General features: G+C 74.5%; 52 protein-coding genes, 1 tRNA gene and 1 pseudogene (2 of these 54 only partly in view). 19 read left to right on the forward strand and 35 right to left on the reverse strand.

What is annotated here, in order from left to right; all coding sequences use genetic code 11:
- Positions 1–999: the 3' portion of a DUF4012 domain-containing protein gene (locus tag ACN9MS_RS17035; protein ID WP_426309611.1), read on the forward strand. Its footprint begins 840 nt before the window's first position; 999 of the gene's 1,839 nt are visible here — the last part of the coding sequence; its start codon lies beyond the left edge, outside the window; it ends in the stop codon at positions 997–999.
- Positions 1,000–1,279: 280 nt separating this feature from the next.
- Positions 1,280–2,320, forward strand: coding sequence for a hypothetical protein (locus ACN9MS_RS17040; protein WP_426309612.1), 1,041 nt, complete (start codon positions 1,280–1,282; stop codon positions 2,318–2,320).
- A gap of 99 nt (positions 2,321–2,419) precedes the next feature.
- Here ACN9MS_RS17040 and ACN9MS_RS17045 read toward each other — a convergent pair whose 3' ends face one another.
- The 4 genes from ACN9MS_RS17045 to ACN9MS_RS17060 form a co-directional block, all read right to left on the reverse strand.
- On the reverse strand, positions 2,420–3,040 hold the full coding sequence (locus ACN9MS_RS17045; RefSeq protein ID WP_426309613.1) for a hypothetical protein: 621 nt from the start codon (positions 3,038–3,040) through the stop codon (positions 2,420–2,422).
- Positions 3,041–3,243: 203 nt separating this feature from the next.
- A complete protein-coding gene (locus tag ACN9MS_RS17050; RefSeq protein WP_426309614.1) occupies positions 3,244–5,868 on the reverse strand; it encodes a glycosyl hydrolase family 18 protein in 2,625 nt (874 codons plus the stop codon).
- Between the two features lie 301 nt (positions 5,869–6,169).
- Positions 6,170–8,110 carry a glycosyl hydrolase family 18 protein gene (locus ACN9MS_RS17055; protein WP_426309615.1) on the reverse strand — a complete coding sequence of 647 codons (1,941 nt, stop codon included), beginning with the start codon at positions 8,108–8,110 and terminating at the stop codon, positions 6,170–6,172.
- A gap of 226 nt (positions 8,111–8,336) precedes the next feature.
- Positions 8,337–11,426, reverse strand: a complete 3,090-nt coding sequence (locus ACN9MS_RS17060; protein ID WP_426309616.1) for a LuxR C-terminal-related transcriptional regulator — start codon at positions 11,424–11,426, stop codon at positions 8,337–8,339.
- A gap of 509 nt (positions 11,427–11,935) precedes the next feature.
- On the opposite strand from ACN9MS_RS17060, the gene ACN9MS_RS17065 reads away from it, so the two are divergent.
- Both ACN9MS_RS17065 and ACN9MS_RS17070 read left to right on the forward strand, forming a co-directional pair.
- Positions 11,936–12,136, forward strand: a complete 201-nt coding sequence (locus ACN9MS_RS17065; protein WP_426309617.1) for a hypothetical protein — start codon at positions 11,936–11,938, stop codon at positions 12,134–12,136.
- Entirely contained in the window at positions 12,136–13,167 is a 1,032-nt protein-coding gene (locus ACN9MS_RS17070) for a CorA family divalent cation transporter (RefSeq protein WP_426309618.1), read from the forward strand. The genes ACN9MS_RS17065 and ACN9MS_RS17070 overlap by 1 nt, the downstream gene beginning before the upstream one ends.
- Before the next feature lie 63 nt (positions 13,168–13,230).
- Here ACN9MS_RS17070 and dtd read toward each other — a convergent pair whose 3' ends face one another.
- The 8 genes from dtd to ACN9MS_RS17110 form a co-directional block, all read right to left on the reverse strand.
- Entirely contained in the window at positions 13,231–13,671 is a 441-nt protein-coding gene (dtd, locus tag ACN9MS_RS17075; RefSeq protein WP_426309619.1) for a D-aminoacyl-tRNA deacylase, read from the reverse strand.
- Positions 13,668–14,711, reverse strand: a complete 1,044-nt coding sequence (locus tag ACN9MS_RS17080; protein WP_426309620.1) for an asparaginase — start codon at positions 14,709–14,711, stop codon at positions 13,668–13,670. Before ACN9MS_RS17080 ends, dtd begins: the two co-directional genes overlap by 4 nt.
- An 8-nt stretch (positions 14,712–14,719) precedes the next feature.
- The gene (locus ACN9MS_RS17085) at positions 14,720–15,058 is read right to left on the reverse strand and encodes a DUF2516 family protein (protein WP_307868813.1); all 339 of its coding nucleotides are present in this window, start codon (positions 15,056–15,058) and stop codon (positions 14,720–14,722) included.
- A 10-nt stretch (positions 15,059–15,068) separates the two neighbouring features.
- Positions 15,069–15,506: a type II toxin-antitoxin system VapC family toxin gene (locus ACN9MS_RS17090; RefSeq protein ID WP_426309621.1), complete on the reverse strand. Its 438-nt coding sequence runs from the start codon at positions 15,504–15,506 to the stop codon at positions 15,069–15,071.
- 7 nt (positions 15,507–15,513) lie between these two features.
- Positions 15,514–15,834, reverse strand: a complete 321-nt coding sequence (locus ACN9MS_RS17095; RefSeq protein ID WP_426309622.1) for a type II toxin-antitoxin system Phd/YefM family antitoxin — start codon at positions 15,832–15,834, stop codon at positions 15,514–15,516.
- A gap of 79 nt (positions 15,835–15,913) precedes the next feature.
- On the reverse strand, positions 15,914–17,062 hold the full coding sequence (locus ACN9MS_RS17100; protein ID WP_426309623.1) for an FUSC family protein: 1,149 nt from the start codon (positions 17,060–17,062) through the stop codon (positions 15,914–15,916).
- The gene (locus tag ACN9MS_RS17105; RefSeq protein WP_426309624.1) at positions 17,059–18,201 is read right to left on the reverse strand and encodes a YgfZ/GcvT domain-containing protein; all 1,143 of its coding nucleotides are present in this window, start codon (positions 18,199–18,201) and stop codon (positions 17,059–17,061) included. Before ACN9MS_RS17105 ends, ACN9MS_RS17100 begins: the two co-directional genes overlap by 4 nt.
- Positions 18,202–18,260: 59 nt before the next feature.
- Positions 18,261–18,857: an FABP family protein gene (locus ACN9MS_RS17110; RefSeq protein ID WP_378233484.1), complete on the reverse strand. Its 597-nt coding sequence runs from the start codon at positions 18,855–18,857 to the stop codon at positions 18,261–18,263.
- A gap of 260 nt (positions 18,858–19,117) precedes the next feature.
- Here ACN9MS_RS17110 and ACN9MS_RS17115 point away from each other — a divergent pair, with 260 nt between their 5' ends.
- Positions 19,118–19,513, forward strand: coding sequence for a DsrE family protein (locus tag ACN9MS_RS17115; protein WP_389278214.1), 396 nt, complete (start codon positions 19,118–19,120; stop codon positions 19,511–19,513).
- A 34-nt stretch (positions 19,514–19,547) separates the two neighbouring features.
- Here ACN9MS_RS17115 and ACN9MS_RS17120 read toward each other — a convergent pair whose 3' ends face one another.
- From ACN9MS_RS17120 to ACN9MS_RS17130, 3 genes are read right to left on the reverse strand one after another with little or no spacing between them, the layout of a single operon-like run.
- Positions 19,548–20,027 carry a DUF4395 domain-containing protein gene (locus ACN9MS_RS17120; RefSeq protein WP_426309625.1) on the reverse strand — a complete coding sequence of 160 codons (480 nt, stop codon included), beginning with the start codon at positions 20,025–20,027 and terminating at the stop codon, positions 19,548–19,550.
- A gap of 40 nt (positions 20,028–20,067) precedes the next feature.
- A complete protein-coding gene (locus ACN9MS_RS17125; protein WP_426309626.1) occupies positions 20,068–20,550 on the reverse strand; it encodes a thioredoxin family protein in 483 nt (160 codons plus the stop codon).
- Positions 20,547–21,281, reverse strand: a complete 735-nt coding sequence (locus ACN9MS_RS17130; RefSeq protein ID WP_378219024.1) for a hypothetical protein — start codon at positions 21,279–21,281, stop codon at positions 20,547–20,549. The genes ACN9MS_RS17125 and ACN9MS_RS17130 overlap by 4 nt, the downstream gene beginning before the upstream one ends.
- Positions 21,282–21,561: 280 nt before the next feature.
- Here ACN9MS_RS17130 and ACN9MS_RS17135 point away from each other — a divergent pair, with 280 nt between their 5' ends.
- Entirely contained in the window at positions 21,562–22,332 is a 771-nt protein-coding gene (locus ACN9MS_RS17135; RefSeq protein WP_426309627.1) for a winged helix-turn-helix transcriptional regulator, read from the forward strand.
- Complete coding sequence (locus ACN9MS_RS17140) at positions 22,329–23,279, forward strand: alpha/beta fold hydrolase (protein WP_426309628.1); 951 nt, start codon at positions 22,329–22,331, stop codon at positions 23,277–23,279. The genes ACN9MS_RS17135 and ACN9MS_RS17140 overlap by 4 nt, the downstream gene beginning before the upstream one ends.
- A 3-nt stretch (positions 23,280–23,282) precedes the next feature.
- Here the strand turns inward: ACN9MS_RS17140 and nth are convergent, their stop codons facing one another.
- Positions 23,283–24,008, reverse strand: coding sequence for an endonuclease III (nth, locus tag ACN9MS_RS17145; protein WP_378233476.1), 726 nt, complete (start codon positions 24,006–24,008; stop codon positions 23,283–23,285).
- 97 nt (positions 24,009–24,105) lie between these two features.
- On the opposite strand from nth, the gene ACN9MS_RS17150 reads away from it, so the two are divergent.
- Positions 24,106–24,783 carry a Crp/Fnr family transcriptional regulator gene (locus ACN9MS_RS17150; RefSeq protein WP_426309629.1) on the forward strand — a complete coding sequence of 226 codons (678 nt, stop codon included), beginning with the start codon at positions 24,106–24,108 and terminating at the stop codon, positions 24,781–24,783.
- An 81-nt stretch (positions 24,784–24,864) separates the two neighbouring features.
- On the opposite strand, the gene ACN9MS_RS17155 is transcribed toward ACN9MS_RS17150, so the two are convergent.
- Both ACN9MS_RS17155 and ACN9MS_RS17160 read right to left on the reverse strand, forming a co-directional pair.
- Positions 24,865–25,353, reverse strand: coding sequence for a RidA family protein (locus ACN9MS_RS17155; RefSeq protein ID WP_378219065.1), 489 nt, complete (start codon positions 25,351–25,353; stop codon positions 24,865–24,867).
- Positions 25,353–25,517: a hypothetical protein gene (locus ACN9MS_RS17160; protein ID WP_021481786.1), complete on the reverse strand. Its 165-nt coding sequence runs from the start codon at positions 25,515–25,517 to the stop codon at positions 25,353–25,355. The genes ACN9MS_RS17155 and ACN9MS_RS17160 overlap by 1 nt, the downstream gene beginning before the upstream one ends.
- Before the next feature lie 129 nt (positions 25,518–25,646).
- Between ACN9MS_RS17160 and ACN9MS_RS17165 the strand changes: the two genes are divergently transcribed.
- The 3 genes from ACN9MS_RS17165 (at position 25,647) to ACN9MS_RS17175 (ending at position 29,217) form a co-directional block, all read left to right on the forward strand.
- Positions 25,647–28,022, forward strand: coding sequence for a transglycosylase domain-containing protein (locus tag ACN9MS_RS17165; protein WP_426309630.1), 2,376 nt, complete (start codon positions 25,647–25,649; stop codon positions 28,020–28,022).
- Positions 28,019–28,984 (forward strand): metallophosphoesterase, encoded by a 966-nt coding sequence (locus ACN9MS_RS17170; protein ID WP_426311922.1) that lies wholly within the window; start codon positions 28,019–28,021, stop codon positions 28,982–28,984. The genes ACN9MS_RS17165 and ACN9MS_RS17170 overlap by 4 nt, the downstream gene beginning before the upstream one ends.
- A gap of 156 nt (positions 28,985–29,140) precedes the next feature.
- Positions 29,141–29,217, forward strand: a tRNA-Pro gene (locus tag ACN9MS_RS17175).
- A gap of 43 nt (positions 29,218–29,260) precedes the next feature.
- Here ACN9MS_RS17175 and ACN9MS_RS17180 read toward each other — a convergent pair.
- Complete coding sequence (locus ACN9MS_RS17180) at positions 29,261–30,115, reverse strand: hypothetical protein (protein ID WP_426309631.1); 855 nt, start codon at positions 30,113–30,115, stop codon at positions 29,261–29,263.
- A gap of 253 nt (positions 30,116–30,368) precedes the next feature.
- Here ACN9MS_RS17180 and ACN9MS_RS17185 point away from each other — a divergent pair, with 253 nt between their 5' ends.
- Positions 30,369–31,604 carry an NAD(P)/FAD-dependent oxidoreductase gene (locus ACN9MS_RS17185; protein ID WP_426309632.1) on the forward strand — a complete coding sequence of 412 codons (1,236 nt, stop codon included), beginning with the start codon at positions 30,369–30,371 and terminating at the stop codon, positions 31,602–31,604.
- A gap of 43 nt (positions 31,605–31,647) precedes the next feature.
- Here ACN9MS_RS17185 and ACN9MS_RS17190 read toward each other — a convergent pair whose 3' ends face one another.
- From ACN9MS_RS17190 to ACN9MS_RS17205, 4 genes and pseudogenes are all read right to left on the reverse strand, one after another.
- Positions 31,648–32,781, reverse strand: a complete 1,134-nt coding sequence (locus ACN9MS_RS17190; RefSeq protein ID WP_426309633.1) for a bifunctional 2-methylcitrate synthase/citrate synthase — start codon at positions 32,779–32,781, stop codon at positions 31,648–31,650.
- 79 nt (positions 32,782–32,860) lie between these two features.
- Entirely contained in the window at positions 32,861–33,778 is a 918-nt protein-coding gene (gene prpB, locus ACN9MS_RS17195) for a methylisocitrate lyase (protein ID WP_426309634.1), read from the reverse strand.
- A gap of 149 nt (positions 33,779–33,927) precedes the next feature.
- Positions 33,928–35,442 (reverse strand): annotated as a pseudogene (locus tag ACN9MS_RS17200) (MmgE/PrpD family protein); the annotation flags it as partial.
- Between the two features lie 29 nt (positions 35,443–35,471).
- Entirely contained in the window at positions 35,472–36,203 is a 732-nt protein-coding gene (locus tag ACN9MS_RS17205) for a GntR family transcriptional regulator (RefSeq protein WP_426309635.1), read from the reverse strand.
- A gap of 106 nt (positions 36,204–36,309) precedes the next feature.
- Between ACN9MS_RS17205 and ACN9MS_RS17210 the strand changes: the two genes are divergently transcribed.
- Together ACN9MS_RS17210 and sigJ are read left to right on the forward strand one after the other, a co-directional pair.
- A complete protein-coding gene (locus tag ACN9MS_RS17210) occupies positions 36,310–37,065 on the forward strand; it encodes an SDR family oxidoreductase (protein WP_426309636.1) in 756 nt (251 codons plus the stop codon).
- A complete protein-coding gene (gene sigJ, locus ACN9MS_RS17215) occupies positions 37,062–38,006 on the forward strand; it encodes an RNA polymerase sigma factor SigJ (protein WP_426309637.1) in 945 nt (314 codons plus the stop codon). Before ACN9MS_RS17210 ends, sigJ begins: the two co-directional genes overlap by 4 nt.
- A 3-nt stretch (positions 38,007–38,009) precedes the next feature.
- Here sigJ and ACN9MS_RS17220 read toward each other — a convergent pair whose 3' ends face one another.
- On the reverse strand, positions 38,010–38,750 hold the full coding sequence (locus ACN9MS_RS17220; protein ID WP_426309638.1) for a DUF2625 family protein: 741 nt from the start codon (positions 38,748–38,750) through the stop codon (positions 38,010–38,012).
- Between the two features lie 227 nt (positions 38,751–38,977).
- Here ACN9MS_RS17220 and ACN9MS_RS17225 point away from each other — a divergent pair, with 227 nt between their 5' ends.
- Positions 38,978–40,450, forward strand: coding sequence for a DUF4232 domain-containing protein (locus tag ACN9MS_RS17225; RefSeq protein WP_426309639.1), 1,473 nt, complete (start codon positions 38,978–38,980; stop codon positions 40,448–40,450).
- 61 nt (positions 40,451–40,511) lie between these two features.
- On the opposite strand, the gene ACN9MS_RS17230 is transcribed toward ACN9MS_RS17225, so the two are convergent.
- From ACN9MS_RS17230 to ACN9MS_RS17255, 6 genes are all read right to left on the reverse strand, one after another.
- Positions 40,512–42,518 carry a LamG-like jellyroll fold domain-containing protein gene (locus ACN9MS_RS17230; RefSeq protein WP_426309640.1) on the reverse strand — a complete coding sequence of 669 codons (2,007 nt, stop codon included), beginning with the start codon at positions 42,516–42,518 and terminating at the stop codon, positions 40,512–40,514.
- 159 nt (positions 42,519–42,677) lie between these two features.
- Positions 42,678–44,693 (reverse strand): cytochrome c biogenesis protein DipZ, encoded by a 2,016-nt coding sequence (locus ACN9MS_RS17235; RefSeq protein ID WP_426309641.1) that lies wholly within the window; start codon positions 44,691–44,693, stop codon positions 42,678–42,680.
- Between the two features lie 160 nt (positions 44,694–44,853).
- A complete protein-coding gene (locus tag ACN9MS_RS17240) occupies positions 44,854–45,555 on the reverse strand; it encodes a fasciclin domain-containing protein (RefSeq protein ID WP_426309642.1) in 702 nt (233 codons plus the stop codon).
- Between the two features lie 131 nt (positions 45,556–45,686).
- Positions 45,687–46,529, reverse strand: coding sequence for an anti-sigma factor domain-containing protein (locus tag ACN9MS_RS17245; RefSeq protein WP_426309643.1), 843 nt, complete (start codon positions 46,527–46,529; stop codon positions 45,687–45,689).
- On the reverse strand, positions 46,522–47,094 hold the full coding sequence (sigK, locus tag ACN9MS_RS17250; protein WP_426309644.1) for an ECF RNA polymerase sigma factor SigK: 573 nt from the start codon (positions 47,092–47,094) through the stop codon (positions 46,522–46,524). The genes ACN9MS_RS17245 and sigK overlap by 8 nt, the downstream gene beginning before the upstream one ends.
- Before the next feature lie 158 nt (positions 47,095–47,252).
- Positions 47,253–48,413, reverse strand: coding sequence for a 3-deoxy-7-phosphoheptulonate synthase (locus ACN9MS_RS17255; RefSeq protein WP_426309645.1), 1,161 nt, complete (start codon positions 48,411–48,413; stop codon positions 47,253–47,255).
- Positions 48,414–48,762: 349 nt separating this feature from the next.
- Here ACN9MS_RS17255 and ACN9MS_RS17260 point away from each other — a divergent pair, with 349 nt between their 5' ends.
- A complete protein-coding gene (locus ACN9MS_RS17260) occupies positions 48,763–49,260 on the forward strand; it encodes an NUDIX hydrolase (RefSeq protein ID WP_426309646.1) in 498 nt (165 codons plus the stop codon).
- Here ACN9MS_RS17260 and ACN9MS_RS17265 read toward each other — a convergent pair.
- Together ACN9MS_RS17265 and ACN9MS_RS17270 are read right to left on the reverse strand one after the other, a co-directional pair.
- Positions 49,234–50,799 carry a SpoIIE family protein phosphatase gene (locus ACN9MS_RS17265; protein ID WP_426309647.1) on the reverse strand — a complete coding sequence of 522 codons (1,566 nt, stop codon included), beginning with the start codon at positions 50,797–50,799 and terminating at the stop codon, positions 49,234–49,236. The genes ACN9MS_RS17260 and ACN9MS_RS17265 overlap by 27 nt on opposite strands.
- On the reverse strand, positions 50,799–51,599 hold the full coding sequence (locus ACN9MS_RS17270) for an alpha/beta fold hydrolase (protein WP_426309648.1): 801 nt from the start codon (positions 51,597–51,599) through the stop codon (positions 50,799–50,801). The genes ACN9MS_RS17265 and ACN9MS_RS17270 overlap by 1 nt, the downstream gene beginning before the upstream one ends.
- Before the next feature lie 114 nt (positions 51,600–51,713).
- Between ACN9MS_RS17270 and ACN9MS_RS17275 the strand changes: the two genes are divergently transcribed.
- Both ACN9MS_RS17275 and ACN9MS_RS17280 read left to right on the forward strand, forming a co-directional pair.
- Positions 51,714–52,172: an RrF2 family transcriptional regulator gene (locus ACN9MS_RS17275; RefSeq protein WP_047232267.1), complete on the forward strand. Its 459-nt coding sequence runs from the start codon at positions 51,714–51,716 to the stop codon at positions 52,170–52,172.
- 127 nt (positions 52,173–52,299) lie between these two features.
- Positions 52,300–53,241 carry a sulfite exporter TauE/SafE family protein gene (locus tag ACN9MS_RS17280; protein ID WP_426309649.1) on the forward strand — a complete coding sequence of 314 codons (942 nt, stop codon included), beginning with the start codon at positions 52,300–52,302 and terminating at the stop codon, positions 53,239–53,241.
- A 27-nt stretch (positions 53,242–53,268) separates the two neighbouring features.
- Here the strand turns inward: ACN9MS_RS17280 and ACN9MS_RS17285 are convergent, their stop codons facing one another.
- Positions 53,269–54,003, reverse strand: coding sequence for a glutamine amidotransferase (locus ACN9MS_RS17285; protein WP_426309650.1), 735 nt, complete (start codon positions 54,001–54,003; stop codon positions 53,269–53,271).
- Between the two features lie 256 nt (positions 54,004–54,259).
- Positions 54,260–54,835 (reverse strand): dihydrofolate reductase family protein, encoded by a 576-nt coding sequence (locus tag ACN9MS_RS17290; RefSeq protein WP_426309651.1) that lies wholly within the window; start codon positions 54,833–54,835, stop codon positions 54,260–54,262.
- A 103-nt stretch (positions 54,836–54,938) separates the two neighbouring features.
- Between ACN9MS_RS17290 and ACN9MS_RS17295 the strand changes: the two genes are divergently transcribed.
- Positions 54,939–55,829 carry a LysR family transcriptional regulator gene (locus ACN9MS_RS17295; RefSeq protein WP_426309652.1) on the forward strand — a complete coding sequence of 297 codons (891 nt, stop codon included), beginning with the start codon at positions 54,939–54,941 and terminating at the stop codon, positions 55,827–55,829.
- A 3-nt stretch (positions 55,830–55,832) separates the two neighbouring features.
- On the opposite strand, the gene ACN9MS_RS17300 is transcribed toward ACN9MS_RS17295, so the two are convergent.
- Positions 55,833–56,589 carry the 3' portion of an ABC transporter permease gene (locus tag ACN9MS_RS17300; RefSeq protein ID WP_426309653.1) on the reverse strand. Its footprint extends 50 nt past the window's final position, so the window shows 757 of its 807 coding nt (coding positions 51–807); its start codon lies off the right edge, out of view; the stop codon is at positions 55,833–55,835.

The following is a 56,589-nucleotide window of genomic DNA, read 5'->3' on the forward strand; positions in this document are numbered from 1 at the left end:
CCGCTGGAGCCCGGGGTCGAGCAGCTCTTCACGGACCGGGTCGCCCGGTACGTGCAGGACACCCCGCTCACGCCCGACTTCCCCACGACCGCGGAGCTCACGGCGGCCATGTGGGAGCAGTCGCAGGGCGAGACGGTGGACGGCGTGGCGGCGATCGACCCGGTCGCGCTGTCCTACCTGCTCGAGGCCACCGGGGGGATCGACGTGCGGTTCGGCGACGAGACCGTCGCGCTCGACGCGGGCAACGTCGTCGAGGTCCTCCTCTCGGACGCCTATGCCGAGCTCGAGCCCGGAGAGCAGACGGACGCGTTCTTCGCCTCCGTCGCGTCGACCGTCCTCGCGACCTTCCTCGCCGGCGCCGCGGACCCCGGCCTCGCGCGCGACGCCCTCGCCCGCGGCGCGGACGAGCACCGCGTGCTCCTCTGGTCCGCGCGCCCCGACGAGCAGGCCCGCCTGGCGGGGACGGTCGTCGCGGGCGACATCGACACCGCCGACCGCGCGGCGAGCTCCGTCGGCGTGTTCCTCAACGACGCCACCGGCGGCAAGATGGGCTACTACCTCGACACGGACGTCCGGCTCACCGGGAGCGTGTGCACGGACGGCGGGCGCGTCGACACCTTCAGCGCCGCGCTCACGTCCACGGCGCCGGCCGACGCCGGGACGAGCCTGCCCTGGTACGTCACCGGCGGCGGCATCTCGGGCGTCACCCCGGGGAACGTGCGCACGGTGGTCGTCCTCTACCCGCCGCGCGGCGGCGAGGTCGGCACCGTCCGGGTTGGCGGGGCACCGACGGGAGCGCTCGTCGCGGAGGTGGGTGGCCGGCGCGCGTCCTCGCTCCCCGTCGAGCTCGCGCCGGGACAGGGCACGACGGTCTCGTTCACCGTGACCTCGACCGGCACGCAGGACCACCCGGGCGCCGACGGCACGATCGACGTGTGGACGACCCCGACGGTGTCGACGCCCGGCCTCGCCGTGGTCCCGGTCGCCGCGTGCGGGTGACCCGACGCGGCGTCCTGCCGGACGCCGGCGGCACCGCCCTCGAGCGGCGCCGGTTCGCCTACCGGAACACGCGCAGGATCACGGCGCGATAACGATGGTCCTGGCGACCACAATTCACCCGGACGACCGTCCAGTTCGGGTCCTGATCCTCGCTATTCTGGGCGCCTGTCGCTCGACCCGTGCCACCGGCCCGTGACACCTCGTGCATCACGGACCGTACTCCGGGGCTCTCTGTGTACCGGAACTCCACAATCCCTGAACCGAGACGGGTGAAGAAGCCATGCGTACCTCGAAGGGCCTGCGCAGCACGGGACGGGCGGTGCTCGTCGGAGCTCTCTCCGCGGTCGCCGCGCTCCTGACCGTCCCCGTCGTCGCGACGTCCGCGAGCGCGGCCACCACCGACCCCGAGACCTACGTCCCGGAGATCACCGTGGCCTCGCCGGTCTGCGACGGCGACGTCCCCTACCTCGACTACGTCTTCGAGCTCCCCGAGGACTACGAGAACGACGAGGCGAACCCGCTCACGATCACGTGGGTCAACCCCGACGGCGAGGACGTCGTCCAGTCCGGCCTGCCGCTCTCGGGCCGCGTCCTGTGGCCCGGTGCCGAGGTCGACGGCGCGGGCAACCCGGTCGACTGGCCCGGCTGGAGCCTCGTGGACGGCGAGTGGGTCGTCGGCGACGAGTTCGACTGGGTCCGCGCGGGCGTGACGGTGGTCTTCGAGGTCAACCCGACGGCCGAGACCGTCGTGGCCTACCCGCCGTCGACCCCGGAGTGCGCGACGAACCCGCCCGGGACGCCCGAACCGACGATCAAGGTCGACGTGCTCACGCCCGTCTGCGTCGAGGGCGTCTCGTACCTCGACTACGGGGTCTCGGTCACCGGCACGCCGAACACGACGGCGACGCTGACGTGGCACAACCCGGACGGCGAGGACGAGGTCATGGCCGACCTGCCCCTCAGCGGACGGGTCCTGTGGCCCGGTGCGTATCCCGAGCGCTTCGTCGACCTGCCGGCCGACGAGGGCTGGGAGCTCGTGAACAACATGTGGATCAACACCGCGACCCACGGCTGGGCCACGGGGACCGTGGACCTGACGTTCGCCGTGAACCCCGAGGTGACGGTCCCCGTGACGTACCCGCAGGACACGAGCAACTGCTTCCCCGGCGTGACGCCGGTAGACAACCCCGTCGCCGGGAGCCAGAACCCGACGCTCGCCGAGACCGGCGCCACGGTCGGCCTCTACGCCGCGATCGCCGCCGGGCTTGCCGTGGTCGGCGCGGCGATCGTCCTGCTGACGCGCCGGACCCGCAAGGGCTGACCGGGCACCGCACGCACGACGAAGGCCTCGCACCCGCCAGGGTGCGAGGCCTTCGCCCGTCGGGGTCACGACAGCGGCGACCCGGACGGGACCGATCGGTCAGGCAGCCGCCCAGCCGCCGGCCGCCAGGCGCGACTCCAGGCCCTCGAAGGCCCAGCGGTCGACGACGAGCACCGCACCGCCGGGGGCGTCCGGGACGTACCACTGGAGCTGCTCGACGGTGCGCACCTCGGCGCCGGACGCGTCGACGCACGAGAGCGTCCAGCGCGCCAGGGTGGCGGGCGTGCCGGCGACCTCGACCTCCGACTCCGACGCCTCGCCGACGGCGCGGGCGGCGAGCTCGTCGGTGCCCGGGCACGTGGCGCCGTCGGGCACGTGGGCCGCTGCCGGGTCGACGCCGTCGAGGCCCGCGCCGGTGAGGATCTCGAAGCTGGGGCAGACCACGTCCTCGGGGCACCCGCCCGAGCGGACCTGCGTGACGCCGTCGGCTGGCTGGAGCACGGACCAGTACTCGGCGGCCGGGAGCTGGAGGGGGCCGACCGGGACCTTGCCCTCGTCGGCGTGCGCGCCGTGCGCGCCGTGGTCCTCGGCCGTGGCCGGGCCCGAGCCTCCGTCGGCGGTCGCGTCGGGCTCGGAGGCCCCCGTGCACCCGGCCAGGAGCACGCCGCCGAGCGCGGCGACCGCCAGGGAGAGGGAGAAACGGGTCGTTCGATGGTGCACGTGCACGATGGTCGCCTTTCACGGTCGGAGGTCCCCGCAGCCCACTGGGGGGAGCTGCGGAGACCTCGTCGGTCTTGTCACGCTAGCGAGCGCGGACGCGGGTGGAGATGCGTGAGACCCACACGATGACGGCTCGCGGGTACGGGATTCCCCGTACCCGCGAGCCACAGAGGCGGGACCTCGTCAGGGACGTCGGTGGTGCGTCAGCACGCGCCGCCGTCGGCCCACGGACCCCACGCCGAGGCGCCGGGGGTGTCGTTCTGGGTCCAGTAGCGCGCCGTCCACTCGTGGCCGCCGTGGCTCACCACCGCGCCGCCGCTGTAGGCCGTGCCCGCGACCCAGGCCGCCGCGGTGCACTCACCCGTGCCGGCGCCGGGGCCGCCCGGGCCCTCGCCTCCCCCGGAGCCCGGGAGGTCGACGACTGTCGCGCCGCGCGGGTGGTCGTACGTCGTGGCGTAGTCCACGCCGTCGACCGTGACGATCACGTTGGAGAACTGGGCGGCCGGCATCGACCACTTGAGCTGGTTCGTGATCGAGCCCCCCGCCGGGATGCCCCCCGTCGGGACCGTGAACTGCACGGTGTGGAAGTCGCCGTCGAGGCCGCCGACGTTGTCGCCGGTGTGGCCCTTCGCGGTGACCGTGGTCTTGAAGCCGCTCCAGTCGCTCATCTCGCCCGGGTCGGTCGTGCCGTACTGGAACGAGATCGTCGCGCCGGCCGGGATGTCCTTCGCACCCTTGTTGGTGAAGACGACCTTGGGCGAGATCGGGTAGTTGTTGTCGCCGAGCGCGAACTCCGTGTACCGGATGTCGACGTCGAGCGCCCGCGTCGGCATCGTCCGGTCGGCGTTCGCCTTCGACGCGCCGTAGGGCGTCGTGGCCGAGAGCTTGCTGTGCATGAGGTCGACGAGCGTGCTGCCGATCTCGTACTCGCCCTTCGCCTGGTCGTAGCCGAAGTCGCCCGCGAGCTCCCAGATCATCAGGCCACCCAGGCCGGTGTCCGCGACGTAGTCCGCCTTGGCGGCGATCGCCTCGGTCGAGTCACCGGAGAGGAACGTCTTCGTCTGCGCGTTCCACCACCACTCGTTCTTGGTGACCGGGTCGAAGTGACGCTCGTACGTGCCCTGGATCGTGTCCGTGACGCCGTACGCGGAGACGTAGTCGCCCGTCACGCCCTTCTCGAGGTTCAGCACGTGCCACATCGGGTTGACGCCGGCCGGGACCGCGTTGCCCTGCGGGTCGCTGTCGTACCAGAGGTTGTCGATGCCCTCCGCGCCGTAGCCGCACTTGTTGTTGGTGCCCGCCGGGCAGAGGAACCCGGCCGGCGCCTTCGCGGTGCCACCCATGCCGTAGGTGCCGCCCTGGACGTTCTGGAAGCCGCGCGTGTAGAACGGCACCCCCAGGTTGATGCGACCGGCCTGCATGGCGCCCCGGAAGTAGTGCGAGGCCCAGTCGCCGTTGAGGTAGCCGATGCCCTTGTACGCGCTGTACACGCCGCCGGCCGCGAGCTCGGGGTCCTTGCCGTCGTCGAACAGGGCGCCGTTGCCACCCACGTACTCGTTCCAGGCGCCGTGCAGGTCGTACGTCATCATGTTGACGTAGTCCGTGTACTGCGTGACCTGGTAGACCTCCATGCCGCGCAGCAGCCAGCCCGACGACGGCGTCGCGGTGGTGAGCATGTAGTACTCGCCGTCCTGCGCGCCCGCCGCGTCGAGCTTCTCGCGCAGCGTCCTCATAAGGTTCACGTAGCCCTGGAAGAGCTGCCCGCGGCGCTTGTCGGAGATCTGGAAGTCGTCCGGGTTGCCGGCCTGGTTGTTGGACGTCGGGTACTCGTAGTCGATGTCGATGCCGTCGAACCCGTACTCGCGGACGAAGTCGACGACCGAGTCGGCGAAGGTGTCGATCCGGGCCTGCGACTCCGTCATCGTGTAGAAGCCGCCGGACGCGACCCGCTTGCCGCTCGCGTCGAAGTAGCCGCCCGTCTCGGCCCAGCCGCCCACGGCGGGGATGACCTTGACGCCCGGGTGGGCCTTCTTGTACTTCGCCAGCAGGTTGAAGTGGCCCGTGTAGTCGAGCGCCGGGTCCATCTCCGCGCCCGCGACACCCGGCCACGTCATGTCCGTCGCCGCGTTGCCCGCCGCGCCGGCGTTCACCGAGACCTTGTCGTTCCCGTCGATGTGCGCGAACGCGTAGTTGATGTGGGAGAGCTTGTCCCACGGGATGTCGCTCGCGAGGTAGCGCGGCTGGCCGTTCGTGCCGGTGCGCCAGCTCGAGAAGTAGCCGATGACGCGGCGGTCCAGTCCGTTCGGCAGCTTCTCGCGCCCGCTCTCGTCGTACACGTCGCAGTAGGGCGTCCGGACGCCCGGCGTCTGCGCCATGCCGTCAGGACGGCACTTCTCGTCCGGGTTCGCGGCCGGGTCCGTGGTCGGGTCGGTCGTGGGGTCCGTCGTCGGGTCGGTCGTCGGGTCCGTGGTCGGATCCGTCGTCGGGTCGGTCGTGGGCTCCTCTGTCGGGGTGTCGCCGCACGCTCCGAGCGACTCCCACGGCCCGTACTGCTCCTTGCCCGGGACGTTGTTCTGCGTCCACCACTTCGCCCGGTAGTTCTGGCCGGCGTACGAGACGGTCGCGCCGCCCACGTAGGCCGGTGTCGCGGACCAGGAGTCCGCGCACGCCGTGGTCGCGGCCGCGGCGACGGGGGTCGCGGCCTGTGCGGCCGCGGCACCGGCGAGGCCGGTGGCCAGCACGGCGAGCGTCGTGACGGCCGCGACGACCTGTGGCCGGCGTCCGGGAGCGCGGGGGGCGCGCGCCCGGGGGGTCAGGGACAACCGCATGGGGGTACCTCGATCTGCTGGGTCGCTGCGCACGACGCCGGACGGCGTCGCGTCGGGCACGGTCGCCCGGGGGGAGGACGACCGACGGGTGCTGAAGGGTTGCTGAGGGGTGCCGAGCGGGACCCGTCACGACGGCGGTCGACGACGGGTGCGCCGGTGACGCGGCGAGGGGAGGGTGCACGGGCGGGTGCACAGGACTCGTCACCGCGCCCGCCGTCGACCACGTCGTGGACGGGTCCCGCTCGGCGGCGCCGGTCGCTCGTGGCGACCGGCGCCGTCTGGGGCCGACGAGGGCCGAGCGTCAGCAGGCGCCCAGCGACGCCCAGGGGCCGTACTGCTCCGCACCCGGGACGTTGTTCTGCGTCCACCACTTCGCGCGGTAGCTCTGGCCCTGGTAGGAGACCGTCGCGCCACCGGTGTAGACCGCGCTCGACGACCAGGCGGGTGCGGTGCACGTGCCAGGGTCGGTCGGGTCCGTGGGGTCCGTCGGGTCGGTCGGGTCCGTGGGGTCGGTCGCGCCGCACGTGCCGGTCGCCTCCCACGGGCCGCCCGCGCTCGGGCGGTCACCCTGGGTCCACCACTTCGCGCGGTAGTTCTTGCCCTCGAACGACACCGTCGCGCCGCCCGTGTACACCGCGCTCGACGACCACGCCGCCAGGCAGTCCGTCGGGTCGGTCGGGTCCGTCGGGTCGGTCGGGTCCGTCGGGTCCGTGGGATCGGTCGGATCCGTCGGGTCGGTCGGGTCGGTCGAGCCGTCCGTGCCGTCGACCGGACCGGCCGGGAGCGCACGGACCTTGTCCGTGAAGCCCCCGAGCAGCGTGCCGTCATGGTTGCCGGAGAGGTCCCACCACATGCCGCCGCCGAGGTTCAGGCGGTCGATGTACTCCGCCTTGGCGGCGACGGACCGCGCGTTGTCGTAGCCCCACCACTGGTCACCGTCGTAGCGCCAGGCCGAGACCGTCGCCGGGTCGTAGTAGTCCTGGCCTCGCGTGCGGAGCTTGTCGTAGTCCTCGTTGCCCGCCTCCCAGGTGCCGGGGGCCGCTCCCGTCGCCGCCGACCACGGGGCCGAGGACGTGACGCCCTTCCACCCGCGGCCGTACATGGCCATGCCGAGGCCGAGCTGGCTCGGGTCGATACCGCCGCGCAGGTACTCCTGCACCGCCTTGTCGGCGCTGAACTGGCGGTTGGCGGCCCGCGGGTCGGCGGGGTCGTCGTACAGGTTGGCCTGGGGACCGGCGAGCGCGGGGTCCCACGCGCCGTGCAGGTCGTAGCCCTGGACGTTGCCGTAGTCGAGGTACTCGAAGATCGCCGGGTCGTTCCAGCCGCCCGCCGCGATGTCGTCCGGGTTCGCCGGGAGGAACGCCGAGAGCAGGTAGTGCTTGCCCGTCTGCGCGCCGTACGCGTCCAGCTGCTTGCGGAACTCGGCGAGCAGCAGCTTGAAGTTCGCGCGGTCGTTGACGGTGTCGACGTGGTTGCCCACCTCGCCGTTGTTCGAGCCGGGCCACTCCCAGTCGATGTCGATGCCGTCGAACACGCCGGCGGCAGCGCCGGCCCCGCCGCGGCCGTCGATCACGGGGAGGTTGCCCTTGATGTAGATGTCGATGCACGAGGACACGAACTTCTCGCGCGACGCCTGCGTCGCGGCGGCCTTCGAGAAGTTCTTGGACCAGGTCCAGCCGCCGATGGAGATGAGCGCGCGGAGCTGCGGGTTCTTCGCCTTGAGCTGCTTGAGCTGGTTGAACGAGCCGGCGAGCGGCTGGTCCCACGAGTCGGCGACGCCGGCCACGGAGTTCGCCGCGGTGTAGCCCATGCCGAAGTCCGCCCACGCGTCACCGGCGCCGTCGGAGCCGTTCGGCCCCGTGCCCTGCGCCTTGTTCGCGATGAAGCACGTGAGGTTCTGGTAGTGGATGTTGCCGAACGAGTAGTTGATGTGCGTGAGGTCCTGCGCCGCGCCGGAGTCCTGGACCTTCTTGAGCTGGAAGTCGCGGCCGTACACGCCCCACTGCGTGAAGTAGCCGACGTTGCGGTAGCCGTTCACGTCGCTGTCGCCCGGGTGGGAGACGGCGGCGGGCGCGACCTCGGCGGCCTGAGCCGGCGCGACTCCCGCGAGGAGCCCGCCGACGAGCGCCGCAGCGGTCGCGAGCGCCGCGAGGCGTGCGCCGCGTCGGCGCCCGGCACGGGGTGGTCTGGTGAAGAGGGACACGTCCATGGGTCCTGCCTCGTTGCTGGTGCGGTGGGCCACGTCGCCGTCCTCCGGAGTCGTCGTCGCCCTCGGGTCCTCTCGAACGTAATGACGCGGGCACCCTGGCGTTATCCGCGCTTCCCACATTGTTCATGGTGCGAACTTACCCGCCACGTAAGGGTTCACCCGTAGGACAGAGGCGCACAGAAGTGGACGAAACGGAACGAATCTCCTCGAGCGCGGAGGGCTCGATACGTCACCGCGGTAACCAGGTCGTGACGTCCCCTCAGCGCCCCACCCGGTGCGCGAGCACGGTGAGCTCGACGCGCGAGCGCACCCCGAGCTTGCGGAACACCCGGCCGAGGTGCACCTCCACGGTGCGCACCGAGAGGTAGAGCTGGTCCGCGGCTTCCCGGTTGGACGCGCCCTGGACGACGAGCAGCGCGACGTCGAGCTCGCGCTCGGTGAGCTCGTCGGCCCACCGCCCCCGGAGCTCGGCGAGCGCCTCGTCCGACACGTCGCTCTCCCGCACGGCGAGCCGGCACGCGTCCGGCGGCGTGGGCCGGGTCGCGACCGCCGGCTCGGCTCCCAGCCTGGCCCCGCCGAGAGCTCCGGGCAGCGGCGCGTGCAGTCCTGCCGCGCGCGCCGCGGCGGCCCACGAGCCGGACGGCGTCCCGCCGAGCGCCGTGCCGAGCCCGGTGGCGGGCGCGGCGCCGAGCGGGACCGCCGACGCCGGGGCACCGGACGTGACGTCGTCCACCACCGGCCCGCCGAGCAGCCGGACGACGTCCGCGTGCTCCTCCCGCGCGATCGTCGTCCAGGCGTCCGCGCCTGCGTCGTCGAACAGCTCGATCGCGGACAGGAAGAGGCCGTGCGCGCGCTGGAGCTCCCCCGCACGCACGAGGGCGCGCGCGGCGCAGAGGTCGGTCCGCGCGTGCTCGTACGGCGAGGCCGTGGTCCGGTTCACCCGCGTCGCCCGCTCGAGCGGCCCGGTGAGGTCCTCGGGCGCTGCGAGGGACACGTCGGCCCGGACGAGCGTCGCCGACCGCAGCGACGGTGGCAGCTCCTTCGCGTCCACCTTCCGCCGGGCCAGCGCGCGCTGCGCCGCGTCGTGACGTCCCGCGACGACCCACGCCTCGACGTCGTCCAGCCCCGGCAGCGGGAGCATGCGTGCGCTGTCGGGACGCTCACGCTCCGCCGCGAGCTCCAGCAGCGTGGCGGCCTGGGTCACGTGGTGCGCGAACGCCGCGCCCATCGCCCGGTCCACGAGGAGCCCGAGCCGGACCGGGCGGGACGTCGGGCTCGCGCAGGTCTCCTCGAGCGCCGTCGCGACCGGGCCGACGACGCCCCGGGTCATCATGTCGAGGCGACGGGCGGCCGCGACCCCCAGACCGGCGAACGGCAGCCCGACCGGGAGGCGGAACGCCGCCTCGGCGAGCTCGTCGGCGGCACGCGTGAGCGTGCCGCGCCAGAGGTGCACGAGCGTCTGCGCGAGGCGCACGTGCGCCTCGGCCAGCGGGGTCAGCGCGGTGTCCGGGCCGTCGAACCAGCGGCCGCCGTCGCGGACCGGGGCGAGCGACGCGACGACGCTCGCGAGCGTCTGCGCCGCGTCCTCGAGCCGGTCGTCCGCCGCGAGGGCGAGGGCTCGCCCGACCTGCACCGACGCCTCGTGGTCGGGCCCGAGGTCCACGTCGGGGACGGCCGCGCGCTCGCCCACGCCGAACACCGCCGCCCAGGACCGCGCGAGCGCGAGCCCGGCGGCCGTCTCGTCGTCCTCGCACCAGGACGCGAGGAACGTCGCCGTGTCGAGGAGCTGGGACGTGCTGACGCCGTCGCCCCGCTCGGCGTGCAGCCGCGCCGCGTTGAGCACGCCCGACACGACCCCCGCCACGGCGTCCGGCGCCAGGTCGTCGGGCTGACCGCCGCGCAGGTAGGGCGAGAGCACGTCGTCGGGGACCTGACCCTCGGCGAGCGTCAGCGCGGCGACGAGCGGCCCGAGCGTCCGGGCGCGCAGCGCGTCGTCGCCGCTCCGCGACGCCTTGCGCAGCCAGTCCGCCGCGTCCTGCACGTGGCCCGACCGCAGCGCGGCGACGCCCGCGATCGCGAACGCCTCGGCGCGGTGCTCGGTCGCGGCCTGGCTCGCGGCCTCGCGCGCCACCTCGTGCGCCCAGACGACGTCCCCGCGGTCCAGGTGCCGACGCGCGATCCGCAGCAGCCCCGGGACGAGCGCCGGGTCGCCGACGAGCGTCGCGAGCGCCGAGTGCCACACCGCGACGTCCTCCTCGCCCGCCCGGTGGTGCGCCTCCGCGAGCGCGACGTGCGCCGTCGTGCGCTCGGCGAGCCGGGCGTCCGCGTGGACCAGCGACCGCATGCGCGGGTCGACGAACGCGAAGCGGCCGCCCACGAGCGCGAGGTGCTCGGCGAGCGGGCCGTCGAGGACCCCGTCCATCGCGAGGCCGGTCGCCGACAGCAGCAGCTCGGTCCGGTCCACGACGGCGACGGCCGCGACCAGGAGCGCGTGCCGCTCCCCCTCGCTGAGGGCGGCGAGACGGTCGGCGAAGAGGGAGCGCACGGCGGGGACGGCCGGCAACGGGTCCGGGAGGATCGACCCCCCGGAGAGCTGCTCCGGCGTGAGCAGCGCCGCCGTCTGCGTCAGCGCCGCGGCGTTGCCGCCGAGGAGCTCCGCGAGACGGGCCGCGACGTGCGGCGCGACCGCGAGCCGGCGCTCGACGAGCAGCAGGTGCAGGGCGTCGGCCGGCGCGAGGGGCGGCACGGCGCGGAGCTCGAACGGTCCGGAGGACGGGTCGAGCGCGCCCGCGGTCGCCGTCCCGAGGAGCACGACCGGCGCGTGGCGCTGCGCGACGAGGCTCGCGAGGACCGACCGGCTGAGCTCGTCCTGGAGGTGCAGGTCGTCGGCCACGAGCACGACCGTCGCGCCGTCGAACGACTCCACGAGAAGCTCGGCGAGGGCGACCGCCGCGACCTCGGGGAGGTACCCGAAGCCGGGGTCGACGGGCTCGAGGACGCGCGTGAGACGCTCCGGGACGACCCCGCCCGCGAGCTGCGACACCTGCGACACGAGCGACACGACCGCAGAGCCGGGCGCGGGCGCACCCGCGGGCGGGCGACACCGCAGGGTGAGCGTCGGGCGCGCGAACGTGTGCGACGCGACCGCCTCGCACACGAGCTCGAGCGTCGCGCTCGCCCCCATGCCGTGCTCGGCCGTCCACACGAGGCCGCCCTTGCCTTCGCTCACGGCCGCGAGCGCGCGGTCGACCTCCTGCGCGCGGGAGGAGAGCCGCTCCAGCCGGCGCGCGGACCGCGCGTCCGCGCGCCGGTGCGGCTCGGGAACCAGGTAGTCGTGCCGTTCTGACATGTCGGGACCCTCCGTCCGGGGGCTTCTTCGCCCGTCGACCGGATGAAATGTTAACAACCCTCCGTAAACAAGGGATCACCTCATCGTTTCCCGCCCGTCACACGACCGCCACCTGGGACGACGGCGCTTGCCCCGCCTGCGCGGGAGGGCTAGCCTGGCCTCGATCCCCGTCGTGGCCACGGTTCTCGTGCGCCCCGACCCGGGTGCGGCGCCCACGGCGCCGCCGCCACGAGAGCGAGGTGAGCCCCATGCCGGACGGCAGCAGTCATAGAACCGTGCACTGCGCGCTCACCCTCCGTGGCCCGCAGCCCGTCGCCTGAGTCAGGAACTCCTCGAGGACTCCCGCGACCGGCCGTCGTCCCGCGCGGGGAGGTCGCCAGTGCGCACCGCGCGCGCCGTCGTGCGCGCCGCTGGACCACCCGCTGACGCACCCGCCGACCCACCCGCGTCCGCCACCCACCCCGTGGCGTTCGCCCGTGGTCGTCGGCCCGCCGAGAAGGACGACCACCATGACCCAGCGCTCGCCTGCCACCGAGACCCGGACCCGCCCCGCACGTCTGCCCCTGCGGGACGCGCGCGCCGCTCGACCTCGTCGACACCGGGCCCGTCGACCGAACCTGGAACGCCAGTCGATCTCCTTCACCGTCGGCCTGTACGTGTTCATCTGCGTCGCGCTGCTGCTCGCGCACGTCACCGCCGGAGGTGTCTGATGACGACGACGCTGCCCGAGCCCACGGGCCTCGCCCCCGCACCCGCCGCAGACCGTGTGCTCCCGGCGCCCGCGCGCGGCGGGCTGGACCTCCACGCCCGCGCGCACGGCACCGGCGCCCCCCGGTTCGACCCGCGCGTCCTGCGCTCCCGCTGGGTCCAGGTCGGCGTGGGCGACCCCGACGCGACGGCCCGCGCCGCCGAGCACGGCGTCGACTTCGCCGCCGCCGGCGGCCGGGTCTGGGAGACGGACGCCCACGTGTACCTCCCCGTCACCGCGACACGTCGCGACGGCGACCGGGTCGTCTCCGAGCGGATCGTGCTCGCCCTCTCCCCCGACGTCGTCGTGACGGCCCAGCCGCAGCGGCACTACGGCGTCTTCGACAAGGCGATCGCCCGCATGCGGCGCACCCCGTGGCTCATCGGCTCCTCCTACGGCGTCGCGTACGCGCTGCTCTACGCGCTCAACGAGGCGGCGGACCGCGTCGTGTCGTACGCGAGCGACCTGCTCGAGGACATGTCCGACGAGATCGACGAGGCCACCCGCGGCGTCGACTCCCGGGGCCGGGAGATCGGGGTGAGCGACATGCAGGACACCATCACCCGGATGAACCGTGCGGAGGAGATCGTCTCGCGCGCCCAGGAGTCCCAGCTCTCGCTCGCCCGCGCCGCGCGGCACCTGCGCAGCGAGATCGCGGACTCCGACCCCGTGCTCGCCGGGCTCGTCGAGACCCTGGTCGCGGACATCGACGGGGTCAAGCAGCACGCCGGGTTCGAGCACGACAAGGTGCGCTACCTCCAGCAGGCGATCATGACCTCGCTCGACGTCAAGCAGGCCCAGATCGTCAAGGTCTTCACGATCATCACCGCCGTGTTCCTGCCACCGACGCTCATCGCGTCGTTCTACGGCATGAACTTCACGCACATGCCGGAGCTCGACCGCCCCTCGGGCTTCACCGTCACGGTCCTGCTCACCCTGGTGGCGGCCGTCATCCCCCTCGCCTACATCAAGCGCCGCGGCTGGCTCCGCTGAGAACCCTCCCGTCCACCGAGCCTGGACCCCGGCGAACCGGGGACCTCTCTCGGTGGGCGGGCGTCAGGCCTCCAGGATCAGGGTGACGGGGCCGTCGTTGACCAGCTCGACGGCCATGTGCGCGCCGAACCGCCCGGTCGCGACCTCGACCCCGCGCTCGCGCAGCCGCGCCACGACCGCCTCGACCAGCGGCTCGGCGACGGGCCCGGGGGCCGCGCCGTTCCACGACGGGCGGCGGCCCTTCTTCGTGTCGGCGTACAGCGTGAACTGGCTGACGACCAGCACCGGCGCGCCCTCGTCCTGCACCGAGCGCTCCCCCGCAAGGATCCGCAGCTCGGCGATCTTGCGCGCGATCGTCTCGACCTGGGCCTCACCGTCGTCGTGCGTCACGCCGACGAGCGCGAGCAGGCCCGGACGGTCGATCGCCCCGGCGACCTCCCTCGTCCCGTCCTCGGCCACGACACTCACGCTCGCGCGCGAGACGCGCTGCACGACGGCTCTCACGAGCGAGGCTCCGCGTCACCGGTCGGGACCGCGGTCGCGACGTCGAGGACCGGCCGCACGACGCCCACGGCCCGGCCCGCGCCGAGCACGGGCACGTCGCCGAGCGCGGCGAGCGCCGCGTCGTCGACCCCGGTCACGCCCTGCGCCCCGAGGCGCCGGAGCGCGGCGGCGAGCACCGCCGGGCGCGGGCGTGACGCGCCGTCGACCACCTTGAAGGCGAGCGCGCTGCCGTCGGGCAGGCCGGCGCCGTAGACGCCGTCGGCACCGTCCTTGGCGACCAGGCCGGGCACCGCGCGCATCGCGAGCGTCGCGTCCCGGCCCGTCCCGCCGACCATCTCCGGGAACGCCGACATCGCGCGCGCGACCTCCGCCTCTGCCGTGCGCGGGTCGCGCTCCGGCGCGACCGCGAGCCGTCCGAAAGCGCGCGCGAGGCCGCGCACCGTCGTCGAGAAGAGCGGCGCGCCGCACCCGTCGACCGTGACGTGCTCGACCGGCACGCCGGTCGCCTCGGCGACGGTCTCGCGCACCGCGACCTGGAGGGGGTGGTCGACGTCCAGGTAGGTGGTCGTGTCCCAGCCGGCCGCGACGCACGTCGCGAGCATCGCCGCGTGCTTGCCCGAGCAGTTCTGGGTGACGGACGCCGGGCCGTGGCCCTCGAGCTGCCACGCGAACGCGGCGGGCGGGTGGAGCGGCATGTCCGGGGTGTTGCGCAGCGCCGACTCGTCGAGCCCGACGCCCTCGAGGATCTCCCGGACCCCCGTCAGGTGCTCCGGCTCCCCGTTGTGGCTCGCCGCCGCGAGCGCGAGGAGGCGCGGCGGGAGGACGAGACCGTGCCGCAGCATCGCGACCGCCTGGAACGGCTTGACGCTCGACCGCGGCCAGATCACGGCGTCGGCGTCGCCGCGCTCCAGGACCGGCTCACCCTCATCGCCCAGCAGGACGAGGTGCCCGGCGTGGACCGACTCCACGAGGTCCCCCCGGACGACCTCGGCGAGCGGGACGGCGGCGCGCTCGATCCCGCCCTGGACGTGCGCGGTCACCGGCGCGCTCACCAGCCGCCCGGGCGGCCGGACGAGCCGTTGCCGCGGCCGTTGCCGTACGGCTGGAGGCGCGGGCGCACGTCGACCAGGTAGACGATCGCGGCCACCACGGCGATGAGCCCGAGGAAGCCGAGGTTCACGCCGCCGCCGAGCGGCAGCGAGAGGAAACCGAGCGCCGCGGCGACGCCGAGGATCGCGAGCCAGATCGGCTTGGTGAGCTTGCCCTCGGCGGTGAAGGCGCTCGCCGGACGCCGGATCGCGTCGACGAGCGCGAAGAGCTGCGTCCCGAACACGACGAGCGAGAGGACGAGGAAGACGATCCACTGCAGCGACCCGATGATTCCCACGGGCACGAGCCTACGGTCTCGCGAGCGGCCACGGCACCACCCGCAGCCCGACCGAGCGGGCCACGGACACCACGTGCGGGTCCCAGGCGGCGACGATCGTGTCGCCGTGCCCGACGGCGAGGGCGCTCGCCACGTGCACCGCGTCGTTGCTGCGCATCGCGCCCGTCGCGACGAGCGCGGACGCACGCTCGGCGACGGCACCGGAGACCTCGACCACGTGCAGCGCGGGGCGCAGCACGTCCCACGTGCCGACGGCGCGCGCGTGGCCCGCCGCGTCGAGCACGCCGCCCCGCTCCCCGGCGGCGAGCGCGGCCCGCACCTCGACGTCGGCGAGCCGGCTCGTCACGACGACGTCCGCGCGGTTCCACAGGCGGCTCGCCAGGGCGGAGCCCGCCTCGGGGACGCAGAGCTTCACCAGCGCGCTCGCGTCGAAGTAGACCAGGGCCATCGGGGCCTCAGCGCCGGATCCGGCGCACGAGCGCCGCCACGCCGCCCCCGCGACCGCCGCGGCCGCCGTCGGACGCCCGCGCCCCGTCCGCGCCCGCCGTCCGCGTGTCGGCGTCCGCGCCCGCGGGGACGGCGTGGACCGGACGCTCGACCACCGGCGGGACCAGCACACCGTCGCGCACGAGCTCGGTGACGAGGTCCGCCGTCGCGACGCCGGTCAGCCGGGCGACGGGGACGCCGCGCTCGGTGATGACGACCTCCTCGCCCTCCCTGGCCCGCTCGATCCATGACTTGAGCTCGGCGCGCAGGGCGCTGACGGGGACCTCCATGCCCTGACGGTACCGGCCCGGGGCGCCGCTGTGCAGGGTGAAGATCGTCCGGTTCGCCCGGCAGGCCAGGATCGCCGGCTCAGAGCTCGGGGAGGGCGTCGCGCGCCTGCTCCGGCGACGCCCCGGCCGCCTCGAGGAGGTCCACGATGGGTGACCGCACGAGCATGACGAGCGACTGCACCTGCCAGTCCCCGTCGCCGAGGGCGTGCGGGTCCGCACCGTGCGCGACCTCGAGGAGGACCTCGCGTGCGACCGCCGGGTCGCGCCCGGCGCCGACCGCCTCCGCGAGCACGTGCACACCCGCGCCGAACCGCGCGACGAGGTCCGCGACGCCGTCGAGCTCCCGCTCGTCCGGGCCGCTCGCGACCGGCATCGCGCGTCGCGCCAGGACGCGCACGCTGCGCATCGCGCGGTCCACGAGCACCGCCTGGCGCTCGAGCCCGCCGAGCTCGTCCCGGTGCCGCAGGCCCGCCGCGCTCACGCGCGCGAGCTCGCGCGCGGACGACGCGGACGACTGCCACTCCTCGAGCGCGCCCTCCGAGGCACGGCCCTTGACGAGCGCCGCGTCGAGGTCGGCGCGGTCGCGCGCGCGCAGGCCCCGCGCGAGGACGTCGAGCACGCCGGCGAGCTCCGTCGTCGCCTCGGCGCCCAGCAGCCGGGGTCGACGCCGCGGGTCGCCCGGAGTGAGGGCGGCGACCGCGAGCGCGACGGCGCCGCCGACGAGCGCGTCCGTCCACCGACCCAGGGGCCCGCCCGCCTGCGCGGCCGGAAGACCCACGATCACGATCGCCTGGACGCCGGCCTGCGTGGTGAGCATCGCGCCGCGGTCGATGAAGCGCGCCGCGAGCGCGGAGACGGCGAGCACGACGGCGACCTGCCACCACCCCGACCCGATCGCATGGACCACGAGGTCGCCGAGCCCGACGCCGATCGCGACCCCGACCGCGAGCTCGAGCACGCGCCGGAGCTGGCGGTCCTGGCTGAACCCGAGGCAGATCCACGCGGAGACCGGCGCGAAGAACGGCGCCGTGTGGCCGAGCCCGTACCGGGCGATGCCGAACGCGAGGCCGGCGGCGGCCGACGCCTGGAGGATGGGCCACAGCGCCACGCGGACGCGCGACGCACCCTGCCGGATCCGCGCCCGCAGGAGGAGCCGGCGCCACGCGGTCCGGGCGACGTCGACCGCGCCAGGACCGGGATCCCCGCGCGACGCCGGCCCGGGGCTCACAGCATGCTCGTGGGCGCGCCCTCGCCGCGGGGCGTGATCCCCCGGCCGACGGGGCCGCGCGCGGCGGGGCGGTCGACGGACACGCCCTCGCCCGGGACCACGACCTCCTGCGCCGCGGAGACCGCCCCGCCGTCGCAGTCGACGAGGAGCTCGGCGTCCTCGGGGACGCTGCGCTTGAGGACCGCGAGCGCGATCGGGCCGAGCTCGTGGTGGCGCGCGACCGACGTCACCGCGCCGACGGGGCGCCCGTCGAGCGTGACCTCCGCGCCTGGGGCAGGCAGCAGGTGGCCGGAGCCGTCGAGGTGCAGCATGACGACCCGGCGCGGCGGGCGACCGAGGTTGTGCACGCGCGCGATCGTCTCCTGGCCGCGGTAGCAGCCCTTGTGGAGGTGGACGGAGGTGCGCAGCCAGTCGGTCTCGTGCGGGATCGACCGGTGGTCGATCTCCGTCGCGAGCCGCGGCCGCCACGCCTCGACGCGCGCCGCCTCGCTCGCCCACGTGCCGACGAGCCGCCACCCGGCCGCCTCGCGCGCCGCGACGGCGTCGGGCAGCTCGGCCCGCGGCACCAGCACGAGCCGCCAGGGCCGCTCCATGCCGGGGTGCTCGTCCTCCGGCGGCCCGTAGCGCGTGCCGCCGCCGGTGACGCGCGGCCACGGGTCGCGCCACGTGACCGGCTCGCCCTCGGCGCCCTCCGCGTCGACGGGCTCGCCGAGCGCCGCCCAGTCGTCGGTCGCGTCGGCGATCTCGACGCGGAGCATGAACTTCATGCGGTCGAGCCAGCCGGCGAGGTCGGCCGCGTGCGAGCGCTCGGTGACGAGCCACGTCGTCTCCCCGTCGTCCACGACGGAGGCCGCGTGCTCGACGTGGCCCTGCGGCGAGAGCACGAGCAGCTCCGTCGACGTGCGCGGGGCGAGGTCCGTGAGGTCCTGGGACGTGATGGAGTGCAGCCAGCTCAGCCGGTCCGGGCCCGTGACCGTGACGACGCCGAGGTGCGACTGGTCGACGACGGCGCCGCCCGTGCGCAGGGCGCGCTGCTCCCCCGTCGGGTCGCCGTAGTGCCAGGCGACGCCCTCGTCGGGGCCGGTCGCGGGCACCGCGCCGTGGCGCGACAGGAGCGGGCTGGTGTAGCCGGTGGTCACGGGTGGTCCTCCTTCGTCGGCGCGTCCGGGCCTGCTTGCGTGCTCCCCCTGCGCGTCGGTCAGGCCGACGGGCGCCGGGTGAGCTTCGCGGACGCGTACGACTGCAACGGCTCACCGAAGGCCGCCAATTCCCACACCCACAGGAGCTGGCCCTCGACGAACCCGTAGAGCCGCTTCGAGGCGGTGACCTCCGACGCGGTGGACGTGCGCGCGATGAGGTCGCTCGCCAGGTCGACCCGGCCGTTGCCGACCGCACCGAGGTAGACGGACACGCGGCCCGCGGGGTCGGCGATCAGCACCTCGAGCGGGTGGCGGTCGTCCTCGAGCCCGTCGGGCCGGTCCGTCGAGACGCGCCAGTAGCCCGTCTCGGTGGACCACACGGGCGCGTCGGCGGCCGCTGCCTCCAGCGTCGCGCCGTCACGCTCGGGCCAGGCCCCGTCCTCCGGGACGGTCTCGGGGACCTCGGCCTCGAGGACGCGCAGCGTCGACTCGTAGCGCAGGTACGGGCCGCCGTCGTGGTCGAACACGACGTCGTGGACGAACGGCGTCTCCTCGATGCCCGGGTACTTGACGACCCCCTCGCCGCGCCAGCTCCCGACGAGCCAGGCGAGCGGGTAGACCTCGGGCGCGAGACCCTCGGGGAACTCGAACGGCATCAGCGACCACCTCTCGGAGTCGGGCGGGGCGACAGGCACGCGCGGGGCAGGGTCCCGCGCGACAGCGTCAGCGCTGGCCCTTGTAGAGCTTGTAGACGACGTACCCCGCGAACCACGTGATGGTGATCGTCGCCGCGATCAGCAGGCCGAGGAAGATCAGCTCGAGAGTGTGCGGACTCATGCGCCCGATCCTACCGGCCGGGCGGGTGCGCCACGCCGCGGCCCGGGAGCGGCTCCCCCGGAGGGCTACGCTCGGCCGCGTGACCGACACCGCGCCGCGCTCCGCGGCCCCCCGTCAGCGCTCGCTCGTCGTCAAGGCCACGTCGGGACTCGACCGTCCCGAGGCCGCCAACCAGGCGTTCACCGTCGCCGCCGCGGCCGTCGCCGCGGGCGTCGAGGTGAGCGTGTGGCTCACCGGGGAGGCCGCGTGGTTCGGGCTCCCGGGGCGCGCCGCCGAGCTGGAGCTCGAGCACGCGGCCCCGCTGCCCGACCTGCTCGACGCCGTGCTCGCCGCCGGCACCCTCACCGTGTGCACGCAGTGCGCCGCCCGGCGCGGCATCACGGCCGACGACGTGCTGCCCGGCGTGCGCATCGCGGGTGCCGCGGTGTTCGTCGAGGAGGCGCTGCGCGAGGGCGCCCAGGCCCTCGTCTACTGACCCGGGCGGCCGACCGCGCCGGTTCAGGGGTGCGTCAGCGCGCGGGCACGACCCGGCGCAGCAGCAGGTACAGCTCGCAGCCCAGGCACAGGCCGAACGCCGCGTTGAGGACGGCGGCCACCAGCGCGAGCGCAGCCGCGGCCGGCACGGCGCCGTCGACGCCCAGCAGCCCCAGCACGACCCCCGCACCGGTGATGACGAGGCCGACCGCCTGCGCGAACCGCGGCGGCCGGGGGTCCTCGCGCTCCGCCGTCGGTCCGATGCGCGGGAGGACGACCACCCGGTAGACCCAGGCCTGCCACGTGCCCTGCGCGCCCCGGACGGCGCCGACCAGGAAGCTCGCCGCGACGACCGCGAGCAGCACGAGCGCGGCGGGCGACGTCCACAGGAGGATCACGACCGCGAGCAGCAGCGCCGTGATGCCGGCCCCCGCACGCGGGCCTCGGGGATCGATGCCGGCAGGAGCCGCCGGGGGTTCGGTCGCGGTGCCCCCACGGCCGGCCTGGTCGCTCATTGCGGTCTCCCTCGGGTTCTGGCCGTCGGGGACGGCACGGTCAGGCGTCGCGCACGCTCGCGGGGACGGAGCCCGGGTCCGCGACGGCGAGCGCCGCGAGCGCCTGAGCCCGGTTCATCCCCCCGCTCGCGCGGGCGACCTCCCGGCCCTCCGCGTCGAGCACGAGGACGGTCGGCGTGCGCAGTATGCCGAATGCTCGCACCAGGTCGAGGTGGTCGTCGACGTCCATCTCACGATGCGTCACGTCGTCGTGGGTCGCGCTCACCTCGCCGAGGACGCGCGCGGTCGCCCGGCACGGCGCGCACAGCTCCGCCGAGAACTGCACGAACGTCCCCCGGGCACCGAGCGCGACGCCGTGGGCGGCCCAGTCGAAGGGCGCCGCGTCGTGGTTCGCCGAGGTGCGGGGCGACGTCGTGCGCGCCGCCCGCACGACCCCCTGACGCCGCTGCCACCACACGCCGAGCGCGAGCGTCGCGAGCAGGGTCGCCCCGAGGAGGACGACGGGCAGCGCGGACGGCGTCATCCCACGATCACCCGCCCGACGACGAAGATCAGCGTCCCGCCGACCGCGACGGGGAGGGCCGTCGCGGAGAACGCGCCGAGGCGCCCCCGCAGCTCCGGGAGCTGGTCGAACAGCGCGTGGAGCGACGCGACGAGCAGGCCCGCGACGACGCCGGACCAGACACCGCTCAGCAGGTCGAGGTCGGGCATGACGTACCCGACGGCCCCGCCCGCGGCGACCGCGAGACCGAGCGTGAGCGCCGCGTTGGTCCACCCGCCGAGCGGCAGCGCGGAGACCGCCGAGGCGACGGCCAGCGCCACCGCGCACGTCACGACGAGGGACTCGCCGGCGTCGGTGCGGCCCGTCGCGATCCAGCCCGCGCACGACGTCGCGACGACGATTCCGCTCACCGTCCCGATGAGCGACTCGACCAGGCGCGGGCGGCCGTCGCGCCGCAGGAGCTCGGCCACGAAGGCGAGCACGACGGCGAGCGCGAGCACCACGGGCAGGTGGCGCAGCGCGGGCTCGCCGTGCGTCGCAGCGGTCGCGCCGACGGCGCCGAGCCCGGCGAGGGCGATGACGACGCGCGTGCCGCCGTGGACCGGGATGTCGAGCAGGCGGGGCCACCCGATCGCGACGATCAGGGCGAGAGCCCCCGAGGCCGCGGCCAGCGGGAGCGGCCCGAAGAACGCGGCGACGGCGATGCCTGCGGCGAGGCACGCCGTGACGACGGCCCGGGTCGAGAGGTCCACGCGGTCAGCGCCCCGTTCGGGGGTCGCGGGAGGGCGTCGGGTCGTGCAGCACGCCTCAGAGTGTCGCAGAGTCTCCCGCCGGACCGCCTACCGGCCCCGGCACGCGCGCCCGTGAGACGCTCGCCGTCTGCGCGCCCGGCACGCGATACGGTAACCATCCACGGACCGAGAACGTGGCCGATGACGTGGCGAGCCCCGCAGAGGTACGTCCCGGCCCGGTCGCCACGCGTCGACGCCCGGGGGCGCGGCCCGCGCCCCGCGACCCGGAAGGAGGTGTCGGATGGCAGACCTGCTCATCCTCACCCCCGCGACAGGCGGTTCCGTCGAGGTGCTGCCCGCGCTCGGCCTGCTCTCGCACCGCATCCGGGTCCTGCCCATGGAGCCGTCGGCGCTCGTGGACGCTCCGGACTCCGACGTCGTGCTGCTCGACGCGCGGCGCGACCTCGTCGCGGCCCGCACCACGTGCCGCCTCCTGCACGCGACCGGCCTGACCGTCCCGCTCGTGCTCGTCCTCACCGAGGGCGGCCTGACCGTCGTCACCGCCGAGTGGGGCGCGGACGACCTCCTCCTCGAGGGGGCGGGCCCCGCGGAGGTCGAGGCGCGGCTGCGCCTCGTCATCGAGCGGTCCGCGCGCGGGCCCGCCGAGGACGGGCCGCAGGAGATCGCGGCCGGCGAGCTCGCGATCGACGCGAGCGGCTACACGGCCCGGCTGCGCGGCCGGCCCATCGACCTCACCTACAAGGAGTTCGAGCTCCTCAAGTACCTGGTACAGCACCCGGGCCGCGTCTTCACGCGCGCCCAGCTCCTCCAGGAGGTCTGGGGCTACGACTACTACGGCGGCACGCGCACCGTCGACGTCCACGTCCGGCGCCTGCGCGCCAAGCTCGGCCCCGAGCACGAGCAGCTCATCGGGACGGTGCGCAACGTCGGGTACCGGTTCGACCCGCCCAAGGACCGCCGTCCCGCGGAGGGCACCGACGCTCCCGTGACGGACACCGCGGGGTCCTCGACCGACAGCGGCCCCGGGACCCCGGTAGGTTCGTCCGGGTGACGCCCGACCCCTCCGACTTCACGTCCGCCCTGCCCGACGGCCCGTGGCGCCATGAGTTCGTCCCGGCCAACGGCGCGCGGTTCCACGTCGCGCTCGCGGGTCCCGAGGACCGCGGCGTGCGCGACCCGGGTCCGCCCCTCGTCGTCCTGCTGCACTCGTTCCCGCAGTTCTGGTGGGCCTGGCGCCACCAGATCGAGTCGCTCGCCACCGCGGGCTACCGCGTCGCCGCGATGGACATCCGCGGCGTCGGCGCCTCCGACAAGCCGCCGATCGGCTACGACGCCCCGACCCGGACGCGCGACATCGCGGGGGTCGTGCGCTCGCTCGGGTCCGGGCGCGCCGTCGTCGTGGGGCACGGCACAGGCGGCAGCCTCGCCTGGGCGATGGCTGCGCTCCAGCCCGCCGTCACGGCCGGCGTCGCTGCCTTCTCCGCCCCGCACCCCGCACGGATGCACACCTCCGCACGTCGTCTGCTCACGCCCGCCGCGCTGCGGCAGCTCGCGTTCTACCAGGTGCCCACCCTCCCCGAGCGGGCGCTCGTCCGCGGCGACCTCGTCGCCGAGGTGCTCGCGGCCGGTGCGGCGACGCCGTTCGCTCCTGACGTCGTCGAGACCTACCGCACCGTCATGCGCATCCCCTTCGCGGCGCACACCGCGATGGAGTCGCTGCGCTGGGCCGTGCGGTCGACGCCCCGCCCCGACGGCCGTCGCTTCCTCGCCGCGCTCCGCCGCCCGGTCGACGTCCCCGCGCTCCAGGTCCACGCCGAGAAGGACGGGCTCGTGCGTCGCGACCTCGCCGACGCCGACGGCGCGGCGCTGGCCCGCGACTTCCGCTTCGAGGTCGTGGACGGCGCCGGCCACTTCCTCCCCGAGGAGGCGCCCGACGCCGTGACGGACCTGCTGCTGGACTGGCTCCCGAGGACCGCCCGGGCCGAGCGCGAGCGCTGACCCTCAGCTCGTCTTGACGAGCTTCGCCGCCTTGACCGGGTCGACCTCGCCGACGCCGAAGGACGGGCACCACCGGGCGATCGTGCACGCGCCGCACGCGGGCTTCCGCGCGAAGCACACCCGGCGACCGTGGAAGATCAGCCGGTGCGAGAGCATCGTCCACTCGGACTTCTCGACGAGCCCGCCGACCACCTGCTCGACCTTGACCGGGTCCTCCTCGGTGGTCCACGCCAGGCGGCGCACGAGGCGGCCGAAGTGGGTGTCCACGGTGAGCCCCGGCACGCCGAACGCGTTCCCGAGCACGACGTTCGCCGTCTTGCGCCCGACACCGGGCAGGGTCACGAGGTCCTTCAGGCGGCCCGGCACCTCACCGTCGAACCGCTCCACGAGGGCCTGGCCGATGCCGATGACGGACTGCGCCTTCGCCCGGAAGAAGCCGGTGGGCCGCAGCAGCTCCTCGAGCTCCTCCCGGTCGGCGCCCGCGTACGCCGCGGCGTCCGGGTACCGCGCGAAGAGCGCGGGCGTCGTGAGGTTCACGCGCTTGTCCGTCGTCTGCGCGGACAGGACCGTCGCGACCAGCAGCTCGAGCGGCGTCGTGAAGTCCAGCTCGCAGTGGGCGTCCGGATAGGTGACGGCGAGCTCGCGGTTGGTGCGGCGCGCGCGCCGGACCAGGGCGAGGTGCGACTCGGGCTTCGGCGCCCCCGTGCGGGCCTGCTCCGTGGTGGTCACGGACCCACCGTAGCCGCCACCCCCGACACCCGAGTTGCGGCCGTAGGGCAGACTTGTCCTGGAACATTTCCGAGGACGAGACGATAGGACACCCCGCGTGGACGACGACGTTGTGCTCTCCGCCCCCCTGTTCGCGACGATGGACGCGGACGAGACGCGCACCCTCTTCGAGTCGATGCAGCAGATCGAGCTCTCGCGCGGAGACGTGCTGTTCCGCGAGGGCGAGCCGGGCGACCGCCTCTACGTGATCGCGAGCGGCAAGATCAAGCTGGGGCGCCGCTCCAACGACGGCCGCGAGAACCTCCTGTCGATCCTCGGCCCCGGCGAGATGTTCGGGGAGCTGTCCCTGTTCGACCCGGGCCCCCGCACCGCGACCGCGAGCTCCGTCGCCGACTCCGTGATCTACGAGCTCGGCCACGACCAGCTCGTCGAGTGGATCGAGAAGCACCCGAGCGTCGCCAAGCACCTGCTCAACGCCCTCGCACGGCGCCTGCGCCGCACCAACGAGACGCTGGCCGACCTCGTCTTCTCCGACGTCCCCGGCCGTGTCGCCAAGGCGCTGCTCGACCTCTCGACCCGCTTCGGCGAGGAGACGGACGAGGGCACCCGCGTCGCGCACGACCTCACGCAGGAGGAGCTCGCGCAGCTCGTGGGCGCGTCGCGCGAGACCGTGAACAAGGCGCTCGCCGACTTCGCGACGCGCGGCTGGGTGCGCCGCGAGGGCCGGGCCGTCGTCCTGCTGGACATGGACCGCCTGGAGCGCCGCGCGCGCTGACCGACGACCGACGAGAACGGGGTCGGCGACCGGGTCCGCGAGGACCTGGCCGCCGACCCGTTCTCGCGCTGGAGAGTGGTGCTACTCCGCGAGCTCCACGACGATCTCGACCTCGACCGGGGCGTCGAGCGGCAGGACCGCGACGCCGACGGCGCTGCGGGCGTGGACGCCCGCCTCGCCGAAGACCTCCCCGAGGAGGTTGCTCGCGCCGTTGACCACGCCGGGCTGCCCCGTGAACGACGGGTCGCTCGCGACGAACCCGACGACCTTCACGACGCGGGCGACCTGGTCGAGGTTCCCGACGACGTCGTGCACGGCGGCGAGCGCGTTGAGCGCGCACTGCCGGGCCAGTGCCGCGGCGTCCGCGGGCGCGACGAGGCCCTCGCCGTCCCCCACCTTGCCCGTCGCGGGCAGCGCGCCGTCCACGAACGGGAGCTGGCCCGACGTGTGGACGTACCGGCCCGAGCGCACGGCGGGCACGTAGGCCGCGACGGGCGCCGCCACCGGGGGGAGGGTGAGACCGAGCTCCGTCAGGCGCGCGGCGATCGTCCCGGTGGGGAACCCCGCCACTACTTCTCCCCGGTCGGGCGCTTGAGGTAGGCCACGAGGCCGTTTCCGTCCGGGCCGGTGACGACCTGGACGAGCTCCCAGCCGTCGGAGCCCCACTGGTCCAGGACGGCCTTGGTGTTGTGGATGATGAGGGGGATGGTCGCGTACTCCCACGTGGTTGCCATGGGCCGAGCGTAGTCGGCCGCCGCGGGCGCCACCCGCGAGCACCGCCGCGGGATGCTTACACAACCCGCACACCCGCGAGCCCCGGGATCCCGGGGCCCTCCCAGGGTCGCTCCCGTAGGGTTGTCACCATGGCTTCCCCTGTGCGTCCTCGCGGCCGGCAGATCAACGCGTACCAGCTCGTCGCCCTCTTCCTGGCGTTCGTGCTGGTCTCCGGCGTCGGCGGCGTGCTCGCCGCCGGGCTGCTCGTCCCGCTCGCCGCCGGGGCGAACACGGCGACCGACACCGCGGTCGAGGTCTTCGACGAGCTGCCGGCGGACCTCGAGCCCGGCCCGCTGTCCGAGCAGTCGCGCATCTACGCGAACGACGGCACGACGCGGCTCGCGACGTTCTACACCGAGAACCGCATCGTGGTCCCGCTGGACCAGGTCTCGGACGCGATGAAGAACGCGGTCATCGCGATCGAGGACAAGCGCTTCTGGGACCACGGCGGCGTCGACGTCGAGGGCCTCCCCCGCGCGGTCGTGAACAACATCACGGGCGGCGACACCCAGGGAGCGTCGACGCTCACGCAGCAGTACGTGAAGAACGTGCTCATCGAGCAGGCGGTCCGCGAGGAAGACACCATGGCCCTCTACGAGGCCAACGAGAAGTCGCTCGGGCGCAAGGCGCGCGAGGCCAAGCTGGCCATCGCGCTCGAGAAGAAGATGACCAAGGAGGACATCCTCCAGGGCTACCTCAACATCGCGCAGTTCGGCCGCTCGGTCTACGGCGTGGAGACGGCGGCGCGGCACTACTTCAACAAGAGCGCGATCGACCTCAACTACGTCGAGGCCGCGACGATCGCGGGGATCACGAAGGCGCCGTCGACGTACGACCCGACCACCGAGCCGGAGAACGCCCAGAGCCGCCGCGACATCGTGCTCAACCAGATGTACCAGCAGGGGTACATCACCCGGGAGGAGTACGACGCGGGCCGGGCCCAGCCGATCGCCGACACGCTCGCGATCCAGCCGCTCGAGGCAGGCTGCCAGGCCGCGCAGGACGGCGCCGCGTTCTTCTGCGACTACGTCACGAAGATCATCATGTCCGACCCGGTGTTCGGCGAGACCAAGGAGGAGCGCCAGACGCTGCTCTACCGTGGTGGTCTCGACATCTACACGACGCTCGACCCCGCGATGCAGAAGGCCGCGCAGCAGCACGCCTCGGCGGCGGTGCCGGCGGACGACCCGAGCAAGGTCGAGGACGCGATCGTCACCGTCGAGCCCGGGACGGGCAAGATCCTCGCGATGGCGCAGAACCGCGCGTTCGACAACACCCAGGATCCCGCGCCGAACACGACGGCCGTCAACTACAGCGTCGACCAGGCCCACGGGTCGTCGAACGGGTTCTCCCCGGGCTCGACGTGGAAGCCCTTCGTGCTCGCCCAGTGGCTCAACGAGGGCCACTCCCTCTACGAGACGGTCAGCGCGAACAAGCGGACCTGGGTCGGCAGCCGCGACTTCCACGCGAGCTGCGACGCGGCCGAGCTCGGCCGCGACCCGTGGACGCCGGCGAACTCGGACGGCCCGGGCACCGGGTCGATGTCGGTCCTCAAGGCGACGTACAACTCCGTCAACACCGCGTACACGACGATGGCAAGCAAGCTCGACCTGTGCGGCGTGGCGAGCACCGCCGCAGCGGCCGGCTTCCAGCCGTCGATGCTCGACGACGGCGGCGAGGTGAAGGTCCGGCCGTCGATGATCCTCGGAACCCAGAACTCCTCGCCGCTGCAGATGGCCGCCGCGTACGCGACCTTCGCGAGCGGAGGCACGTACTGCGCGCCCGTCGCCATCACCAAGGTCCTCGGCTCCGACGGCCAGGAGCTCCCGGTGCCGTCGGCCGACTGCAAGGCGAACGCGATCGACCCGGCCATCGCCAACACCGTCACGTATGCGCTCCAGCAGGTCCTCACGCAGGGGTCCGGGCGCGGCAACGGCCTGGCGGACGGTCGCCCTGCCGCCGGCAAGACGGGAACTGCGAACAACAACACGCACACGTGGTTCATCGGGTACACGCCGCAGGTCGTCACCGCGGTGTGGATCGGCAACGCCGAGAGCGACGTCCCGATGAACATGCTGGACACGGGCCGCTGGTTCACGATCAACGGCAAGTCGCGTTCCTTCTGGTACGGCTCGAGCCTGGCCGCCCCGACCTGGCGCGACTACATGAACCAGATCCTCGCCGGCAAGCCTGCACCGGGCTTCGCCGGCCCGGACTGGGACCGGATCAACGCCCCCGCCCCGCCTCCGTCATCGCCGTCGGACTCTGACGAGGGCGACGGCAACGGCAACGGCAACGGCAACGGCAACGGCAACGGCGGCCAGGGTGGCGGCGGCGGCGACGAGCCCGACGCCGACGCCGGCGGAGGGCGTGGCGACCGCGGTGACCGCGGGAACGGGGCCGGCCGCGACGACGCCGACCTCGGCGAGTGGTTCGACAACCTCGGCGGCGGGGGGAACGGCTGAGCGCCGTCGGCCGGCGCCGGGCCCTGCGCGGGCTCGGCGCGCTCGCCGCTGTCGGTGCGGCGGGCGTCGCGTACGCGCACGTCGAGACGAAGCTGTTCACGCTCCGCCGGGTGACCGTACCCGTGCTGCCCGCCGGCACGCCCGACCTGCGCGTGCTGCACGTCTCGGACCTTCACCTGGTTCCCAGCCAGCGCCGCAAGATCGAGTGGGTGCGCTCGCTCGCCGAGCTCGAGCCGGACCTCGTCGTCGACACGGGCGACAACCTCGCTCACGTCGACTCGCTCGAACCGCTGCTGCACGCGCTCGAGCCGCTCCTGTCGACGCCCGGCGCCTTCGTCATGGGCTCGAACGACTACTACGCACCCGTCCCCAAGAACCCAGCGCGCTACCTCCTGCCGGACGCGCGGGTGCCGTTCGCCCGCGAGGCCCGGCTGCTCCCGGCCGGCGAGCTGGCGGCGGCGATGCGTGACGCAGGGTGGGTCGACCTCACGAACCGTCGCGACGTCCTCGAGGTCCGCGGGGTCCGCCTCGACCTCGTCGGCGTGGACGACCCCCATCTCGACCGGGACGTCTTCCCGGCTCCCTCCGCGCCGGACGCCTCCCGCGCGGGCACCGAGGCGCCGCCGAGCGACGGCCCGGTGCTCCGCCTCGGGGTGACGCACGCGCCGTACCGGCGCGTCCTGGACGCCATGCACGACGACGCCGCGGACCTCGTCCTCGCCGGTCACACCCACGGCGGGCAGCTCTGCGTGCCCGGGTTCGGCGCGCTCGTGACGAACTGCGACATCGACCGCGAGCGGGCCAAGGGACTGCACGGCTGGCCCGGCGCTCGGCCCGACGCACCCGGCGGCGAGGACTCGACGTGGCTGCACGTCTCCGCCGGAGCCGGGACCTCGCCGTACGCGCAGGTGCGGTTCGCGTGCCGCCCCGAGGCGACCCTGCTGACCCTGACGGCACGCTGAGCGGGCCGCACACCCCGTCCCCGCGGGCGGCCGCAGCGGGTGTCGCGGGAGTCACGGGAATCGAGTTTCGTGGCACGGCACTTCGTCGGCTATTCTGAGCAGGCTTCCCGCGCGGAAGACGAGGTCTCCTCGTCGATCGTCGTGCGGACGAGCAACCGGGGTGTGGCGCAGCTTGGTAGCGCGCTTCGTTCGGGACGAAGAGGTCGCAGGTTCAAATCCTGTCACCCCGACCAGGCGGAAGGCCCGGAATCGCCACGATTCCGGGCCTTCGTCATGTCAGGAGGCGGGCGCTGGCAGGCCCACAGGTGAGGGCGCCGTCCCCGAGTCGTCGCACGGCGGGTCGATCTCCACCCCCGCCGCCCGCGCCTCCCCCACCAGGAGGACGAGGCTGCGCTCCATCGCCGTCGGGCGCAGCTTGCCGACCTGGTGCCCGTGGGGATGGTCGAAGAACGCGAGCAGGCACAGCAGGAGCGTGACGACGAGCGCGACGCTGCCCATGAGGAGGCCCTGCGTCGCAGCACGCTCCGCCGAGTCGGCGAAGAACAGCAGGAAGACGAAGACGGTGCCTGAGACGACGAAGAGCACCAGCCACAGCGGGACGGGGATCAGACCTTCCGCACCGTGCACGCGGGACTGGCGGGCGTCCTCGCGGGCCGCGGTCTGGTCCATCCACCGGTCGTAGGCGGACTGCTGGGTGTCCGACGCGGGGACGACGTCGCGGATCGTCCGGTAGAGCGCGACCCCCCACGGGTTCACCGCCTCGCCGAGCTCGCCGTCCGCCATCTGCTCCCACTCCTCCGAGACGACGTAGCGGGCGTAGCAGACGAGCTCGCCGGAGAGCCGCGCCGCGTCGTCGGGGGCGAGGAACTGCGCGGTCTCCAGCTGCTGCACGACGATCCGCGCCTCCGACTCGGCGCCGCTCCGCGCCTCGTCGTACGACTCGAACGCGAGGAAGACGATGAAGCCCAGCAGCACCGAGAAGCCCGTGGCGACCACGCCGAAGACCCCGGACGCGCGGTCGCCGTCGCTGAACCGGCTCCCGGCGGGTGCGCGCCGCCGGACGAGCAGCATCGTCGCGACGGCCACCGCGACGACGGCGACGGTCACGATCGCGCCGACGACGATGCTCACGGCACCTCCTCCGCGCGGGTACCGCCGCGCGGTGCACGGCGGGTGCTGTCCTGGACAGCCTGCCCGTGCGCGCCGCCCCGGGTCGTCACGCGAAACGCATGAACGCCGCCGCGGTGCGGCGGCACGACCTGGCGTGCGTCGTGCCCAGGGGCGTACCGGCACCTGCCGCCGCACCTCGCACCGTGCACGAGATCGCGCGAGACTGGGGCCGTCCGCCCGAGCCCCGGGCGCCCGAGTCACCGCGGAGGTCGCCATGAGCGCTGGTCGTCACGTCGTCGTCGGAGGAGGGCTCGCCGCGGCGAAGGCGGTCGAGACGCTGCGCGACGAGGGCTACGACGGCGGGCTGACCGTCGTCGCGCGCGAGCCGCACCGGCCGTACGAGCGGCCGCCGCTGTCCAAGGACTACCTGCGCGGCGAGGCGGAGCGCGAGTCGGTGTTCCCCCTCTCCGCGGACTGGTACGCCGAGCACGACGTCGAGCTCCTCACCGCGACGGAGGCGACCGCCGTCGACCTCGCCGGGCGGAGCGTGTCCCTCGCCGACGGCCGGAACCTGCCGTACGAGAAGCTGCTCCTCGCGACCGGCTCGGACCCGCGCCGGATCCCGCTGCCCGGCCTCGACCTGGACGGCGTCCACGAGCTGCGCACGCTCGACGACAGCGACGCGCTCGCCGCCGCGCTGCGCGCCGCCCACGACGGCGGCGCGGGGCGGCGGCTCGCGATCGTCGGCGACGGCTGGATCGGGCTCGAGGTCGCGGCGTCGGCCCGCTCGCTCGGCCTCGACGTCACGGTGATCGGGCTCGGCACGCACCCCCTCGAGCGGGTTCTCGGCCCGGAGATGGGCGAGCTGTACGGGCAGGTCCACACCGACCACGGCGTCCACCTCCACCGCCGCGCCCAGGTCACGGGTATCTCGGGCTCGGGCGGCCGCGCGACAGGCGTCGACATCGCCGACGGGACCCACGTCGACGCCGACCTCGTGCTCGTCGCCGTGGGCGCGGTCCCGAACGTCACGCTCGCCCGCGACGCGGGCCTCGCGCTCGACTCCGCGACGGGCGGCGTCGTCGCCTCCGCGACGCTCCAGACCACCGACCCCGACGTCTTCGTCGCCGGCGACATCGCGAGCGTGCCGACCGCGCGCTACGGGCGGTCGGTGCGCGTCGAGCACTGGGCGACCGCGCTCAACCAGGGCCCGCACGCCGCGCGCGCGATGCTCGGCGCGACCGCCCCCTACCCCGAGCTGCCCTACTTCTTCTCCGACCAGTACGACGTCGGCATGGAGTACCTCGGCTTCGTCGCCGGGCCCGACGCCTACGACGAGGTCGTGGTCTCCGGTTCCCTCCCCGACCGCGAGCTCGTCGCGTTCTGGGTCAAGGACGGCCGCGTCGAGGCCGGCATGGCCGTCAACGTCTGGGACCGCATGGAGGACGTCAAGGCGCTCATCCACCGCGACGCCGTCGACCGCGCCGAGCTGGAGTCGTTCGTCGGCTGAGCGGCCCTGAGGGCTGCCGAACAGGCGACCCGGCGGACGGGGGTCAGGGGAGGTCGCGCTCGGGCGGGCCGACGTACTCGCTGAGCGGGCGGATGAGGGCGTTGGCGGCGCGCTGCTCCATGACGTGCGCGGTCCACCCGACGACGCGCGACGCGACGAACAACGGGGTGAAGATCTGCGTGTCGAAGCCCATGAGGTGGTACGCGGGCCCCGCCGGATAGTCGAGGTTGGGGAGGATGTTCTTGCGCTCGGTCATCGCGGTCTCGAGCGCGACGTAGAGGTCGAGGAGGTCCTGGCGGCCGTAGTGCGCGACGAGGTCGTCGAGCGTCGCGCGCATGGTGGGGACGCGCGAGTCGCCGTGCTTGTAGACGCGGTGCCCGAAGCCCATGATCTTGCGCTTGTGCGCGAGCGCGTCGTCGAGCCAGGCCTCGGCGCGGTCGGCGGTGCCGATCTCGGCGAACGTCGCCATGACGGCCTCGTTCGCGCCGCCGTGGAGCGGGCCCTTGAGCGCGCCGACGGCGCCGGTCACGGCGGAGTGCAGGTCGGACAGCGTCGAGGTGATGACGCGCGCCGTGAACGTCGACGCGTTGAAGGAGTGCTCGGCGTACAGCACCATCGAGACCTCGAACGCGCGCACGACGGCCGCCTCGGGGACCTCACCGAACGTCATCCACAGGAAGTTCTCCGCGTAGCCGAGGTCGTCGCGCGGCTCGACGATCTGCTGGCCCCGACGACGGCGCTGGTCGAGCGCGACGGCGGCGGGCAGCACGGCCCACAGGCGGACGGCCTTGGCCTGCTCGGCCTCGGGCGACGAGTCCTCGGCGTCCGGGTCGTGCGCGCCGAGCTGCGAGATCGCGGTGCGGACGACGTCCATGGGGTGGCACGTCGTCGGGAGCTCGAGGATCGCGTTGCGCACGTTCCCGGGCAGGGCGCGGTGCGCGCGCTCGACGGCGGTCTGCTCGGCGAGCTGCTCGGGCGTCGGGAGCTCGCCGTGCCACAGGAGGTACGCGACCTCCTCGAAGCTGCGGCGCGCGGCGAGGTCCTGCACCGGGTAGCCGCGGTACAGGAGCGAGTTCGTGTCGGGGTTGACCTTCGAGATCGCGGTGACGTCGACGACGACGCCCGCGAGGCCCTTGCGGATCTCGGGTCCCTCGGTGGTGGTCGGGGAGGTGGTCATGCGGTCACTCCTTCGTGCAGCACGGGTCGCGGGGAGATGCCGGTGCCGCGGCCGACGGGCCCGCGGCACCGGCGGGTCGTCAGGGCCGGTAGGTGAAGATGCCCTCGTCGAACGTGTTGTAGGCGGCGTAGTCGAGCAGCTCGTACAGGCGGGCGCGCGTCTGCATGCCCTCGACCTGCCCGGCCTGGGTGCCGGTCGCGGCGATCTCGTCGAGCGCGCGCTCGGCGGCGCCCATCGCGACCCGCAGGAGCGTGACGGGGTAGATGATCAGCCGGACGCCGGCGTCGCCGAGCTGGCGCCGCGTGAAGAGCTCGGACTTGCCGAACTCGGTCATGTTGGCGAGCACGGGCACGTCGACGGCGGACGCCACGGCCTCGAACTCCGCGAGGTCCTTCATGGCCTCGGGGAAGATCGCGTCGGCCCCCGCGTCGACGAGCGCCTTGGCGCGGTCGATCGCGGCCCGCAGCCCGGCGTCGCCCGGGATCGTGCCCCGCACGTCGGTGCGCGCCATGATCAGGAAGCCCGGGTCGCGGCGCGCGTCGGCGGCCGCACGGACGCGCTTGGCCGCCTCGTCGAGCCCGACGACCTCCTTGCCGTCGAGGTGGCCGCAGCGCTTGGGGTTGACCTGGTCCTCGACGTGCGCGCCCGCGACGCCCGCGTCCTCGAGCGCCTGGACGGTGCGCGCGACGTTCATCGGCTCGCCGAACCCGGTGTCGGCGTCGACGAGCGCGGGCAGGTCGGTGACGCGCGCGATCTGCTGCGAGCGCCCCGCGACCTCGGTGAGCGTCGTGAGGCCGATGTCGGGGAGGCCGAGGTCCGCCGACAGCACGGCCCCGGACACGTACACGCCCTCGAAGCCCTTGTCCTCGATCAGACGCGCGGACAGCGGGTTGAACGCGCCCGGGAGCCGCAGCGGCTCCCCCGTCGTCGCCGCGGCGTCGAGCGCCGCGCGGAACGCGCGTCGCTTGTCCGACGGCGTCACCTGGCTGTACAGCATCAGTGCGCCCCTCCCTCGGTGGCCGTGGTGCCCGACGTCGCAGGGTCACCCGGTCCGCCCGGCTGCGCCGCGGCGTCGGGCGCCTCGTGCATGGTGAACCCCTCGCCCTCGACATCGGGCGTGGCGACGCCGCCGTCCCGCCCGAGCTCGAACAGACCGGTCGGGGTGGGGACGGAGTCGAGGAGCCCCGGGCGGCCGACGATCGTCAGCTCGCGGACCTCGGCCGGAGTGAGCGACGGGAGGCGCTGCGCGAGGTCGAGGAACCGCTCGATCTCCGCGTCCTCGAGGACGCCCTCCGCGAGCGTGCGGAACTTGCGCACGTACTGCTCGCGGCCGAACGGCCGCGCGCCGAGCGGGTGCGCGTCGGCGACGGCGATCTCGCGGACGAGCCGGCCGCCGTCGGCGAGCTCGATCTCGACACGTCCGCCGAACGCCTTCTCGGCCGGGTCGGTCGAGTGGTAGCGGCGCGTCCACTCGGGGTCCTCGGCCGTCGTGACCTTGGCCCACAGCGCGACCGTGTCGGGTCGACCCGCACGCTCGGGCGCGTACGAGTCGACGTGGTGCCAGCCGCCGTCCTGCAGCGCGACCGCGAAGATGTACGGGATCGAGTGGTCGAGCGTCTCGCGCGACGCGGTCGGGTCGTACTTCTGCGGGTCGTTGGCGCCCGAGCCGATGACGTAGTGCGTGTGGTGGCTCGTGTGGATGACCACGCTCGTCACGTTGTCCGGGTCGGCGAGCCACGGGTGCTCGTCGTGCAGCGCGCGGGCGAGGTCGATGAGCGCCTGCGACTGGTACTCCGCGGAGTGCTCCTTGGTGTACGTGTCGAGGATCGCCGTCTTCGGTTCGCCGCGCGCCGGCAGCACGACGTCGTACGCCGCGTCCGGGCCGTCGAGGAGCCACGCGACGACGCCGTCCTCGCCCTCGTAGATCGGCTCGGGCGACGTCTGGCCACGCATCGCCCGGTCGACGGACTCGACCGCGACCTTGCCCGCGAACGCCGGGGCGTGCGCCTTCCACGTGGAGATCTGGCCCTTGCGGGACTGGCGCGTGGCCGTCGTCGTGTGCAGGGCCTGGCCGATCGCCTGGAAGACCGTCTCGGTGTCGAGGCCCAGCAGCGTGCCGATGCCCGCCGCAGCGGAGGGCCCGAGGTGCGCGACGTGGTCGATCTTGTGCTGGTGGAGGCTGATCGCGCGCACGAGGTCGACCTGGATCTCGTAGCCGGTCGCGATCGCCCGCACGACTGCGGCGCCGTCGGACCCGGCGTGCTGCGCGACGGCGAGGATCGGCGGGATGTTGTCGCCCGGGTGGGAGTACTCGGCGGCGAGGAACGTGTCGTGGAAGTCGAGCTCGCGCACCGCGACACCGTTCGCCCACGCCGCCCACTCGGGGCTCGTGCGCGTCGCGAGACCGCAGCCGAACACCGTCGCGCCCGGCGTGTACGGGTGCGCGAGCGCCTGGCCGCGCGCGGCGACCGCGGGACCGCGCGTGAGGCTCGCCGCGGCGACGGCCGCGTTGTCGATGACGCGGTTGATGACCATGTCGACGACCTCGGGCGTGACCTCGACCGGGTCCGTCGCGAGCTCGGCGAGCTTCCACGCGAGCTGGTCGGTACGGTCGAGCGGCTCCGCGCTGGGGTAGACGCGCAGGTGGTGGGTGTACGGCATCGGTGTCTCCGTCGTGCGGTGGGCGGTGGTCAGGGGAGGTCGTCGGTGGCCGACCCCACGCCGCGCAGGGACTGCTCGGCGAGGGCTGCGCTGCGCTCGATGTGGGCGCGCATCGCGGCCTCGGCGGCGACGGGGTCGCGGCTCGCGATCGCGTCCGCGACCGCGCGGTGCTCGTCGACGTGGTCGGTGGTGCCGACGCGGCGGCGCGCGGCGAGCGCGCGGTACCGGTCGACGTGGCCGCGGATCTGGCGCAGGAGCGCCGACCCCCAGCGGTTGTCGGCGAGCGCTTCGATCTCCCCGTGGAACTGGGCGCCGATGCGCAGCACCTCGTCCTCGTGGTCGCGCACGGCGTCCATGAGCGTCACGAGCCGGACGAGGCGGGCGACGTCGTCGGGCGTGGCGCGCTCGCACGCGTCCCGGGCGAGCAGGCCCTCGAGGCGGGCGCGCACGTCGTAGACGCGGCGCGCGTCGGCGACGTCGAGCGGCGCGACGCGCACTCCCCCGGTCGGCAGCTCGACGACGAGCGCCTCCGCCTGGAGCAGGCGCAGCGCCTCGCGCACCGGGGTCCGGGAGACGCCGAGCTCGGCGGACAGCACGGGCTCGGTGAGCCGCGCGTCGGGCGCGAGCGTGCCGTCGATGATGCGTCCGCGCAGGAGGTCGTAGACCGCGCGGGCGCCGGACTGGCGACGTGCGAGACCTGCGTCGCCGGGGGCCGTCGTGGCCTGCCCGACGGCGGCTCGCACGTCGGGCGTCGTCGTCACCCCGCCATCGTGCCACACGATCTGCGCACTTGTATACAAGCATCGATCGCGAGTGGCCGTGTCACATCCCAGGGCGCTGCGGCGTCGTACCGGTATGAGGATCGCAGTGACAGGTGGGACAGGGACGATCGGCCGGCACGTCGTCGCGGAGCTAGCCGCGCGCGGGCACGAGGTGCGGGCGCTGAGCCGTCACGCGGAGCGGTACGCCGTCGACCTCACGACGGGCGCCGGGCTGACCGCCGCGCTCGCCGGGGTCGACGTGGTCGTGGACGCGAGCAACGCGTCGTCGTCCACGGCGGACGCGCGCGCGACGCTCGTCGACGGGACACGGCGGCTCCTGGCGGCCGAGCACGACGCGGGGGTGCAGCACCACGTGCTCGTCTCGATCGTGGGGTGCCACGATGTGCCGATGGCCTACTACGGCGTGAAGGTCGAGCAGGAGCGGGCGGTCTCCGCCGGCGAGGTCCCCTGGACGGTCGTCGCGGTGACGCAGTTCCACGAGTTCGTCGCCGGGACGCTCGCGGGCGCGGCGCGACGCGGCGTCGTGCCGCTGCTGCGCGCCCCGGTCCAACCCGTCGCGGCGCAGGACGCGGCCTCGGCCGTCGCCGACGCCGCGGAGCGCGCGCCGCGACGGTCGACCACGACCGTCGCGGGCCCGGAGGTGCTCGATCTGCGGGACGCGGCGCGCGCCTGGCGCGCGGCGACCGGCTCGCGGGCTCTCCCCGTCCGGGTCCCGCTGCCCGGGAAGCTCGGGCGCGCGCTGCGCGCGGGCGGCCTCACCGACCCGCGCCCGGACGCGCGCGGCACGACGACGTTCGCCGGCTGGCTCGCGGCGCAGCGCACCGCGGCGGCTGCGCGATGAGCACGGACGACCTCGCGCACGCCTTCGAGGCCGAGCGCCCGCGCCTGCTGCGCCTCGCCTACGCGACCACCGGGTCGTGGTCGGACGCCGAGGACTGTGTCCAGGACGCGTGGCTGCGCCTGCGCACCCAGGACCCGGCGTCGATCCGCAACCTCGCGGCGTGGCTCACGACGACGGTGGGCCGCCTCGCGCTCGACGTGCTCGGCAGCGCGCGCGTGCGGCGCGAGCGCTACGTCGGGACGTGGCTGCCCGAGCCCGTCGTCACCGCACCCGGCGCGCGGTCCCCGGTCGCGTCGTCCGCCGCGACCGCGCGGGACGCCGCCGATCCCGCCGACCGCGCCACGCTCGACGAGGAGGTGAGCATGGCCCTGCTCCTCGTGCTCGAGCGGCTCTCCCCCGCGCAGCGCGTCGCGTTCGTCCTGCACGACGTCTTCGGGCTGCCGTTCGAGGAGGTGGGCGACGTCGTCGGGCGATCCCCCGCGGCGGTGCGCCAGCTCGCGTCGCGCGCCCGCAAGGACGTGGAGGCGGGGCGCCCGCGAGGCCGGACGACGCGCGCGGAGCAGGAGCGCGTCGTCGAGGCGTTCGTCGCGGCGTGCGCGGGCGACGACCTGCCGACGCTGCTCGGCCTGCTCGACCCCGACGTGATGCTCCGGGGCGACGGCGGCGGCAAGGTCCGCGCGCTGCGGCACCCGGTCCAGGGGGCACAGACCGTCGGCGAGGTCCTGCTCTCCTACCTCCGCAACCGGCCGCGCGGCGCGGGGGCGGTCGACGTCAACGGCAGTCCCGGGCTCGCGCTCGTCGACGGCTCGGGGGTGCTCACGGTCCTGGCGTTCACGCTCGCCGACGGCCGCATCGCGGCGCTCGACATCGTGCGGAACCCCGACAAGCTGAGCACGGTGCCGCCGGGGCTGCTCGACGACCCCGGCCCGTGGTGGCCCTGACGGCTACGGCCGGTGGTCCTCGGCGGGCCATGCGCCGTAGCCGTCGAGGTGCTCGTCGGCGTCGCGCACGTAGTCGTCGACCGGCGTCATCCGCTCGGCCATCTCGAAGTGCCAGTCGACCAGCTCGCCGAGCGGGACGGGGGTGCGCGACGACCGCGCGACGTCGCGCCCCTCCTCCGACCACAGCGGCGGGTAGAGGCTCAGCCCCTCGTCGAGGCGGACCGTGCCGATCTCGTCGTACCAGCCGGGCCAGCGCACGGAGGCGTAGAACTCCGTCGTCCCGCCGCTCACCGCCCACTCGAGGAACGCCGCCTGGCCGAACCCGAGGTCCACCCACGCGAGCGAGTCGGGCGCGAAGTAGTTGACGTTGCCGAGCTGGCCCGGGAGGCCGCCGCCGTTGATCGCGAACGTGCCGCCGAGCACGTCGTACGCGACGACCAGGACCGACGGTGCCACGCTGTCGTCGCCCGGCTCGCCGAGCCCGTTGACGGTCGCGAGGTCGGGCAGCCCGGCGCCGCCCCCGCCGATGATCCGCAACCACCCACCGTCGACGAGCACCCCGCCGGTGTGGAGCGCGAGCGCACCCAGCGTTGAACGGACCGTGACCTGGAGACGGAAGAGGACCTCGAGCGACCATGCCGGAGCCGGCACGACCTCCACGCCACCGCGCCCGAGCATGCGGGAGAGCGTCGGCCAGGCGGGGTCGTCGACCGCCGCCAGCTCCGCTGCCGTCCTCACTGTCATGGCCGGATCATGCCAGATGTTGCCGGTATCCAGGAGTCCTGCTATGGAGCGGCGCCCGGCAGGTCCCCCGTTGGGCTGAAAGACCGATTCGGAAGGGCTCCTTCGGCGCGACCGACCACCGATCGTCCGGGCCGTCACCAGGTGGGGTGTGAAGACTCGGCGGCGAGCCCGCGCAGACCGCGTCGGCGCGGTCACCCCGGGGCGTCCCCGTCGGTAGCGTCTCGGCCGTGGACGACGAGCGCACCGAACCGACGGCGGACGGCACCGACGGACCTCGGCCCGCGAGCGCGCGCCGGGTCCCGCGGAGCACGGTCGCCGCCGTCGCGTCGGTCGCCGGCGTGGGCCTCGCGGTCGTCGCCGCACTTCTCGCGCCGACGATCCTCGACTCCGCCGTCGCGGACCCGACCGTGCCCCGGTCGTCGCCGCCGGACGGGTCGACGGCTCCGTCGCCCGGGCCCGGCGATCCTGAGCACGGGGCGGAGGACACGACCGCGCTCCTGCTCGCCCTGCCGGGTGTCGAGGACGTGCAGGTGAACGGGTCGGCGGGCGCGTCGTCGGCCGAGATCACGCTCGTCACCCCGCTCCCGTCCCCCGAGGACGCGCAGCGCACCGCCGAGGACGCGAGCGCGATCGTCGCCGCCGTGCCCGGCGGCGGCGCCTGGTCGCTCCGCGTCGAGGGCACGGGCGCGAGCGGCGGGACGCTCGCCGTCGCGGTCGGCCCGGGGATGGGCACCGACCGCGGCGTCGACCCGGCCACCGGGGAGCCGCGCCCCGAGCTCCTCGGGACCGACGCCGTCGCCGACGCGGTGCGCCTCGTCGCCCACGGCCCCGTGCGGCGCGTGTTCCTGTCCCCCGGGTCCGCGTCGGTCGACGTCCGCTCGCCCGACGACCTCGTCCCCGTCGCCGGGCTCGTGCGTGCCGAGGGCCGCGGGCTGACGAGCCTCGGCGTCGACGGCTCCGGCGTCGGCGCCTACGACGGCGACGGGCTGACCGTCCCCGACGACGCCCTGCTCACGCTCCTGGCCGACGTCGCGGCGGAGCCCGGCGTGACGCAGGTCGTGCACGACGGCGTCCGCGACACGTTCCCGCAGGACCCCCTGCTCACGGTGATCACCTCGGGCGACGCGGCCGTGGTCGCGCGCGTCCTCGACGGCGCGGCCTACCCCGGCCCGGTGCTCGCGTACCAGGTCCACGGCTCGACGGACGGCGGCGCGTCCGCGACGCGCTCCGGGTTCGTCGCGGGGGTCGCCCCGACGAGCGGGGCTCGCCCCGCGGGCGCGTGCGCGCCCGCCGACCTCGCCCTCGGCGCCCTGGGGTTCGACGCCGCGGCGGGGCGCCGGTTCCTCACGCTCACGGCCCGCAACGACGGCACCGCGGAGTGCGTCCTCGCGGGGGCGCCAGCGGTCCGCTTCGTCGCGGACGACGGCTCGGAGACGGACGTGCTCCTCGAGCCGGACGACGACGGCCTCGCCCCGATCACGCTCGCACCGGGCGCCACGGCCTGGGCCGCGCTCTCGTGGCGCGGCGGGTCGACGGCCGACGACCCGCCGCTCGTCACGACGCTGCTCGTGGCCCCGCACACAGGCGACCCCGAGTCGGTCGTCGGGCTCGCGGGGATCCCCGGCGTCGGGGACGGGCTCGACCTGCTCGGCGGCGGGACCGCGACGATCGGGTCTTGGGCACCGGCTCGCACCGGGTGACGTCCTCACGGACGGCGGGGGTCCGTCGGGGTGCGCCCCCACGGACCCCCGCAAGCCCGGTTCAGCAGTCTCTGCGCATCTGGTTGATGGAGAACACCCCGTCGGCGACGGCCAGCCGGTCGACCGTCCCGCGCCAGTGCTCGGTCCACGCGCCGGCCACCTTCGCGCGCCCGACCTGCAGCGCGCCGACCGACGACCAGCCGGAGCCCGCCGACGAGGTCGTCCCCGCGAGAACGGTCTCCCCGAGCCCTGGTTCCTCCACGGTGCCGATCTCGCAGACGTAGAGGCGCAACTCACCGGCGGTCGCGTCGCGCACCCCCGTGAGCCTGACCCACGAGCCCGGCTTGACGTCGATGCCCGAGAGCACGGCGCTCGCGGCCGCACCGTCCGTGTCCGCGTCGGCGGTCCAGAAGGCCCAGCACGTGCCGGACTGCGTCCCGCACGCGGGATCGTGCCGCATGCCCAGTGCGAACGCGCTGCTCCGGTCACCGTCCTGGCTCACCGCGACGCGCGTCGTCCCGGTCTCGTCCGCCCGCACGGTGGCGGCTACCGAGAACGCGCCCGCCGTCGCGACCGCGGGGCCGGAGGACCACGCCGCGGCCGCGTCGTCCGTCACGACGAGCGCACCGTCCTCGGGGTCGACCTCGAAGTCCGCGAAGTACCCGTGGCCCCACATCGCCTCGTTCGCGAGGGTGAGCGCCCGGACGCCGGAGTCGTCCCATGCCTCGATCCCCGTCCGTTCGGAGAACGACCAGCGCGTAGGCGCGGCTGCGGCGACGGTGAAGAAGTAGGCGCGTCGTGGCCCGGTGTTTCCCGCGGAGTCGACCGCCTGGGCATAGATCCAGTGACTTCCGCTCGCCGTCGGCGTGAACTCGACCCGCTCCCCGGGCACCGCCGAACGGTCCATCGTGTCGGTGCCGATCGAGTAGCGGATCGCCACGACGTCCGGCTCCTCGGAGGACAGGACGAAGGCGCCGCGCACCCCGACACCTCCGGACGTCGCGTCCTCCCGGTAGACCGCGGGCTCACCCTCGACGGGCGTGATCACCGGCGCGAGCTCCGGCCTCACGAGATCGACGACGAGCTCGCACCGGCTCGGCTCGCTCCACGGGCCGCCGTCCGCCGTCGCTGCCCGGACCTCCCACGCGTACGCGCCGCCGTGGTGCAGCAGACCCGAGGGCACACGCATGTGGGCGACGGAGCCCGCGATCATCGCGCCGTCGGTCTGCGCGGTCCACAGTTCCGCTCCCGAAGAGAGGTCCTGGACCGAGAACCGGGCGAGCAGGAGATGGTTCGCCTCGCCCGAGAGCTCCGCCGTGAGGTCAGGCGTGTCCGACCTCACGGCCGGTCGCGCCTCTCCCGTCACGCACGCGCTCACCGGGTCGGAGGTCCCGAGCGCGGTCGCCGACGCTCCCGCCGGAGGCGCGAGCTCGAGCGTCAGCGTCGTCGCGTCCCCGAGCACCGCGATGCCGGACCGCGCGCCGGAGAGACCGAGCGCCACCGGGTCGCCCGATGCAGCGGCCGCGGCGACGGGTGCGGTGACGTCCCAGGACACCACGCCCCAACGGTCGCAGCGTGCGGACGAGGTCGCCGACGCCACGGTGGGTCCCCACGTCGAGGCATGGTTCGCCCACGCGCTCGACCGGACCACCGCGCCCACCACGTGCGCCGTGACCGGGGTCGTCCGGCACTGCATACCCTGCACGCCGGACGTCGTCAGGGTCGCGCGAGAGACCGTCGCGCCCACGGGCACGGCCGATGCGACGGCGTCGGTGAAGTCCCACGCGACACGCGACTCGCCCAGGACCGTGCAGAGGAGACCGGAGGCGCACCCTCCGACGACATGCGAACCCTCGAACGCGTATCCGGAGACCGACCGCGGCAGCGCCGACCGCAGCACGGTCCGTGGGACGTCGTCACCGTCGAGGACGACGGCGGCACCGGCCTCCACGGCCCCGGTACTCGGCACCGGTACGGCGCTCGCCGTCGTCGCACCGGCGGTCAGGCCCGTGACGGCCAGCACCACGCTCAGCAGCGCGGCCGTCGTCCCGCGCGTCGTTCGTCTCACGTCTCCCCCGATCATCCCGCTCGCCGTTCCTCGGCGAGGTCCCCGCGTGCCTCTGGGTCGTCCTCGACCAGGTCCTCGCGCGGCGGCTGGCGGAAATGTACACCGGCAGCGGGCACCGCCGACACGGCCGTTCGGGCTATCGCGGCACGGCCCCGGAGCTCACCCGAACGTGGCGGTGAACACCTGGACGCCGGCCGGCACGTCGAGCTCGACGAGGCCTTCGGTCGGGGCATCGCCCTCCAGGACGGGGTAGAGCGTCGGACTGCCGGACACGTCGAGCTCGCGGGTCGTGGTCCGCCCGTCGGTCGTGACGCGGGCCGTGACGGTGCCCTCGCCGCCGAGCACCGTGAACACGTCGGTCGATCGGTACGCGAGGCGCACGCGCGCGTCGTCGGACACGGCGGTCGCGCCCTGGAAGTCGACGTCCCACGAACCGCCGAGCGAGAACGTGTCCTGCCGCTGGTCGGCGGCGAGCGTGAAGTCCTGCTGCCCCGCGGCGTAGCGCGGCTCGCCGTCGTAGTTGACGACGCGCTTGATGGAGAAGTAGGTCTCCGGCGTCGTCTCGTCCTGCGGCGTGGTGTCGCCGACGGCGGTCGGCTCGGGCAGCTCGACGCCGGGGTTCGCGTCCTCGAGGAGCTCGCGCACCAGGCGCTCGGTGTCCTCGTACCCGCCCTCCCCGAAGCGGATGTGACGCACGGTCCCGTCGGCGTCGACGAGGTACTGCGCGGGCCAGTAGCGGTTCCGGTAGGCGGTCCAGGTCGCGTACGCGTTGTCCTGGGCCACGGGGTAGGTGACGCCGAGGTCCTGCGCGCCCGCGACGACGTTGCGCGTCTCGCGCTCGAACGCGAACTCGGGTGTGTGGACCCCGATGACCTCGAACCCCGCGCCGACGTCGCGGTAGCGGTCGTACCAGGCGTTGACGTGCGGGATCGCGCGCTGGCAGTTGATGCACGAGTAGGTCCAGAAGTCGACGAGCACGACCTTCCCCCGCAGCCCGTCGAGCGTCAGCGCCTCGCCACCCGGGGTGTTGAGCCACGTGTCGATGCCGCGCAGCTCCGGGGCGGTGCCGCAGTCCTCCAGCACGGGCGCGCCGTTCGAGCAGTTCGAGAGCTCGCGGTTCTCGTCGGTGACCAGCCCGCCGAGGTCGAGCGCCTCGCGCACGGCCTCGTTCTCGTCGACCCGCTGCTGGAGCGCGCCCGTGTAGTCGGGCAGCGCGCGCTGGAGCGCGGCGGGGAGGTTGAGGGCGAGCGCACCCGCGAGCGCGATCATCACGACCCCGCCCGTGACGCGGATGCCGCGCGTGTGCCGCTGGAACCCGCGGACCCGCTCCGCGACGCGGCGCCCCGCGAGCGCGAAGACCAGCAGCGGGACTGCCGCCCCGACCGCGAACGACACCGTGAGGGCGACGGTGCCGGGGCCGATGTTCCCCGTCGCGCCGGCAACGGTGATCGCCGCGAGGACCGGCCCGGCGCACGGCACGTACAGCACGCCGAGGCCGAGGCCGAGCACGAACGCCCCGCGGTCCTGGCCGGCGGCGCCGCGTCGCGCCCCGAGCGCCGCGATCCGTCGGAACGGCCGCTCGAGGACCTCCTCGACGCGCGGCACGATCATCCCCACGCCGATCGCGACGAGGAGGACGATGCCCGCCCAGCGCAGCAGGTCCTGCGGGAGCCCAAGCGCGGTGAGCACGAGGGAACCGAGGAGCGTGAAGACGCTGAAGCTGAGGACCAGGCCCGCGATGACGAGGTAGGGGCGCCACGAGCGGCGGCCCCCGGGGCGCACCCGGCGCCGGGACGCGGGACGCCCGGTCCCGCCGTCGGCCGGGACAGCGGGCTCCGGGCCTTCCGCGGACAGGTCGAGCGCGAGGGTCCCGCCGCGCGTCGGCCGCGCCGCGACCTCCCGCACCCCGGCGGCCTCCTGCGCGCCGCCCGAGCCGACCGGGCCACGCAGCCCCGCGGCCGGGCGACCGCCGACGCGGACCGCGTCCGGGACGCCTGCGAACAGCGCCGGCGAGACGCCGCCCGCCGCGGGCTCCCCGGCGGCCGACGGCTTCTCCCCCGTGCGCGCGCCCTGCACGCCGCCCGCGAAGAAGATGACGGGGAGCATCGGCAGGATGCACGGCGAGATCCCCGTGATGAGTCCCCCGAGCAGGCCGATGACGATGAGCGTCTCCATGCCCGGGGTTCGGACCGGTCGCCCCCATGGATGGGTCCGCCGCGAAGGGGTCACGGCTCCGCCCCGGCGCACGACGACGGCCCCGACCGTGGGGCGGGGCCGTCGCGCTCCGCACGGGGCTGCGGAGTCCTGCTCGCGCCTGAGGTCGGCGCGGTACGCGTCACATGGTCGGCATGAGCACCGAGTCGACGAGGTACACGGTCGCGTTCTGCGTCATCACGCCGCCGCAGACGACGGCCGCGTCGTTGACCATGAGCTCGTCGCCCGAGCCGGTCACCTCGACCGTGCCGCCCTCGACGGTCTCGTGCTCGCCGACGACCTGGTCGGGCGTGAGCTGGCCGGGCACCACGTGGTACGTGAGGATCTTCGTCAGCGTGTCGGAGTCCGTCTTGAGCGACTCGAGCGTCGCGGCGTCGATCTTCGCGAACGCGTCGTCGACGGGGGCGAACACGGTGAACTCGTCGCCGTTGAGCGTGTCGACGAGGTTGACGTCCGGGTTGAGCTCACCCGACACGGCCGCGGTGAGCGTGGTCAGCAGCGGGTTGTTCGACGCCGCCACGCCGACGGGGTCCGTCGACATGCCGGTGATCGACCCGGCACCGTCGGGGACCTGCTCCGCGTACGCCGCGCAGCCCGGGCCCACGAGGTTCGCGGCGGGGTCGGCCGCCATGTCGTCCGAGCCCTCGGTCGAGTCGTCGGTCATGCCGTCGGACGTCGAGTCGTCCGTCATGGTGTCCTCGGCCTGGGAGCCGGTCGTCGAGTCGGAACCCGTGCCCGTGTCCGAGCTGCACGCGGACAGGCCGAGCACGGCGAGCGTGGCGATGCCGGCGACGGCGTACGACGTGCGGGTGCGAACGTTCATCGGTCTCTCCTCGGGTCGTCGCCCCGCCGGTGCGGGGCGTCATGCCGAGGGTTCGGAGCGCCGCTCCGGATGGATGGGTCGGGATCCGCACGAGTTCTCTCGCGCGCGTCCCGACCCCGGGGCCGCACCGCTCAGCCGACGAGCGCGACCACCGGGTCCGCCGTGGGCTGCTCGGAGCCGCCCGCCGGCTCGACCGTCACGGCCATGCCGACGCCCGGCTCGTCCTGGACGAGGCGCGACGTGCTCCCGTCCCGGACGTCGAGCACGCCCGCCGAGACGACCGCGCCGTCGGCGTCGACCACCCAGAGCTGGTAGTCGCGGTCGTCGCCGGCGTCGGGCAGGTCGGACGCGCGGAAGTACATGTCGTCGCCGGCGGCGAGCAGGGACGCCTGGCCGCCACCCGCGACGTCGCCGTGCAGGATCGTCGCGTCGGGGTCGGCCAGCATCTGGGCGATCGCGTCCGCCTGCGCCTCCAGCCGCGACTGCTCCTGCGTCGCGCGCACCGCGACCGTCGTCGGGACGGCCACGGCCACCGCCGCGGCCACCGCTGCCGCGAGCCCCGCCCAGCGCCGGCGGCGCGCGCTGCGCGCAGCCGCGAGGTCGACGACCACGCCGTCCCCCGCGCCCTCTCCGGCCGACGTGTCCGTCCCGGTACGCGGCGCCTCGTCCGAACCAGCGCCGGACGGCGCACCCGTCACCGTTCCCGGAGCGGCACCCGTTCCGGCGGACGCGGCGACGCGGGCCAGCACGGCGTCGCGCACCCCAGGCGGCGGTGCGCTCTCGACCGCGAACGCCGCGACGACGTCGCGGTACTCGTCGAGCTCGCGGCGCGCGTCGGGGTCGGCCGCGAGCAGGCGCTCGACGGCGCGCCGCTCGACGTCGTCCACGGCGTCGAGCGCGTAGGCGGGCAGCAGGTCGCGGACGCCCCGCGGGTCGTCCGCACCAGCCTCGTGCGGAGAGCTCTGGTCAGCCACGGCGCACCCCCAGGCAGTCGCGCAGCCGCAGCAGCCCGTCCCGGATCCGGGACTTCACGGTCGGGAGGGCCGCCTCGAGCCGCTCGGCGACCTCGCGGTACGTGAGACCGCCGTAGTACGCCTGCACGACCGCCTCCCGTTGCGTCGCCGTGAGCGAGTCCAGGCACCGCCGCACGGCCGCGCCCTCCAGCCGCCGCTCGACGTCCTCGACGACGACGTCACGCGGCACCGCGGCCGTCGACGCGTCCACGTCGCGCTGGTCCCGGTCGCGGCGCGCCTGCTCCGCTCGCACGCGGTCCACGGCCCGTCTCCGCGCGAGCGTCACGACCCACGTGCGCGCCGAGCCGCGCGTCGCGTCGTACCGCTCCGCCGTCTGCCACACCTCGACCATCACCTCCTGGACGACCTCCGCCGCGTGGTCCGGGTCCCGCAGGACGCCCAGGCACGTGCCGTAGGCGACCGGCGCGAGCGCGTCGTAGACGGGCGCGAACGCGCCCGGGTCGCCGCCGGCGCACGCCGACAGCGCGGCGTCGACCGCGGGGTTCGTCGTCACGGGAGGTGGCACCCGGCCAGTGTGCGGCACGGGCGCCTCACGCACCCGCTGCAGCGCGCCGACCACGGCTCTCGCCACCAGACCTCCCGCCGACGCCCCGTCCCGGACCGTCCGAGACGCTCAGGGTTCGGTGCGGACGCCCCCGCGGATGGGAGGGCGGCCGGACCGTGTCAGAGCGCGCGGCGGGAGCGCACCGCGCCGGCGAGCTCGCGCAGGAGGTCCGCGGTGGTCTCCCAGTCGATGCACGCGTCGGTGACCGACTGCCCGTACACGAGGCCGCTCGGCGCGGGCTTCTGCGCGCCCGCCACGAGGAAGCTCTCCATCATGAGCCCGGTGATCCCCTGCTCACCCTCGGCGAGGCGCGCGGAGACCTCGCGCACGACCTCGGCCTGGCGCACGTGGCTCTTGCCCGAGTTGCCGTGCGAGGCGTCCACGACCAGCCCGTGCTCCGTGACCCCGCCCTGGCCGGAGGTGCGTGCGACCGCGAGCGCCGCCGCGACGTCGTCGGCCCCGTAGTTGGGGCCGGAGCGCCCGCCGCGCAGGATGACGTGGCAGTCCGGGTTGCCCGCCGTCTCGACGGCCGCGGCGCGTCCGAGCGAGTCCATGCCGAAGAACGTGTGCTCGCTCGCCGCGGTGATGCAGCCGTCGACCGCGATCTGCACGTCGCCGTCCGTCGCGTTCTTGAACCCGACCGGCATCGACAGGCCCGAGGCGAGCTGGCGGTGCACCTGCGACTCCGCGTTGCGCGCGCCGATCGCGCCCCACGACACGGCGTCCGCGATGTACTGCGGGCTCGTCGGCTCGAGGAACTCGCACGCGGCCGGGACGCCCGCGTCGAGGACGCCGAGCAGCACCTCGCGCGCGAGGCGCAGGCCGTGGTGCACGTCGTGCGACCCGTCGAGGTGCGGGTCGTTGATGAGGCCCTTCCAGCCCACCGTGGTGCGCGGCTTCTCGAAGTACACGCGCATGACGATCAGCAGGTCGTCCGCGAGCTCGTGCGCGACGGCGGCGAGGCGGCCCGCGTACTCGAGCGCGGCCTCGGGGTCGTGCACCGAGCACGGGCCGACGATGACGAGGAGACGGTCGTCGTCGCCCGCGAGGACGTCGCGGACCTCGCGACGCGACGTCGTCACGAGGTCGCTGCGGGTGGCGCCGAGCGGCAGGTCGGCGAGCATCGTGCGCGGCGCGGGGAGCGCGTCGAGCGCGCGGACCCGCAGGTCGCTCGTGCGGGCCTGGAGCTCGGGGCTGTCCACGGGGTCGACGGTACCCGTCACGCGGTCGGTCGACGCGTCGGACGCCGCGGCTTCGGGCGGGGTGGTCGTGCTGGTCACGGGGGGCTCCTGGTCTGTGCGGCGGGGTCTGGGACCGCCGTGAGTCGGGTGCCCAGCGGCGCTCCACCGGCCTGCTGCCGCCCGTGGTCCCGGAGCGGCCCGTCTCACGACGAAGGGCCCGGACGCGGTCCGCGTCCAAGGCCCTGTGCTGGCTCCGGGTGGTGATCTGTGGTCAGGCGAACGCCCGCACGGCCCCACCGGGAGCCTGCGTAAAGCGCCAATACCACTGAGAAGTCACGAGGTGACCGTAGCACAGGGGCTCCGAGGGCCGGACGGCGCGTCTCACGGACCGGTCGGCCGGGGCCATGGCCCGGTGGGCCCGACCGCCGCGCCCGCCTAGGCTCGGGACATGCCGATCCCCGAGTTCGTCGCCGCCCTGCGGTCCCGCGTCGGGACCGACCTGCTGTGGATGCCGGGGGTGTCGGCCGTCGTGGTGGACGACGACGGCCGCCTGCTGCTGGGGCAGCGCGCCGACACCGGGCAGTGGGCCGTGATCAGCGGGATCCTCGAGCCGGGCGAGGACCCGGCGGTCGGGCTCGCGCGCGAGGTGCGGGAGGAGACCGGCGTCGAGGTCGTCGTGGACACGCTCGTCGCGGTCACGGTCACCGAGCCCGTCGAGTACCCGAACGGCGACCGCTCGCAGTACCTCGACCTCGCGTTCCTGTGCCGCCCCGTGTCGCGGGCGGCCGCGGCGGCGGCGCACGTCGCGGACGACGAGTCGCTCGCGGTCGCGTGGTTCGCCCCGGACGACCTGCCCGACGACCTCGCGCGCTCCACCGTCGAGCGCCTCGGCCACGCGCTCGGCAGGCTCGCCGACCCCTCAGCCGGCCCCTTCTTCGTCCGCTGACGCCACGCGCGACGTCTCCGTCGCGGACGCGCCCGATGCCTCCGGGCCGAGCCAGCGCACCGCGAGCAGGCACGCGTCGTCGTCCTCCGGGGCGCGCGCGACGACGGCCTCGAGCAGCTCCGCACCGCCCAGCCCGGCCCCGAGCGCGTTCGTGACGATCTCCGCGAGCTCGTCGAGCGCGAGCGCGAGCGGCCGGTCGCGGCGCTCGACGACGCCGTCGGTGAAGAGGAGCAGCAGGTCGCCCGGGGCGAGCGTGACGGTGTCGGCGACGCGCGGCGTCGTGCCCCGGACGCCCAACGGTGTGGACCGCGCCTCCCACAGGTAGCCCGCCGACCCGTCCGCGCGCACGAGCAGGGGCGGCAGGTGACCGGCGCACGTGTAGCGCAACACACCCTCGAGCAGCTCGAGCTCCCCGTACACGAGGCTCGCCATGAAGCCGGTCCCCGTCCGGTCGACGAAGCGGTCGAGCCGCTCCACCACCTCCTCCGGCGGCAGGCCCGTGTCCGACGCCGCGCGGACCGCCGTCCGGAGCTGTCCCATCGCGGTCGCGGCCTTGAGCCCGCGCCCCACCACGTCCCCGACCGAGAGCGCGACGACGTCCGGGGCGACGCGGAACGTGTCGTACCAGTCGCCGCCGACCTGCAGGTCGTGGACCCCCGGGCGGTAGCAGGCCGCGATGTCCACGTGGGGGTCGGCGACGATCCCGCCCGAGAGCATCGCGCCCTGCAGCTCGCTCGCGACCGACACGCTCTGCTCGTGGGTCGTGGCGCGCGCGAGCGCGAGCGCGGCGAGCTGCCCGGCCGCAGCGGCGGTGCGGAGGTCGACGGGCTCGGAGCCCGCCGCCCGGCGGGGCTCCAGGGCGAGGACGCCGAGCAGCGCACCCGCGGTGCGCAGCGGGACGACGACGGTCCCGTCCGCGCGCACGCCCGGCTCGGCCAGCTCGTCGATCGTCGGGGCGACCACGCCCGCGGCGCCGCCCCACCGGCGGAGCGGCCCGCCCTCCTGGGGCGTCCAGAGTGCGGCATCCCCTGCCCCGAGCATCGTCACCGCCGCACGGAGCAGGACCCACGCGACGCCGTCGAGACCGGCGACGCTCGCCAGGTCGGCGGCGATGCCGTGCAGCAGGCGCACCCGCCGCTCGGCCTCCTCCGCCGCACGCCGGGCCGCCACGAGCTCCTGCTCGAAGCGGGACCGCTCGCGCGCCCCCAGCATCGCGACCTCGACGAGCCGCTCGCCGCGGACCTCGCGCCCGATCGCGGTGAGCAGCACCGGCTCCCGACCCCGCGGCGTGCGCAGCTCCACCGCGACCTCGTCGACCCGCCCCTCGATGTGGAGGCGCGGGCCGAGGTGGGTCTCCCAGTAGATGCGGCCGCCCACCGTCAGCAGGTCGGCGAGCCGGCGGCCTGCGACCGCCTCGACGTCGGGCACGTCCAGGAGCCGCAGGAGCTCGTCGTTCACGTCGAGCACCCGCCCCTCCGCGTCGAGGAGCAGGAGCGCGACGGGAGCGAGCACCCAGCGCTCGCCGCGCGACATCACCATCAGGTGCCCCCGAGCCAGTCGCGCATGGCCCGCACGAGGAGCGCCGGGTGCGAGAGGTTGGGGCAGTGCCCGACCGAGTCGATGACGACGAGCTCGCTCCCCGGCAGGTGCGCGTGCACGTACCGGCCCACCGTCTGCGGGGCGATGACGTCCTCCCGGCTCTGCACGACGAGGCTCGGGGTCCGCACCCGCTCCAGGTCCGCCCGGTTGTCGCCGAGGAACGTCACGCGCGCGAACTGGCGCGCGATCGCCGGGTCGTTCCGGCGGAAGACCTCGGCGAGCTCGTCTCCCAGCGCCGGACGGTCGGGGTTGCCGACGATCACCGGCGCCATCGCCTGCGTCCAGCCCAGGTAGTTCGCGTCCATCGTCTCGAGGAGCTCGTCGATCTCCTCCGCGGAGAAGCCGCCGCGGTACCCCTCGTCGTCGATGTACCGGGGGCTTGGCCCGACCAGCACCAGGCGGTCGACGAGGTCGGGCCGGTCCGCCGCGGCGAGGAGCGCGATCACCGCGCTCACCGAGTGGCCCACGAGGATCACCGGCTCGTCTGCGACGTCCTCCACGACCTCGACCAGGTCCGCGACGTAGCCACCCAGCTCCGCGTGCCGCGCGGGGTCCCACGAGGCCGGGTGGGACGCGCCGCACCCCGAGTGGTCGAAGAGCACGACCCGGTGGTCCGCCGCGAAGACGGGCGCGACGAAGCGCCACATCGACTGGTCGCAACCGAAGCCGTGCGCGAAGACCATCGTCGGGCCGTCGTGCAGCCCCATGACCCGCACGTTGTTGCGTTCGCGCACGTCCACGGGTGACAGCGTAGGGGGAACCCGATCCGGTGAGCACGGCCCGCGCGGGTGAGATCGTGCCCGGGAGCGACGGCGCACCACCGTCCGTGACCGTCCGCACGGCACAATGTCCCCATGCGTGTCTCGGCGAAGGCTGACTATGCGGTTCGGGCGTGCGCCGAGCTCGCCGCGTCCCCCCACGGCGACCCCGTGCGGGCGGAGGACCTCGCGGCGGGCCAGGGCCTGCCCGTCAGCTTCCTCGAACGGATCCTCGGCGACCTGCGCCGCGCCGGCATCGTCGCGAGCGTCCGCGGCCGTTCCGGCGGCCACCGCCTGGCCCGCCCCGCGTCCGAGGTGACCCTGGCCGACGTCTTCCGCGCCGTGGACGGACCGCTCGTCACCGTGCGCGACGAGCGCCCCCCGAGCCTGGAGTACGAGGGCTCCGCGGCCGCGCTCCTCGAGGTCTGGGTCGCGCTCCGCGCGAGCGTCCGCGACGTGCTCGACCGCGTCACGATCGACGACGTCGTCCGTCGCGACCTCCCCGACGACGTCCACGCCCTCGCCGCCCGCGCCGACGCCTGGGAGAACCCCTGACCTGCTGAGCCCTCGCGGCCGTTAACACTGGCCCACGATGTGGTCGGCGCTTCACATACTGGACTCGTTCGGTCAACCTTGTCAGGACACGTCGGGGCCGCCCCGGCCACCCGAGCAAGGAGACGCGGTGCGGACCCTCATCCTGCTGGCCCTCGTCGGCCTCGGTGCGCAGCTCGTCGACGGCAGCCTCGGCATGGCGTACGGCGTGACGTCCACGACGCTCCTGCTCGCGATCGGGACGAACCCCGCGGCGGCGTCGGCGACGATCCACCTGGCGGAGATCGGGACGACGCTCGCGTCGGGTGCGGCGCACTGGCGGTTCGGGAACGTGGACTGGAAGGTCGTCGTGCGGATCGGCGTCCCCGGCGCGATCGGCGCGTTCGCGGGCGCGACGTTCCTGTCGAACCTGTCGACGGAGCTCGCCGCGCCGGTCATGTCGCTGCTCCTCCTGGCACTCGGTGTGTACGTGCTGTCGCGGTTCACGTTCGTCGGGCTGCCGAAGGGGCGCCAGGGTCTGCCGCTGCGCAAGCGGTTCCTCGCTCCGCTCGGCCTGGTCGCGGGCTTCGTCGACGCCACGGGCGGCGGCGGCTGGGGCCCCGTGGGGACGCCGGCGCTGCTCGCGTCGGGACGCATCGAGCCGCGCAAGGTCATCGGGTCGATCGACACGAGCGAGTTCCTCGTCGCGATCGCGGCGTCGCTCGGGTTCCTCGTCTCGCTGGGCTCGCAGGGCATCGACCTGCTGTGGGTGGGCGCGCTGCTGCTCGGCGGCCTGGTCGCCGCGCCGATCGCGGCCTGGCTGGTGCGGCTCCTGCCGCCGCGGATCCTCGGCTCGGCGGTCGGTGGCGTCATCGTCCTCACCAACGTCCGCACGCTGCTGCGCTCCGACTGGGTCGACGCGAGCGGCGCTGTCCAGGGCGTCGCGCTCGGGCTCGTCGCCGTCGTGTGGGCCGCAGCCGTCGCCTGGTCTGTCCGGGCCCACCGCCGCGCCGTCGCGCTCGAGGCCGCGACGACCGCCGCCGACGCGGCGGCCGACTCGCCCGCGCCGCAGCCGGAGCCCGTCGCCCGCTGACCCGGGCGCACGCCGAGCGCTTGCTCGTCAGTCGCGCGCGTAACGACGGACGAACGCCGCGAGGATGCGGTGCGGCGCCCAGACGTCGCCGCGGCGGACCGTCGCCTCGACGTCGCCCGCCGTCTCGGGCGCGAAGTACCCGTAGTCCCGGTAGACGCCGATGCGCGTGAGGATCCCCTCCAGGTCGAGCTCGGGGTGGAACTGCGTCGCGTAGAGGTTCTCCTTGACCCGGAACATCTGGACCGGGCACGCGTCCGACGTCGCGAGCAGCACCGCGTGCGCCGGCAGCTCCCGCACGGCCTCCTTGTGCCCGACGTACGCCTCGAACGCGTCGGGCAGGTCGGCGAGCAGCGGTTCGGCGCGGCCCTCGCCGGTGAGCCGGATCGTCACGGGCGAGATGGGCTCGGCGTAGGTGTCGTCGAGGACCGCCCCCTCGTGCAGACCGAGCGTCCCGACGCCGTAGCACGCGCCGAGGAACGGGACGTCGCGCTCGACGATCTCGTCGAGGAGCGGCGCGAGCTCCCGTTCGACGCGGCGCTGGGTCGGCGACTTGTCCGCCTCGGGCAGCGACGAGTCGAACGGGCTGCCGCCGACGATCACCCCGGAGTACGCGTCGAGGTCGATCGCCGGCAGCGGCCCTGCCTCCATCCGGACGCGGTGGAGCGCGTCCGCGCCGAGCCCGGAGTACCGGAGCACGGCGGCGTGCTCGCCGTCCGCGGCGGGGTCCTCCGACCGCGACGCGAGCAGCAGGAACGGCCTCATGCCGGCCAGGCTAGGTGCGTCGTCGTGGCCTCGCCCGGGGTGGCGCGGGCGGCCGCGGTCGGGACCGGCGTCGCGGTCGGGACCGGAGGCGCCGTCCGGGTCGACGAGCGCACCGTCGACGACCGCGCCGGGGTCCCCGGCCCCCGCCCGACGGCGCGCACGACGGCGGCAGCGCGGTCGCAGGAGCCGGACCGTCACGACCGCTCGCGACGTGAGGAGCGAGGCACGGTGCCGGAGCACGCGCGCGGGGACGCGCTCAGGCACGGTCGTAGGTGAGGACGGCGTTACCGCCGTCGAACGTGGCGACGTCGGTCAGGTCGTAGGTGGTCGGCCGGAACCCCGCCGCGCCGAACGCGTTCCGCCCGGCGCCCGCGACCACCGGGTAGAGCTTGACGACCAGCCGGTCGATCTCGTCGAGGAGCGCACCCGCGAGGACGCCACCGCCCGCGAGGTAGATGTCGAGCGGGGAGTCCTCGGTCTTGAGCGCGCGCACGAGCCCGACCGGGTCGTCACGCACGATCGTCACCGCGGGATCGAGCTCGGGCTGCGAGGTCGAGACGACGTACTGGCGCAGGTGCGCGTACGGGCTCGTGATCCCGAGGACGAGCGCGGGCTCGTAGGTCCGCCGGCCCATGACGATGGTGTCGAATGTCCGGTTGGGCTGGTCGTCGACGCCGAGCTGGCGGCGCCCGTGCGTGGGCAGGACGTCCGGGAACGTGTCGATCATGCGGGCGCTGTAGGCGTCGGAGGACGGGTAGAAGTCGACCTCGTCGTCGGGACCGGAGAGGAAGCCGTCGATGGAGAGGGCCACGAAGTAGGTGAGTCGTCTCATGGCTCCAGCCTCGGATTCCGCCGATACGTGATCAATGACGCATGCTGGGGCGATCGTTCACCCGGCGTGAACGGTGCGCGGAGACGGAGGCAGAGGTGGCTGCGTGGACCTGAGGGACATCGAGATCTTCCTGACGCTCGCGGACGAGCTGCACTTCGGCCGGACCGCGGAACGGCTCCACGTCTCCCCCGCCCGCGTCAGCCAGGCGATCAGCCGGCAGGAGCGCCGCATGGGGACCACCCTGTTCGAGCGCACGAGCCGTCGCGTCGAGCTCACGCCGGTGGGCGCCCGCCTGCGCGACGACCTGCGCCAGGGGTACGAGCTCATCCAGTCCGGCATCGCCGCGGCCAGCCGCACCGGCGAGCGCCCCACCGGGGTCCTGCGCGTCGCCGCGATGGGCATCGTCGGCCACGAGCTCGGTCCGGTGGTCGACGAGTTCACCGCCCGGCACCCGGGGTGCTCGGTCGAGCGTCGTGAGTTCCACTTCTCGGACCCGTTCGGGTCGCTGCGCGAGGGCGTGGCCGACCTCCAGGTGACCTGGTCGCCCGTCCGCGAGCCCGACGTCGTCGTGGGGCCGCGCGTGCTCACGGAGGGCCGCGTCCTCGCCGTCGCGGCGGGCCACCCGCTGGCGGGCGAGGACGGCGTCTCGGTCGAGGTCCTCGGGGACCACGCCGTGCTCGACCTCGGCGCCGGCGTCCCCTCGTACTGGGAGGAGGCGATGGTGCCCCGCCGCACGCCCGCCGGGCGACCCGTGCTGCGCGGGCCGGTCGCGCGCACGTTCCACGAGGTGCTCACGGCGGTCGCCTCGGGCGAGGCGGTCACCCCGCTCAACGCGCACGTCCGGCGGTACTACACGCACCCGGGCGTCGTCTACGTGCCGATCGTCGACGTCCCCGACACCGAGTGGGTGCTCGTCTGGTCGCGCGACCGGGAGACCGCCGAGGTCCGCGCCTTCGCCGAGATCGCCCGCGAGCTGGGCTCGCGGGCGATCTGAGGCTCAGCTCCAGCGGAAGAGCTTCACCGCGAGCGGGAGGAGCACGGCGGTCCACGCGGCCATCACCACGAGCTGGAGCGTGGGGACCTCCGTCTCGAACCAGCCCGCCGACATCGCCTGCGCGGCCGCCCCGAGCGGGGAGAACTGCCCGATGTCCCGCACGACGTCGGGCATGATCGGCCCCGGCGTCCACATGCCCGAGAGGAAGAGCATCGGGAAGTAGACGAGGTTACCGATCGCCGACGCGGTGCTCCCCTTGGCGGCGACCGCCGCGACGACCATGCCGAGGGAGAGCATGGACAGGACCGTGAGCACGAAGGCCAGCACGACCGTCAGCGGGCTGACGGGCGCGGCGAGGCCGAACACGACCTGGCCCACGACGAGCGCGAGCACCGCGGACACGGCGATCGCGCCGAGGTTGATGAGCAGGTGCGCGACGACGACGCCCTGCGGGCGCATGGGGGTCGTCGAGAGCCGGCGGAGCAGCCCCTTCTCGCGGGCGGTCGCGAAGGTCACGGGCATCGTCGTCAGCGCAGGCGTCGCGACCGCGGCGGCGAGGACGATCGGCACGTAGGTCGCGATCGCCGTCAGGCCGTCCCAGGGCGCGCCCGCCCCCGTGATCGGCTCGCGCATGCCCGGGATCGCCAGCCCGACGCCGACGAGCAGGACCGTGGGGAACACGAGCGCGAAGAACACGGCCGTGCCGTCGCGCAGGAACAGGCGGGCCTCGGTCCGCAGGAGCGTCCCGAAGCCTCGCCAC

It is taken from the genome of Cellulosimicrobium sp. E-16 (assembly GCF_049913115.1).
Taxonomy (GTDB): Bacteria; Actinomycetota; Actinomycetes; order Actinomycetales; family Cellulomonadaceae; genus Cellulosimicrobium.

Coding starts and splice junctions, on each gene's coding strand:
- ACN9MS_RS17040 (WP_426309612.1), top strand. CDS start 1,280: ATGCGTACCTCGAAGGGCCTGCGCAGCACGGGACGGGCGGTGCTCGTC.
- ACN9MS_RS17050 (WP_426309614.1), bottom strand. CDS start 5,868: ATGCGGTTGTCCCTGACCCCCCGGGCGCGCGCCCCCCGCGCTCCCGGA.
- ACN9MS_RS17060 (WP_426309616.1), bottom strand. CDS start 11,426: ATGTCAGAACGGCACGACTACCTGGTTCCCGAGCCGCACCGGCGCGCG.
- ACN9MS_RS17065 (WP_426309617.1), top strand. CDS start 11,936: ATGACCCAGCGCTCGCCTGCCACCGAGACCCGGACCCGCCCCGCACGT.
- ACN9MS_RS17070 (WP_426309618.1), top strand. CDS start 12,136: ATGACGACGACGCTGCCCGAGCCCACGGGCCTCGCCCCCGCACCCGCC.
- ACN9MS_RS17090 (WP_426309621.1), bottom strand. CDS start 15,506: ATGGCCCTGGTCTACTTCGACGCGAGCGCGCTGGTGAAGCTCTGCGTC.
- ACN9MS_RS17095 (WP_426309622.1), bottom strand. CDS start 15,834: ATGGAGGTCCCCGTCAGCGCCCTGCGCGCCGAGCTCAAGTCATGGATC.
- ACN9MS_RS17110 (WP_378233484.1), bottom strand. CDS start 18,857: ATGCCGTTCGAGTTCCCCGAGGGTCTCGCGCCCGAGGTCTACCCGCTC.
- ACN9MS_RS17120 (WP_426309625.1), bottom strand. CDS start 20,027: ATGAGCGACCAGGCCGGCCGTGGGGGCACCGCGACCGAACCCCCGGCG.
- ACN9MS_RS17125 (WP_426309626.1), bottom strand. CDS start 20,550: ATGACGCCGTCCGCGCTGCCCGTCGTCCTCCTCGGGGCGACCCTGCTC.
- ACN9MS_RS17135 (WP_426309627.1), top strand. CDS start 21,562: ATGGCAGACCTGCTCATCCTCACCCCCGCGACAGGCGGTTCCGTCGAG.
- ACN9MS_RS17160 (WP_021481786.1), bottom strand. CDS start 25,517: ATGGCAACCACGTGGGAGTACGCGACCATCCCCCTCATCATCCACAAC.
- ACN9MS_RS17165 (WP_426309630.1), top strand. CDS start 25,647: ATGGCTTCCCCTGTGCGTCCTCGCGGCCGGCAGATCAACGCGTACCAG.
- ACN9MS_RS17185 (WP_426309632.1), top strand. CDS start 30,369: ATGAGCGCTGGTCGTCACGTCGTCGTCGGAGGAGGGCTCGCCGCGGCG.
- ACN9MS_RS17190 (WP_426309633.1), bottom strand. CDS start 32,781: ATGACCACCTCCCCGACCACCACCGAGGGACCCGAGATCCGCAAGGGC.
- prpB (WP_426309634.1), bottom strand. CDS start 33,778: ATGCTGTACAGCCAGGTGACGCCGTCGGACAAGCGACGCGCGTTCCGC.
- sigJ (WP_426309637.1), top strand. CDS start 37,062: ATGAGCACGGACGACCTCGCGCACGCCTTCGAGGCCGAGCGCCCGCGC.
- ACN9MS_RS17220 (WP_426309638.1), bottom strand. CDS start 38,750: ATGACAGTGAGGACGGCAGCGGAGCTGGCGGCGGTCGACGACCCCGCC.
- ACN9MS_RS17235 (WP_426309641.1), bottom strand. CDS start 44,693: ATGGAGACGCTCATCGTCATCGGCCTGCTCGGGGGACTCATCACGGGG.
- ACN9MS_RS17240 (WP_426309642.1), bottom strand. CDS start 45,555: ATGAACGTTCGCACCCGCACGTCGTACGCCGTCGCCGGCATCGCCACG.
- ACN9MS_RS17260 (WP_426309646.1), top strand. CDS start 48,763: ATGCCGATCCCCGAGTTCGTCGCCGCCCTGCGGTCCCGCGTCGGGACC.
- ACN9MS_RS17265 (WP_426309647.1), bottom strand. CDS start 50,799: ATGGTGATGTCGCGCGGCGAGCGCTGGGTGCTCGCTCCCGTCGCGCTC.
- ACN9MS_RS17275 (WP_047232267.1), top strand. CDS start 51,714: ATGCGTGTCTCGGCGAAGGCTGACTATGCGGTTCGGGCGTGCGCCGAG.
- ACN9MS_RS17285 (WP_426309650.1), bottom strand. CDS start 54,003: ATGAGGCCGTTCCTGCTGCTCGCGTCGCGGTCGGAGGACCCCGCCGCG.
- ACN9MS_RS17290 (WP_426309651.1), bottom strand. CDS start 54,835: ATGAGACGACTCACCTACTTCGTGGCCCTCTCCATCGACGGCTTCCTC.